At 45.4% G+C, this 57,671-nt stretch carries 54 protein-coding genes (2 of these 54 cut by a window edge); 22 read left to right on the top strand and 32 right to left on the bottom strand.

The features are described from left to right. The 3 genes in view from QUA74_RS11805 to QUA74_RS11795 are tightly spaced (at most 46 nt apart) and all read left to right on the top strand, a layout consistent with a single transcriptional unit that may run on beyond the window. Window positions 1-177, top strand: the 3' portion of a protein-coding gene (locus QUA74_RS11805; protein WP_333328536.1) for a class I SAM-dependent methyltransferase. The gene continues 624 nt to the left of window position 1, outside the view; 177 of the gene's 801 nt are visible here — the last part of the coding sequence; the start codon falls outside the window, past its left edge; its stop codon occupies window positions 175-177. Between the two features lie 46 nt (window positions 178-223). Next, the gene (locus tag QUA74_RS11800; RefSeq protein WP_333328533.1) at window positions 224-529 is read left to right on the top strand and encodes an antitoxin family protein; all 306 of its coding nucleotides are present in this window, start codon (window positions 224-226) and stop codon (window positions 527-529) included. Further along, window positions 523-990 (top strand): type II toxin-antitoxin system VapC family toxin, encoded by a 468-nt coding sequence (locus tag QUA74_RS11795; RefSeq protein ID WP_333328530.1) that lies wholly within the window; start codon window positions 523-525, stop codon window positions 988-990. The genes QUA74_RS11800 and QUA74_RS11795 overlap by 7 nt, the downstream gene beginning before the upstream one ends. An 89-nt stretch (window positions 991-1,079) precedes the next feature. On the opposite strand, the gene hisC is transcribed toward QUA74_RS11795, so the two are convergent. The 4 genes from hisC to QUA74_RS11775 form a co-directional block, all read right to left on the bottom strand. After that, a complete protein-coding gene (hisC, locus tag QUA74_RS11790) occupies window positions 1,080-2,126 on the bottom strand; it encodes a histidinol-phosphate transaminase (RefSeq protein ID WP_333328527.1) in 1,047 nt (348 codons plus the stop codon). A gap of 31 nt (window positions 2,127-2,157) precedes the next feature. Beyond that, a complete protein-coding gene (locus QUA74_RS11785; protein WP_333328524.1) occupies window positions 2,158-2,871 on the bottom strand; it encodes a glycerophosphodiester phosphodiesterase family protein in 714 nt (237 codons plus the stop codon). Then, entirely contained in the window at window positions 2,868-3,722 is an 855-nt protein-coding gene (locus QUA74_RS11780; RefSeq protein ID WP_333328521.1) for an alpha/beta hydrolase, read from the bottom strand. Before QUA74_RS11780 ends, QUA74_RS11785 begins: the two co-directional genes overlap by 4 nt. A 177-nt stretch (window positions 3,723-3,899) precedes the next feature. Beyond that, entirely contained in the window at window positions 3,900-4,961 is a 1,062-nt protein-coding gene (locus QUA74_RS11775) for an esterase-like activity of phytase family protein (RefSeq protein WP_333328518.1), read from the bottom strand. A gap of 240 nt (window positions 4,962-5,201) precedes the next feature. Between QUA74_RS11775 and QUA74_RS11770 the strand changes: the two genes are divergently transcribed. Beyond that, on the top strand, window positions 5,202-6,536 hold the full coding sequence (locus QUA74_RS11770; protein WP_333328515.1) for a tetratricopeptide repeat protein: 1,335 nt from the start codon (window positions 5,202-5,204) through the stop codon (window positions 6,534-6,536). A 70-nt stretch (window positions 6,537-6,606) separates the two neighbouring features. On the opposite strand, the gene QUA74_RS11765 is transcribed toward QUA74_RS11770, so the two are convergent. Together QUA74_RS11765 and QUA74_RS11760 are read right to left on the bottom strand one after the other, a co-directional pair. Next, window positions 6,607-7,128 carry a GNAT family N-acetyltransferase gene (locus tag QUA74_RS11765; RefSeq protein ID WP_333328512.1) on the bottom strand — a complete coding sequence of 174 codons (522 nt, stop codon included), beginning with the start codon at window positions 7,126-7,128 and terminating at the stop codon, window positions 6,607-6,609. An 86-nt stretch (window positions 7,129-7,214) separates the two neighbouring features. After that, window positions 7,215-7,739, bottom strand: a complete 525-nt coding sequence (locus QUA74_RS11760; protein ID WP_333328510.1) for a GNAT family N-acetyltransferase — start codon at window positions 7,737-7,739, stop codon at window positions 7,215-7,217. 438 nt (window positions 7,740-8,177) lie between these two features. On the opposite strand from QUA74_RS11760, the gene QUA74_RS11755 reads away from it, so the two are divergent. Next, the gene (locus tag QUA74_RS11755) at window positions 8,178-10,229 is read left to right on the top strand and encodes an ABC transporter ATP-binding protein (RefSeq protein WP_333328507.1); all 2,052 of its coding nucleotides are present in this window, start codon (window positions 8,178-8,180) and stop codon (window positions 10,227-10,229) included. 115 nt (window positions 10,230-10,344) lie between these two features. Here the strand turns inward: QUA74_RS11755 and QUA74_RS11750 are convergent, their stop codons facing one another. From QUA74_RS11750 to QUA74_RS11730, 5 genes are all read right to left on the bottom strand, one after another. Continuing rightward, window positions 10,345-10,563 (bottom strand): hypothetical protein, encoded by a 219-nt coding sequence (locus QUA74_RS11750; protein ID WP_006633087.1) that lies wholly within the window; start codon window positions 10,561-10,563, stop codon window positions 10,345-10,347. A gap of 142 nt (window positions 10,564-10,705) precedes the next feature. Further along, complete coding sequence (locus QUA74_RS11745) at window positions 10,706-11,923, bottom strand: DNA double-strand break repair nuclease NurA (RefSeq protein ID WP_333328504.1); 1,218 nt, start codon at window positions 11,921-11,923, stop codon at window positions 10,706-10,708. 401 nt (window positions 11,924-12,324) lie between these two features. After that, the gene (locus tag QUA74_RS11740) at window positions 12,325-13,125 is read right to left on the bottom strand and encodes an HAD family hydrolase (RefSeq protein ID WP_333328574.1); all 801 of its coding nucleotides are present in this window, start codon (window positions 13,123-13,125) and stop codon (window positions 12,325-12,327) included. Window positions 13,126-13,352: 227 nt separating this feature from the next. Then, complete coding sequence (locus QUA74_RS11735) at window positions 13,353-14,090, bottom strand: DUF928 domain-containing protein (protein WP_333328501.1); 738 nt, start codon at window positions 14,088-14,090, stop codon at window positions 13,353-13,355. A gap of 141 nt (window positions 14,091-14,231) precedes the next feature. Then, entirely contained in the window at window positions 14,232-14,972 is a 741-nt protein-coding gene (locus QUA74_RS11730; RefSeq protein WP_333328498.1) for a DUF928 domain-containing protein, read from the bottom strand. A 336-nt stretch (window positions 14,973-15,308) separates the two neighbouring features. Here QUA74_RS11730 and QUA74_RS11725 point away from each other — a divergent pair, with 336 nt between their 5' ends. The 4 genes from QUA74_RS11725 (at window position 15,309) to malQ (ending at window position 20,231) form a co-directional block, all read left to right on the top strand. Then, window positions 15,309-17,096, top strand: coding sequence for a CHASE2 domain-containing protein (locus QUA74_RS11725; RefSeq protein WP_333328495.1), 1,788 nt, complete (start codon window positions 15,309-15,311; stop codon window positions 17,094-17,096). A 74-nt stretch (window positions 17,097-17,170) separates the two neighbouring features. Continuing rightward, window positions 17,171-17,929, top strand: coding sequence for a MinD/ParA family protein (locus QUA74_RS11720; RefSeq protein ID WP_333328492.1), 759 nt, complete (start codon window positions 17,171-17,173; stop codon window positions 17,927-17,929). A gap of 204 nt (window positions 17,930-18,133) precedes the next feature. After that, a complete protein-coding gene (locus QUA74_RS11715) occupies window positions 18,134-18,259 on the top strand; it encodes a photosystem II protein Y (protein ID WP_333053037.1) in 126 nt (41 codons plus the stop codon). Window positions 18,260-18,722: 463 nt separating this feature from the next. Further along, window positions 18,723-20,231 carry a 4-alpha-glucanotransferase gene (malQ, locus tag QUA74_RS11710; protein ID WP_333328489.1) on the top strand — a complete coding sequence of 503 codons (1,509 nt, stop codon included), beginning with the start codon at window positions 18,723-18,725 and terminating at the stop codon, window positions 20,229-20,231. 392 nt (window positions 20,232-20,623) lie between these two features. Here malQ and QUA74_RS11705 read toward each other — a convergent pair whose 3' ends face one another. Further along, window positions 20,624-21,505: a RodZ domain-containing protein gene (locus QUA74_RS11705; RefSeq protein WP_333328486.1), complete on the bottom strand. Its 882-nt coding sequence runs from the start codon at window positions 21,503-21,505 to the stop codon at window positions 20,624-20,626. After that, a complete protein-coding gene (locus QUA74_RS11700; protein ID WP_333328484.1) occupies window positions 21,502-22,296 on the bottom strand; it encodes a pseudouridine synthase in 795 nt (264 codons plus the stop codon). Before QUA74_RS11700 ends, QUA74_RS11705 begins: the two co-directional genes overlap by 4 nt. Window positions 22,297-22,893: 597 nt before the next feature. Between QUA74_RS11700 and QUA74_RS11695 the strand changes: the two genes are divergently transcribed. Then, complete coding sequence (locus QUA74_RS11695) at window positions 22,894-23,685, top strand: DUF2993 domain-containing protein (protein WP_333328481.1); 792 nt, start codon at window positions 22,894-22,896, stop codon at window positions 23,683-23,685. A 155-nt stretch (window positions 23,686-23,840) separates the two neighbouring features. On the opposite strand, the gene QUA74_RS11690 is transcribed toward QUA74_RS11695, so the two are convergent. The 5 genes from QUA74_RS11690 to QUA74_RS11670 form a co-directional block, all read right to left on the bottom strand. After that, a complete protein-coding gene (locus QUA74_RS11690) occupies window positions 23,841-24,758 on the bottom strand; it encodes a phosphatidate cytidylyltransferase (protein WP_333328478.1) in 918 nt (305 codons plus the stop codon). Between the two features lie 488 nt (window positions 24,759-25,246). After that, window positions 25,247-25,840: a precorrin-6Y C5,15-methyltransferase subunit CbiT gene (gene cbiT / locus QUA74_RS11685; RefSeq protein ID WP_333328475.1), complete on the bottom strand. Its 594-nt coding sequence runs from the start codon at window positions 25,838-25,840 to the stop codon at window positions 25,247-25,249. A gap of 100 nt (window positions 25,841-25,940) precedes the next feature. After that, window positions 25,941-27,518, bottom strand: coding sequence for an aminotransferase class I/II-fold pyridoxal phosphate-dependent enzyme (locus tag QUA74_RS11680; protein ID WP_333328472.1), 1,578 nt, complete (start codon window positions 27,516-27,518; stop codon window positions 25,941-25,943). 356 nt (window positions 27,519-27,874) lie between these two features. After that, window positions 27,875-28,009, bottom strand: a complete 135-nt coding sequence (locus QUA74_RS11675) for a hypothetical protein (RefSeq protein ID WP_333328468.1) — start codon at window positions 28,007-28,009, stop codon at window positions 27,875-27,877. A gap of 282 nt (window positions 28,010-28,291) precedes the next feature. Beyond that, window positions 28,292-29,458, bottom strand: a complete 1,167-nt coding sequence (locus QUA74_RS11670; protein ID WP_333328465.1) for a GTPase — start codon at window positions 29,456-29,458, stop codon at window positions 28,292-28,294. Between the two features lie 195 nt (window positions 29,459-29,653). On the opposite strand from QUA74_RS11670, the gene QUA74_RS11665 reads away from it, so the two are divergent. Further along, window positions 29,654-30,145: a hypothetical protein gene (locus QUA74_RS11665; protein ID WP_333328462.1), complete on the top strand. Its 492-nt coding sequence runs from the start codon at window positions 29,654-29,656 to the stop codon at window positions 30,143-30,145. A gap of 63 nt (window positions 30,146-30,208) precedes the next feature. Here QUA74_RS11665 and QUA74_RS11660 read toward each other — a convergent pair whose 3' ends face one another. The 5 genes from QUA74_RS11660 to QUA74_RS11640 form a co-directional block, all read right to left on the bottom strand. Further along, on the bottom strand, window positions 30,209-30,478 hold the full coding sequence (locus QUA74_RS11660) for a hypothetical protein (RefSeq protein ID WP_333328460.1): 270 nt from the start codon (window positions 30,476-30,478) through the stop codon (window positions 30,209-30,211). 127 nt (window positions 30,479-30,605) lie between these two features. After that, on the bottom strand, window positions 30,606-30,971 hold the full coding sequence (locus QUA74_RS11655) for a hypothetical protein (RefSeq protein WP_333328457.1): 366 nt from the start codon (window positions 30,969-30,971) through the stop codon (window positions 30,606-30,608). 163 nt (window positions 30,972-31,134) lie between these two features. After that, entirely contained in the window at window positions 31,135-31,458 is a 324-nt protein-coding gene (locus QUA74_RS11650) for a hypothetical protein (protein WP_333328454.1), read from the bottom strand. A gap of 179 nt (window positions 31,459-31,637) precedes the next feature. After that, entirely contained in the window at window positions 31,638-32,078 is a 441-nt protein-coding gene (locus QUA74_RS11645; protein WP_333328451.1) for a CAP domain-containing protein, read from the bottom strand. Window positions 32,079-32,274: 196 nt separating this feature from the next. Continuing rightward, the gene (locus QUA74_RS11640; protein ID WP_333328449.1) at window positions 32,275-33,192 is read right to left on the bottom strand and encodes a chitinase; all 918 of its coding nucleotides are present in this window, start codon (window positions 33,190-33,192) and stop codon (window positions 32,275-32,277) included. Between the two features lie 554 nt (window positions 33,193-33,746). Here QUA74_RS11640 and QUA74_RS11635 point away from each other — a divergent pair. After that, window positions 33,747-33,995 carry a hypothetical protein gene (locus QUA74_RS11635; protein WP_006633102.1) on the top strand — a complete coding sequence of 83 codons (249 nt, stop codon included), beginning with the start codon at window positions 33,747-33,749 and terminating at the stop codon, window positions 33,993-33,995. A 133-nt stretch (window positions 33,996-34,128) separates the two neighbouring features. On the opposite strand, the gene QUA74_RS11630 is transcribed toward QUA74_RS11635, so the two are convergent. Continuing rightward, window positions 34,129-34,485 (bottom strand): hypothetical protein, encoded by a 357-nt coding sequence (locus tag QUA74_RS11630; protein ID WP_333328446.1) that lies wholly within the window; start codon window positions 34,483-34,485, stop codon window positions 34,129-34,131. Between the two features lie 121 nt (window positions 34,486-34,606). On the opposite strand from QUA74_RS11630, the gene ychF reads away from it, so the two are divergent. Continuing rightward, on the top strand, window positions 34,607-35,698 hold the full coding sequence (gene ychF, locus QUA74_RS11625; protein WP_333328443.1) for a redox-regulated ATPase YchF: 1,092 nt from the start codon (window positions 34,607-34,609) through the stop codon (window positions 35,696-35,698). Between the two features lie 23 nt (window positions 35,699-35,721). Further along, a complete protein-coding gene (locus QUA74_RS11620) occupies window positions 35,722-36,087 on the top strand; it encodes a phage holin family protein (RefSeq protein WP_333328440.1) in 366 nt (121 codons plus the stop codon). Window positions 36,088-36,238: 151 nt separating this feature from the next. On the opposite strand, the gene QUA74_RS11615 is transcribed toward QUA74_RS11620, so the two are convergent. The 3 genes from QUA74_RS11615 to QUA74_RS11605 form a co-directional block, all read right to left on the bottom strand. Beyond that, window positions 36,239-36,670: an NUDIX domain-containing protein gene (locus tag QUA74_RS11615; protein ID WP_333328437.1), complete on the bottom strand. Its 432-nt coding sequence runs from the start codon at window positions 36,668-36,670 to the stop codon at window positions 36,239-36,241. Window positions 36,671-36,854: 184 nt separating this feature from the next. Continuing rightward, complete coding sequence (locus QUA74_RS11610; protein ID WP_333038358.1) at window positions 36,855-37,307, bottom strand: DUF3531 family protein; 453 nt, start codon at window positions 37,305-37,307, stop codon at window positions 36,855-36,857. Between the two features lie 15 nt (window positions 37,308-37,322). Next, window positions 37,323-38,339 (bottom strand): Sll0314/Alr1548 family TPR repeat-containing protein, encoded by a 1,017-nt coding sequence (locus QUA74_RS11605; protein ID WP_333328434.1) that lies wholly within the window; start codon window positions 38,337-38,339, stop codon window positions 37,323-37,325. Window positions 38,340-38,731: 392 nt separating this feature from the next. Here QUA74_RS11605 and QUA74_RS11600 point away from each other — a divergent pair, with 392 nt between their 5' ends. The 3 genes from QUA74_RS11600 to QUA74_RS11590 all read left to right on the top strand — a co-directional run bounded on the left by QUA74_RS11600 (window position 38,732) and on the right by QUA74_RS11590 (window position 41,146). After that, entirely contained in the window at window positions 38,732-39,397 is a 666-nt protein-coding gene (locus QUA74_RS11600; RefSeq protein ID WP_333328432.1) for an energy-coupling factor ABC transporter ATP-binding protein, read from the top strand. 194 nt (window positions 39,398-39,591) lie between these two features. Next, window positions 39,592-40,335 carry a 16S rRNA (guanine(527)-N(7))-methyltransferase RsmG gene (rsmG, locus tag QUA74_RS11595; RefSeq protein ID WP_333328429.1) on the top strand — a complete coding sequence of 248 codons (744 nt, stop codon included), beginning with the start codon at window positions 39,592-39,594 and terminating at the stop codon, window positions 40,333-40,335. A 25-nt stretch (window positions 40,336-40,360) separates the two neighbouring features. After that, window positions 40,361-41,146, top strand: coding sequence for an SDR family oxidoreductase (locus QUA74_RS11590; RefSeq protein ID WP_333328426.1), 786 nt, complete (start codon window positions 40,361-40,363; stop codon window positions 41,144-41,146). A gap of 308 nt (window positions 41,147-41,454) precedes the next feature. On the opposite strand, the gene QUA74_RS11585 is transcribed toward QUA74_RS11590, so the two are convergent. From QUA74_RS11585 to rpiA, 3 genes are all read right to left on the bottom strand, one after another. Then, entirely contained in the window at window positions 41,455-42,210 is a 756-nt protein-coding gene (locus QUA74_RS11585) for a Fe-Mn family superoxide dismutase (RefSeq protein ID WP_333328423.1), read from the bottom strand. A gap of 214 nt (window positions 42,211-42,424) precedes the next feature. After that, entirely contained in the window at window positions 42,425-43,609 is a 1,185-nt protein-coding gene (locus tag QUA74_RS11580) for an aldo/keto reductase (protein ID WP_445302142.1), read from the bottom strand. Window positions 43,610-43,879: 270 nt separating this feature from the next. Beyond that, a complete protein-coding gene (gene rpiA / locus QUA74_RS11575; protein WP_333328420.1) occupies window positions 43,880-44,596 on the bottom strand; it encodes a ribose-5-phosphate isomerase RpiA in 717 nt (238 codons plus the stop codon). Between the two features lie 39 nt (window positions 44,597-44,635). Between rpiA and QUA74_RS11570 the strand changes: the two genes are divergently transcribed. The 3 genes from QUA74_RS11570 to QUA74_RS11560 all read left to right on the top strand — a co-directional run bounded on the left by QUA74_RS11570 (window position 44,636) and on the right by QUA74_RS11560 (window position 49,092). Beyond that, window positions 44,636-44,875 (top strand): hypothetical protein, encoded by a 240-nt coding sequence (locus tag QUA74_RS11570; RefSeq protein WP_333328417.1) that lies wholly within the window; start codon window positions 44,636-44,638, stop codon window positions 44,873-44,875. Window positions 44,876-44,946: 71 nt separating this feature from the next. Next, complete coding sequence (locus QUA74_RS11565; RefSeq protein WP_333328414.1) at window positions 44,947-45,618, top strand: glycosyltransferase family 4 protein; 672 nt, start codon at window positions 44,947-44,949, stop codon at window positions 45,616-45,618. Between the two features lie 198 nt (window positions 45,619-45,816). Then, a complete protein-coding gene (locus QUA74_RS11560; RefSeq protein ID WP_333328411.1) occupies window positions 45,817-49,092 on the top strand; it encodes a tetratricopeptide repeat protein in 3,276 nt (1,091 codons plus the stop codon). 344 nt (window positions 49,093-49,436) lie between these two features. On the opposite strand, the gene QUA74_RS11555 is transcribed toward QUA74_RS11560, so the two are convergent. Beyond that, the gene (locus QUA74_RS11555; protein WP_333328410.1) at window positions 49,437-53,390 is read right to left on the bottom strand and encodes a PAS domain S-box protein; all 3,954 of its coding nucleotides are present in this window, start codon (window positions 53,388-53,390) and stop codon (window positions 49,437-49,439) included. Window positions 53,391-53,686: 296 nt separating this feature from the next. On the opposite strand from QUA74_RS11555, the gene QUA74_RS11550 reads away from it, so the two are divergent. Both QUA74_RS11550 and QUA74_RS11545 read left to right on the top strand, forming a co-directional pair. Beyond that, window positions 53,687-53,875, top strand: coding sequence for a hypothetical protein (locus QUA74_RS11550; protein ID WP_333328406.1), 189 nt, complete (start codon window positions 53,687-53,689; stop codon window positions 53,873-53,875). Window positions 53,876-54,028: 153 nt separating this feature from the next. Further along, on the top strand, window positions 54,029-54,616 hold the full coding sequence (locus tag QUA74_RS11545) for a cytochrome b (protein ID WP_333328402.1): 588 nt from the start codon (window positions 54,029-54,031) through the stop codon (window positions 54,614-54,616). A gap of 15 nt (window positions 54,617-54,631) precedes the next feature. On the opposite strand, the gene QUA74_RS11540 is transcribed toward QUA74_RS11545, so the two are convergent. Further along, window positions 54,632-57,671: the 3' portion of an alpha-mannosidase gene (locus QUA74_RS11540; RefSeq protein ID WP_333328399.1), read on the bottom strand. Its footprint extends 680 nt past the window's final position; the window shows 3,040 of its 3,720 coding nt (coding positions 681-3,720); its start codon lies beyond the right edge, outside the window; its stop codon occupies window positions 54,632-54,634.

Here is a 57,671-nt window from a genome sequence, read left to right as displayed (position 1 = left end):
TTTTATTTAATAGAAAAAGTGCATCCGAATGAGGAGCGTTATTGGAAAAAGATTATCATTGAACAAGAGAGATTGAAACCGGAATACTCTCGATTGGAAGGGTTGGATGGGTTTTTGAAGAAGTTGCCTTTGATAAAGCGCTTGGCTTGGAATTTGGCTGTGGTGGCAACGAAGTAATTAAAAGAAGTACAATAAGTCAAAGCATTTAATTAAGAGGCTAATTATGCCAGAAACTATTACTGCTATCTACGAAAACGGGGTTTTTCGTCCTCTGAGTCCTTTGTCATTGAATGATGGGGAAACTGTGCAGATCACAATTGTAGCGGAAGTTTTGCAGGAAGAACTCAAGGGCGATCCCGAAAAGGCGATTAAGTTGATGGATATACGAAAATTGATGGGTTTGCCAACAAAACAGTTTAAGCTAGATGCAGCGGCAGAACAAAAGCGGCGCGAATTGTTTGAAAAACTCAAGGGAAGAGTGGGGAAACCTCTTTCTGAAATCGTTATTGAGGATCGGGGCCCGTGGTAAATGCCTATTTATTAGACACCAGCGCATTGGTTAAACGGTATGTGCCTGAATTGGGAAGTAATTGGATTCAATCAATTACTGTTCCTGCAGCAGGTAACTTTCTCGCGATTTCTCAGATTACTTGGGTGGAGGTATGCAGCGCTTTTTTACGCCGTCAACGAGAGGGTAGTCTATCTGTCGATGAGGTTGACCAACTTATGGGAGATTTTCGCACGGATTTTGACAACCAGTATGAAGTTCTTGAGGTTGATCGCACTTTGATAGAAACAGCGGGCGCACTGGTGATGCAAAACCCGCTGCGGGCTTATGATTCTGTGCAATTAGCGTCAGCTTTGCGCGTTCAATCTACTCTCGTTTCCGTGCCAGATACTCAACTGGTTTTTGTTTCGGCGGACAACAGATTGCTGGATATTGCTCAGTCGGCAGGGTTGGCTATTGATAATCCTAATAATTATCCGTAATCAAGCTGTGTGTAGTCAGGAATTCAAGTCCTCATAGAAATCAGAGGACTAAAGTCATTACTAGAAACTACTTTTAGTGCGATCGTTATTTAGAGAATTTCTTTCAAAGTTTTAACTAATATTTGATTTTGTTCCTCCGTACCTACACTAATCCGCAATTTGTCTTCTAATCGCGGCTGATTGAAGTATCGAATCAATATTCCCCGTACTTTCAGTGTTTGATAAATTCTTTCTGCATCGCCGTTTGGTGGCCTAACTAACAAAAAGTTGGTTTGCGAGGGCCAAACGTCAAAGCCTAATTCCTTGAAGCTAACGGCTAGTTTTGCTCGCGAAGCCTTAATCTTTTCGGCGTTGGCGGTTTTGTGGTCTTGATCTGCGATCGCAGCCGCCCCCACTGCATAGGCTAAAGCATCCACATTATAGCTGTCTTTGATTTTATTTAATTCCGCCAGCAGCGCCGGATTTGCTATGCCAAAACCCAGCCTCAATCCTGCGAGGGAATAACCTTTTGAAAGCGTCCTCAAAACTATAACATTACTGTACTTTTTTGTCAAGCTCAAAGCATTTTCTTCGGCGAAATCTACATATGCTTCGTCGATCACAAGAATGCCCGATAACTCTTTAGCCAGTTTCTCCAAATCTGCAATAGATATGGCTGTTCCCGATGGACTGTTTGGCGAAGCTACAAATGTCACTGCACCCTGGGCGGCTATTAGCAAATCGACGGGTAACTTGTAGTCGTCGGGATAAGGAACTTCAACAAATTCTGCATCTTGAATTTCTGCCAAAGTGCGGTACAATACATAGGTGGGCGCAGGACAAACAATCTGTTTCCCAGATTCGCCCACAGCGCGAACTATCAAGTTTAATAAATCGTCGCTGCCGTTACCTACAACAATCCAATCGTCAGCAACTCCAAAAACTTTACTAGCAGCAATGCGGAAACTTTTGCCAGTTGGATCTGGATAGCGCCGCAGCATTTCTCCGTCTATTTCCTCAAGCACTTTTAAGGCTTTGGGAGAAGGCGGATAGGGATTTTCATTAGAATTTAGTTTAATAATTTTTGTGCCGAGCGGTGGCTGTTCCCCCGGCACATAGCCAGACATTTCGTGGATGCTTTTGCGAAAGTAATTCATCTATTATCTGCGTTTATATGCGGTTAAAAAATTATATCAAACAATTAGTGACTATCCGAGTTATACCCAAATCAATTAACTTTTGCATATCTGCTCGATCGTCCACCGTCCAAGCCACAATGTCAACTCCCTGACTCCGGCTTTCTTGAATTAGTGCGGGGTTTTCCAGCAACACGCGATACAGACTGCTAATCAAATTATCCTGATGCGCCACAGCTTGAGCTAATTGAGTTTTGTATGCTTCTAGATTAGCAACAATGTGCCCGATCGCCAAATCGCCAGATAGCCGCCGCACTTGTTCCAGAAATCCAGCGTTAAAGGAGGTAATAGCGCATTTATGTTTGATTTCTGCGCCCTTCAAAGTATTGACAAAATCCGCGACATCTGAATCAGACCACTCGCAGTGAGGCTTGACATCAAAGTAAAGAAATTTGTCAACATTTTTGAGGATAGCTAATGATTCTTTTAAGGTAGGAATTTTTTCTTGTGAAAATTCATCGCTAAACCATTTCCCCGCATTAAGTGTCTGCAATTGAGACAGAGTTTTTTCCCTAACTTTGCCAGAAACTCCAGTGATTCTATCTAATGTTGCGTCGTGAAAAATCACTGGTACGTTGTCGGCGGATAGCTGGATGTCAAATTCGATCGAATGAGCTCCACGGGCGATCGCCAGTTCAAAAGCTGCTAAAGTATTCTCAGGGGCGATCGCCGAAAATCCCCGATGTGCGATAATTTCTAAATTCACTGTCTTGTGCCCTCTAAAAAATCTGCCACAGTTTGATTAAAAGTTTCCGGTTCAGTCAAAAAAGACCAGTGATTCCCCGGTACTTTTGCAACGGTAAGATTTTTCAAGTATCTCTTGTATGGCTGCATTTGCCAAGCCATGCGATTTACGCCTTTTTCCGGCTGTACAAACAAAGTCTGGATATCAATATTTTCAGTTAAACCGGCCACTTTCATCACTTCTGCAAATATCTGATTTCTGGCTGTAATCGCAAATTTACTGCCCCAAGTTCCGTCAGATTTTTGTTCGATTTGGTGTTGGAATACCATTTGCTGCACGTCACTCCAATCTGCGTATTCTCCCGATTGTTTTGCTGCTGCTTCTGCTTGGGATAAAGTCGCAAACGGGCCCACACATTTGAGACAGTCTAATTTTCGGTAAACAATTGGCAGGGTGAGTTTCATCACGGCGGGCAATTTGGTGATGAAAATGGGGTCTACTAAAATCATACTGCAAAAGCGATCGGGATTTTGCCTCGCCCAAATCGGTGCTAGTTTTCCCGTCCAAGAATGTCCTAAAATGTGAGCGTCATGCCAGTTGAGATGTGCCATCAAAGCTTCTAAATCTGCGATCGCACTTTCAAAAGTATAGCCTGTTTTCGGTTTGCTACTCTCTCCGTGACCGCGCATATCTGGCGCTACAATATGATAGCGGCTGGATAAGTAATTGCCCAAGCTAGTCCACACACACGCACTATCTGCTAAACCGTGCAGCAGCAGCAAACGGGGAGATTTTTTTTTCCCAGTTTCTGGCTGCCATTCTAGGTAGGAAAGTTCGATGTCGGGTAATTGCAAAGTCTTACGAGTTGGCATAATTAGGGTATTTTATAGTTGGATAAATGTGATTTAACTTTTTTAGGAACAGGCAAGATGCCTGTTCCACAAAGAGTGAATTTTATTGTACTGTTCTCATAAACAGGCACTATTACTTTTTCAGAAACAATAAATCTTCTTGTGGGGTGGGGTGGGCTTCTAGCCCGCCCTTATTACCTAACCTTTGCCCTTCAAACTCAACAAGATAAACTGAGTTTTCTGCGCTTCATCAAAATTGTCATCGCTGACCAAAACTATACTCTGGCTGCCATCTGGCAAGCGAGGGCCGAGGGTCATTCCCTCTAAATTGTACAGCGGAATTCCGAGTTGGCTTAAGTCTAGCAGCAACTTTTTCTTAGCAGGTTCGACGGCCACTCGTCCTTTAAAACTCTGGATTCTCGAAGTATCTGTAGCCGCTCCAACCGCTACTTGATAAATCCTAGCGCTGTATCCCGACAGCCCAAAAGAACGTTCTAAACTCAGAATCTGACCGCCACCGACAGTTACTAATTCTGTTAAACCGTTCAAAATAGTCATGGGAACTTGGTCGAGGATGTAAAGATTTTCCGAGACTAATTGCGGCGTTTTATCTACAATGATATAATGTAAAAGACGGAGTTTGCTTGCCTGTTCTGGGTCTAAATCTTGCATTAACGGCGCTTCCGTAGCTGCGAACAAACGAAACGGATCGAGACCGCCTGGACTAAAGGTTTCTGGGTCGATGGTTAAAGATTCAAAACCTAAATTGTCCACCACTCCTTGCTGCTGTTTTTCATCGCTGGCATCGGGAATATAGCGCTTTGGTATTGGCAAATTTCCCCGCATTTGCCCTGTTTTGAGGTCAAATTCTCCGAGAAAAGGAGGGATGCCAACATGAGTCACGCCTTCGCTGGCGACAAATACTGAGTTGCGGGGAGAAAGGGCGATGCCTTCGGGATTGATGGAACCCCAAGAGAAGGTTTCACCGTCTGCTTTTTTGAGGGAGGTAACGCCGTCAACGGTAACTTTTTTCAGGCGAATATTGGCGGGGTCACTTGATGTGAGGTCGAGTCGGAGACTGTAAAATCTGGCTTCTCCGTTTTCGCTGGAGTCGTCGGAAAGAGCGTAAAAGCGATAAGCTTTGGAAGTGACTGCGCTAATACCTTTGGGGTCGTAGGTAATTCCTGACAAACCGCCGACTGGTACTCCTTCAAAATTCATTTTTGGCAATTGGTACTCGCCCAAAAATTCGAGGGACATTTCTGGAAAAGAGCGGTCTTTTCCAACTGCGGGAGGGGGGGCGCAAGCTGTGCAAACAGTTAAGAGAATTAGGGCTAGACTGAATAAGCGTAAAATACGTTGGCGAAGCCCTCGAAGAGGATCGCCCAACGCCTTGAACTGAAAACAATTGCTCAGTGCGGTAAAATTTATTTTGTTGCTCTTGTTCAATTGTTTGCTTTTGTGCCATCTTTGTGACATAATTTATACCGTTTTGTAGATATGCAAAACTTGATGTTTCGAGAAGGAATGCCGAATCGCGGCAACCAAATTTTGAGAATGAGAAGTTCTTTACCAATTGGGTGCTTGCTTTTCCTGTGGCTGTGTGCTGGTTCTATTGCTAGCGCCCAAACTAATCCACCAGCCCTCGATCAATTTTCTCCTAATCCTCTAGAAATTACCACACCCGATCCCCTAACTCCCGCTAATGAATCTTTGAGCAGCACTCAGCGGGACGAACTGACAGCGGCTTTGGAGGAGTTAAACTTAGAAGCAGCGGCTAAACTGCAAGCTGGAGACGGCGCGGGTGCTTTTGAAATTTGGTTCCGAGAATTGCGGCTGCGGAGATATCTGGGCCCGGCGGCGGAAATTGCTGCTTTGAGTCGGGTGGGAAGTGTTGCTTGGAGTAACGGTAAAAACCTCGAACTACAGCTTATTACCAAACGGTTGCAAGCAATTCAAAAAGAAGTCAAATCCCAAGTACCACTTAATACTGAGTTGCTCCCCACCTTCGCTGCGGCTTTTCAGCAGGTGCGCGCTAAAGGCCCGACTGTAGAAGTTTACCAAGAAATTCTCGCAAATGCGCGCCAAAACCAAGATATATTGGCTGAAGGTCAGATTTTGAAGGCGATCGGGCTAATTCACATCAATTGGTTGAGTTACGAGAAAGCTGCTCCCGTGTATGAGGAATTGGCAACTTTAATTCAGGAAAACCGCGCTTTATTTGCTGCTAATTCTGCTGTGGAAAATTCTGCGGTTGTTGCGGGAAACGGTGCGCCGCCACAACCTGTAACTCCTCCAACTGAGGTAGATACTCTGAGACAGTTGGCCTACGTTTACCAGCAGTCGAAACAACCCCTAAAGGCGATCGCAGCCAGGGAAAAACTAGCATCAGTGTATGTCAACCTGCAAAATCCCAGCGCTATACCACCGCTCAAAATTGCGATCGCCAGCGATTACCAGACCATAGGTCAAATCAATTTAGCAGCTCAATACTATCAGGAAGCCTACAATTTAGCCGTCCCCATTCAACAGTATGCCCAAGCTAGCGAAGCTTTGGATAAATTAGCTTTACTTTATCGATCGCAAAAGCAGTGGGAGCCGACTTTGCGGATTTATCAAATGCAGTTGCTGTTAGAAGAGCGGGCTTACAATTTCTACGGATTGATGAACACTTATGACAATATCGGTCAAGTTTATCAAGAGATGAAGGCTTACGATAAAGCTTTAGAATCCTATCAAAAAGGGTTAGACGTGGCTAAAAGATTGGGACACAGACAAGAGTATTTTGCTAAGAAAATTCAAAAAGTTAACAAGCAATTGCAAAGGACTTCGTAGTTGTCAGCCGGCAATAATGACAAATTGCAATGTGAGTGATTTAAAAGCAGTAAGGTGTGCATTGCACGCCTTACAAAACTACTTTTGACTCGTAGGTTTCTCGCGAGATAGAGTAATATAGTACATCAGTTTCGTAATAGCGAGCATTTTTTTCATATTTCATGCCAACTTTCTGTATCACCCGCTGCGAGGCGATATTTTCTGGTCGGGCGATCGCAACTATTCTATCCAAATTTAATATTTTAAATCCATAATTTAGACTAGCAAAAGAAGCTTCTGTCGCCAATCCTTGATTCCAATAAACTTTGTCCATCGCATAGCCCAGCTCAACTTCCGGTGTCTGGTCTAGAAAAACCAGTCCGCAGCGACCAATCATTTTACGGTCTCTTTTATGTACTAAAGCCCACATTCCGAAGTTGTTTTCTTCCCAACGTTTGAGCATGGTATGAATGGCACTTTCTGTTTCTTCTCTAGTTTTAACTCCTCTCAAGTATTTCATTATTTCTGCATCACTGTAAATACGGTACAGCTCATCTAAGTCGTCTGACGTAAATTGTCTCAGATACAATCGGGCTGTCTCTATTTCTTGCATGATTAATATAATTAATACCACTAGATTATGATACCAGTTTTGATAAGTCTTGCTACAAAAATAGTGGTTGGATTTCCTTTCTCAACTCAACTCAACTCAACTACTTTTGACTGGTAGATTTTTCGCGAGATTGAATAATATACTCGATCGGAATGGTCGAGGTTATGCTGGTATCTCATCCCCACTTTTTCCATTACCCGCCGCGAGGCGAGGTTTTCGGTATGTGCAACAGCTCCAATTTTTTCTAGTTTCAATACTTCAAATCCATACTTGAGGCTAGCCACTGCAACTTCCGATGCTAAACCTTTCCCCCAATAGGCTTTTGCTAACACGTAACCGACTTCTACTTGAGGTGTTTTGCCTAAGAAGCGAAGCCCCCCGTCGCCGATCAATTGGTTATTTTCTTTATTGACAACAGCCCACAAACCGAAAGCGTGTTTTTCCCAATCTGCGATTATCTGAAATAAATCTGCTGCTGTTTCTTCTCTATTTCTGACGCCTTCGCTCAAATACTTCATCACTTCTGAATCGCTGTAGATGCGGTACAGCTCATCTAAGTCATTTGGCGTAAATTGTCTCAGATACAATCGGGCTGTCTCTATTTCTTGCATAAGTTATACCCAAAAAGGCTAATACACTTTCAGTGGGACGACGGTGAAATGTAAAATCCATTTCTTCAATGCAATGAACTGCCTTTGGAAAACCCAGCTTTTGACACACTAACTAAAACCAGTGGCAAACTCTATGTCTAAAGGCATAAAGTGGCAAGTAGCGGGTATCCGCACTTCAAATAAATATGGGTGACAGAGCGCTGTCAGGTTCGATAATTTGCTGGAGCTGTAAAATATTTCCTAATTTGACTGACTCTATTTGCTACAATTATTAGTTGGATATATTGTACAGCTTTTTTGCAAAAGCTGAGCGAACTGATCTCGCCCGCCCGCCCTACAAGCCGCGCAGCGAAAAAAAAGCTCAATATCCTTAGAAAAAGCCGCCAAATTTAGCAGCATAATAGCTTCTGCAATCTAAAATCTAAAATCTAAAATCGGATGACAACTTCCTCACCAGTAGCAGACACCAAAAACAAATCCGGCCAGGAAACAGACTGGCGGTTATTTCTGAGGTTGGCATCTTATGCAACCCGCAGCAAACGCTTGCTGATTATTTCGATCGCACTATTAGTACCGCTAGCAGTCTCAGGAGCAATTCAACCGATTCTCATCGGACAGGCAATTTCGGTAATTCGCTCGGAACCTACCTACGAATTCTTGCGGGGATTGTCTCTATCTGCTGCATTGAATATTTTGGCTATTTTGCTCATGCTAACTATAACACTTAGGTTAGCACTGCAATCAGTTCAAGGCTATTTAGTCACGAAAGTAGGGCAAATAATTACTACAGATATTAGAAATGATTTGTTCGCCCACGTCACATCGCTAGCAGTGAGATTTTTCGATCGCACTCCTGTAGGCAAATTGATGACTCGACTCACCAGCGATGTGGAAGCTTTGGGAGAAGTTTTTTCTTCAGGGGCGATCGGCATTGTCAGCGATTTATTTTCAATTTTAGTAATTGCCATTTTCATGTTTACCATGCAGTGGCAACTAGCTTTAATGTTGGTGCTGATGATGATACCAATTACCGCAGTCATAGTTTATTTCCAGTACCAATATCGCATAGCAAATTACAATACCAGAGAAGAACTTTCCGAACTCAACGCCCAACTGCAAGAAAACCTGACTGGTATTGGCGTAGTGCAGCTATTCCGCCGCGAAAGGTTCAATTCACAATTGTTTCGTGTCACCAATAAACGCTACATTAAAGCAGTTGACAAAACTATATTTTACGACTCAGCCGTATCTGCGACATTAGAATGGATTGCTTTAGTGGCGATCGCCGGGGTTTTGTGGATGGGCGGCCAAAGAGTTTTAGCCGGTAATCTTAACTTCGGTACTCTCTCGGCATTCATTTTATTTGCTCAGCGTCTCTTCGATCCGCTGCGGCAATTTGCTGAGAAATTTACTGCAATTCAAGCCGGATTTACCGCTGTCGAGCGCATTACCGATATTCTCAACGAACCGATCGAAATTAAAGATCCAACTAGCGGGAAGAAGGAAGAAGGAAGAGGGAAGAAGGAAGAGGGAAGAGGGAAGAGGGAAGAAGGAAGAAGGGCAGGTTATTCACCGTTGTTGATAACTGGACATCCAGAGGCAACGGCTTACAACTTGTCTCCGTTCGATCGAGAATTGGCAGATAATCATCAAAATCCAGCAAGTTCAGAATATCGTTTATTGCCTAACAATCCTAAATCACCCCCCGCCACCCCCACCTTGCTAAGGGGGGGAGAAAATGCCAATTCGCAGAATTCAGAATCGGGAGAAATCCAATTTGACAACGTGTGGTTTGCTTACAAACAAGACGAATATGTCCTGCAAAACCTCAATTTCACCATCAAATCCGGCGAAAAAGTAGCATTAGTTGGCCCCACTGGTGCGGGCAAAAGTTCGATTATCCGTCTCTTGTGCCGCCTTTACGAACCTAGCCGAGGACGGATTCTGGTTAATCATGTGGATATTCGGGATTTGCCTCAAGCAGAGTTACGCAGGCACATAGGCGTGATTATCCAAGATGGCTTTCTATTTGCTGGTGACGTGAAGAGCAATATCAGCCTGGGAGAAAGTTACTCGATTGAGGAAATTCAAGCAGCAGCAGAAAAGACAAATGTTGCCCGTTTAATCGAACAGTTGCCTCAAGGTTATGATACGCAATTGCGCGAACGGGGAACCAATCTTTCGGGGGGACAAAAGCAATTATTAGCGTTTGCTCGCGCTGCTATTCGCAATCCCAGTATTTTAGTTCTAGACGAGGCAACTGCTAGTTTGGATGTGGGGACGGAAGCTTTAATTCAAGAAGCTCTAGAGCGTTTGATGGCGGACAGAACGGCGATAATTATTGCCCACAGGCTCTCGACTATCCGAAATGTCGATCGTATTTTAGTGCTCAAACGCGGGCAGTTAGTAGAGTCGGGCAGCCACGAAGAGTTGTTGCAGCTAGAAGGGTTGTATGCCAGTTTGTACAAGTTGCAAATGTTGGGAAGTTAATATCTGAAGGAAGAGGGAAGAAGGAAGAGGGAAAATTATCCGAATACCCAGATACCCGACTTCTTGAAGAAGTTGGGTATCTAAAAGAATCTCAAATCTCAAATCTCAAATCGGCTCACTTGCCCGAAATCATTTTCCCCAGGGTTTCCGGCAGGTGAATTATATGTTGGAAAAGCTGATTTGGGCCGATGCCAAACAATAACTGCATCGTCAGCACAATTGCTGCTAAACCAATCGCTGTCCCGATGCTGGCTTTCAACACTTTAAAAGCCCAATTAAACACCAGCCAAGACACAAGTAACGAAGCAATTAAAATAATTAGTTCTATTGGCATATAACATTTTTAACTCTTTTTTAACTCTACATAACTTACGCATCAATACCAAAGGAACCGGGTTTTTTATCAGTGTTAAAGGCTCCACTTCAGTATTTTCGTAAAAAAGCTGGTTTCTGCGTCCAAGACTGTACTTCTTACTTTAAGCAATACTGCCACGTTTTCGTGTTTCCTTATAAGAAATTCCCACATTTTTCAAACCGGCTTTAATCATTTGCTGCTCTAACAAAGCGAAAAAGCGACTTCGATCGCCCCCCGTGACTACCGCTTGATTGTGAGCTTCTGCTAGCGTCACCGGATAGCCGCCGCCTTTGTGTACTTGAGCCAGCATCATTCCTAATGCTAAATCTAGCTGTGCTGTATCTTGTGCTACCCATTCCGGCACTTCTATTCTAGCAATTTCTGTGCCAACGTGAACGTAACAGAAATAGACGGAATTAACACCGTACAAATCTAAAATTCGAGCTTGGGATTTCCACAAAGGGCTTCTTTGTCCCGGTGACAGGATTGTTGCCCACAATATGGCATCCCGCAAAGGTTCAAATTCTTGACAAGGTGCTTTTTCGGCGAAAGAAATTGTGGCGGCAAATCCGACGTTGGGGCAATTTGTCATGCAGTCTGGTACTTCGTGGGTGCAAGCTTCAAACCGTAAAAAAGATAAGCTTTCGCTGCTGCGAGAAGCGCTTAAGTATCCTAAGAGGGGAATTCCTGCTAAACGCAACTTGTCCCAAGCTTCTAAAATAGGCAGCAAAATTTGATCGCGCGCTTCGCTGGGTAACTGTTCCAAAAACCAATAAATCAGGGAACCGTCTACCATTGCTAAAGCTGGTGCGGGCAATTTATTGTCGTTAACTTTTGCCCAATTGCAGCCCATTTCTGCTAAGGCAATTGCTTCGGAAACTGCTCGCCGATATCCCATCCATTCTTCGGTTCTAATTCCCCACTGTCGCGAACCGTACAAGTCTTCGGGTTTGTAGAAAACCTCGGGTACGCTGTCTAAAACTGGGTGGCGGCTTTGTCCGTAGTGCAGCATGACTGTGCCGACGTTTAGCAGATAGCAGTAGGCTATTTCGTGATGGTTGGGGGAAATTTGCGAGCCGTCTGTGGCAAAGACTGTGTGAGCTGCGGGGGGTGCGGTGATGTAGGTACGATCGGACAATGGCTCGATCGGCGTGGCAGCATTGAATAAAGTGCGATCGCGCCAATTCTCTTGCAATTCCACCAATTTTTCCTGTTCCGTTGCAGCCTTTACCAGCAAATTCTGAGCCACTTCCAAACGTTGGCGAGCCGCGTGAGCTTCCACATTCAAATGTTGGCTCATTCCCTGCATTGCCTTGGCTGCTTTAGTTAAATCGAGCATGGGTTTTAAGTCTCAATATTAGGAAGCTTTCAAGCTGAGAAATTATCAAAACACTTTTCAATTTTTTGGTGCCGAAGCTTTGTTTTTTGTCATACACGCGGTTTGATAAACGAAAATAATTCGTACCAGCAAAAATAAATAGTAAAAAAACCCGGTCTTTTAGGTCAAGATTATCTGCAATAGTCTATCAAAAAAACATTTTTTTTGTCGATAAGCTGGCTTTTTTGAGGGATTTCTGTTATATATATCTTATAATCTAATAGTTGCAAAAATATTATTTTTGCAACTATTAGATTATATTAAAATACCATGCCAGCGCCTCAAAAGTCAACAAAAAAGATGTAAAATTTGGGAATTTTTTTGACTGTGAAAAGGGAAAAAAATTCCCCCCGCCAACAAATCTAACCTCCACATTCGCTTGGCAGCCAATCTGCCAAATCTCCGGCAAACTGCGACAGAGAAAGCAATTGAACTGGTGGATTTTGAGCCACAGATTCCCGTTCGGGCAAAGTATTGTAACCCCAATCAGCCAAAAATAACCTCACCTGAGATAAATCCGGCTGCTGCTTCACCGACAGCAAAGTTTTTAACCGATCTTCCACAAACCAAATAGTCGAATCTTTGCCAGACGCTGCCAAAAATTCCCGCAAAATTTGGTGTTTAGGCTTGTTGTATTCCTTACCAAAAATCAACTCCGACGGCATTTGTACGCCTGCTAGCTGCAAAAGTTCCCGCACAAAACGACCTTCCTTTGTAGTGACGATCGCCACTTTCACCGAACTCTCCTGCAAGGAATGCAATCGATCGGCAACCCCTGGATAAAAGCGGTGCAAAGACAGCCACCCAGCTAAATCATCAGCAATCCAATTATCGCGCAAGCCGTCTAACATAGCGCCGACAGACTGCGCTTTTAAATTATTTTCAGTCAACAAATACGGTACTATATTGGGCCACTCTAGCAAAATTTGCTCTGGGGAAATTCCTGTCAGCAATGCGCGGATCAGCAGCGGCATTTCCCAACCTGTTTCGATGGCGGGCCGCACTCGGTAAAAACTCAAAGCTAAATCTGGCTCGGGCACTGTTTCGAATGGTTTCCAGATTTGACAGTAGGCACGCCAAGCAGTTTGGAAGTATTCGATTAGTCCGTCACAAATCACACCGTCAAAATCAAGAGCTAGAATTGTGGGAAAGTTATTAGCCATCAATCGATTTTAGATTTTAGATTTTAGATTTTGGATTGAAGAATTGAAGAATTTGAGAATTGAACAAAGCGAGATCACTGATGAATCCGGGGACTGGTTATCGGATACTATTTTTTGGTTGTGCCAGGATAAAGACGGGGGCTTGTACCCTGGCTGCTTTCTGTCACTGGATTGAAGAATTGAAGAATTGACTGTGCAAACACTCAGCAGTGATTAGTCAAGAGTCGTTATTCAAAAGACTGAACTAGCGGTTGAGCGGCAATCGATTCTAGTCCTTGGGACTGCAACAATTGCGTCCACTCGGTCGTCAGCCGCGAATCATCGGGTGCGAGACGCCGCATTTCGGCTAGAGTAGCAACAGTCTCGTACCAAATCCCATTTTTAGCATAAGCAATCACCTTAGCCATAGGGTCGGGATTTGCCAAATCGTTCTTGAGATTTGTCTGGGGTTCAATTCGCTGCATCCATCCTTTAACAATATAATCTCCCGAACGCTCCAGAGGATCGCAGGCTAGTGCAAACGACCACACATATCGCTTACCAACCTCAATATTTTTTGTCTGGTCTTTCTCAGAAATGCTAACTCCCACAATTCCGGCTTTATCATTTTTGATAGTAGTTTCGTAGACTACTTCGGATTCATCTTCGTTTAGCAAAACAAACTCTACTTGAGCTGCGGGTTGAGAAACATATACAAAAAATGTTGGCGATTCTGTTAGCGTTAAACCAATATTGCTTTCAGGTACTAAGGGAGTAATGAATAAACCATCCCGTAACTTACAGCCTCGATGCGTCCCCCCTTGCCGGTTGTCGGGGGCTGTTACATCGGGAGGTTTGAAATTAACATTCTGACTCAGCAGAATGGGTGCAGGGACAGCCTGCATCGGTGTAAGCAAACTGGGGAGAGTAACGGCGATCGCCAATACAGTCATCGCCAGTGCAGTAAAATGTATAAAACGTTTCATTGTTCCACCAAATTGTAGAAATATTTATAGAACGCATCCCTAATGTTAACCCGGAGTTTTAGCCCCGGGCGCGATCGAGTAAATGGGTTAATTTTCACATCGCCATCGGCAGACCGACCAAACTTCAAGAAATAGCGAGATTTAAAGAGGCGCAACCAGTGGTTGAGCTGCAACTGATTCTAGTCCTTGGGACTGCAATAATTGCGTCCACTTGGCTGTCAGCTTCACATCCCCCGGTGTCTGGCGCCGCATTTGGGCTAAAGTAGCGAGAGTTTCGTACCAAATCCCATTTTGAGCATAAACGTTGAGCCTAGTCATCGGGTCGGGATTTGCCAAATCCCTCTTGAGAGTTGCCTGCGGTTCAATTCGCTGCACGAACCCTTTAACAACTAAATCAGCAGATCGGTCTTCTGGGTCGCAAACCATCGAAAACGACCATACGTATCGCTTGCCAACTTCAAGGGATTTGTTGTTGTCCACTGTAGCCGGAATACTAACTCCAACAATCCCGGATTTGTCAACTTTAAATGTTTTTTCGTAGACCACTTTGTCTTCCTTTTCGTTGAGCAAATTAAACTCTATTTCGGGCGAGGTGTTAGGAATATAGACAAAAATTGTGGGAGAATCTGTTAGGGTTAAACCGATATTAGTTGGAGGCACTAAAGGAGTAATAGATAAACCCGCTGGACAAAGCTTGTTGCCGCGATGTGTTCCTCCTTGTCGGTTGCCGGGGGCTGTTACGTCGGGAGGCTTGAAATTAACATTTTGACTCAGCAGAAGCGGCTGGGATTGTGCGCGCATTGGTGCAAGTGAACTGGGTACGGTAGCTGCGATCGCAGATACGGCGATCGCAAGTGTAGCCCGATGTAGAAAGCGTTTCATTTTGTTGTACCTTTCACTATAATTGCAAACACAGGCATTCGCTGATGGCGACAAATATTTTGGAGATGCTAGTCGAGGGCGCAGATACACAATTTAAACCTTGACATATCATCAATAACATTAATTAATTCGAGCGGCAAGTGGATTCTCTGTCGGAAAAATCAGGTTGCCTAGATCGCAAGTATCATTGGATACAGTTGCCCGCCAGCTACTGTAAATTATTGTAACAAAGTGGTGGGAGTTTCCGAGTGTTCTAAGATGGAGGAAGTCTCCAGCAGGCGGGAAATGTGAAACAACTGCTGTTCCAGAAACGAGTCAAACTTTTATGCTGGGATAATGAGTAAAATATCTAACAAAATTCGATCGGCAGTGACTCAAGGGAGTCAAATGTATAAACCATCACTAGCATTGGCTAAGTCTGTATTAATTGCCAGCGCGGCAGTAACATTATCCTTGATGGGAGCCCGACAGCTAGGAATACTCGAACCATTAGAATTAAGCGCTTATGACCAAATGGTGAGGTGGCGTCCCGAAGAACAGCCAGACTCGCGTTTGCTAGTTGTGGGGATTACCGAAGCAGACATTCAGAAACTGAAACAGTGGCCGATATCTGATCGCAAAATAGCTGAAATCTTACAAAAACTAGAAAAAATGCAGCCAGCCGTAATCGGTTTAGATGTGCTGCGAGACGTACCTTTAGGAGACGGGCGCGAGGAATTAACTCAAATTTTACAAAAAAGCGATCGAATGATCGGGGTATGTTTAGTCACCGACGGAAGCCCGGACAATCCCGGTTCTCCGCCTGCGCCAGGGCTGCCACAAAACCGGGTGGGATTTGCAGATTTCGGAGTCGATCCGGGTGGCATACTCCGCAGGGCTTTATTATTTATGAAACCGCCGACAATTGAGGGCTACTCCTCGGCCCAAAAACATCTTTGCAATGACAATTCTCAAGTTTTAGCTTCCTTCAACCTCCAGCTAGCACTCCGCTACCTGCAAGGGCAAAAAATCTCTCCTCAACTTGCACCAGATCAATCTTTATGGCTGGGGAAAACCCAATTAAAACAACTAGAAAGTAATGACGGAGGATACAACAAGGTCGATGCCAGGGGATATCAAATATTAATTAATTATCGTTCCAGGCGGCAAGTCGCAAACCAAGTCAGAATTACGGATGTTTTAGAAGGGAAAGTTGACCCAAATTTAGTTAAAGATAAAATAGTTCTCATCGGTTATACCACAGAAACCGTTAAAGATTTATTTTATACTCCTTACAGTGGGCGGCAACAAAAAAATCAATTCATGCCTGGTATCGTGGCACACGCACAAGTAGTCAGCCAAATTTTGAGTGCAGTCTTAGACAACAGACCGATGTTTTGGTTTTGGCCGGAATGGGCAGAAATCCTGTGGATTTCGGCATGGTCAATTGTCGGAGGAACCTTGGCATCGCGGATGGCTCACCCAGCGAAGTTGACGGTTACATTCGGAGCAGTGCTGTCCGGGTGCTGCGCGATTAGTTTTGGGATTTTTCTCTTGGGAGGGTGGGTGCCTGTGGCAGCGCCAGCCTTAGCATTAATCTTAACTGGCGGTAGCATTGTATCAGCAGATAGATTTAATAAAGCCGGATACGGGAAAGCAATTAGCGATCGAGTTAAACAAGTCTTCAAAATCGAAATAGACCAAGCCAAAAAAGAACAGCAAGTCGCAGAAATCACAGAATCTGATTTCTTTAAAGAATTGCAGCAAAAGAGAGATAAACTGAGGATTAGCAAACAAGAAACCTCTGAAAAAACACCTTCCGAACCCCAAGAAATAACTGCCAGTACCCCAGAGCTTCCCAAGGCCGAAAGTCAGACAGACGACTACTTAGCTCAGTTGCAGGAAAAAGCCAAACAGCAGAAGCAGCGAGCCCCCGTGACTGAATCGGAAAGCAGCTCACCAACGGGTGCGATCGATGCGGGCGGCGGTGCTAGTTCAGCCGAAACCAAACCGGATGACGAGTTCAGCGATTTGCAAGCCAAAGCCAAACAGATGCGGCAGCGCAGGGGCGCACAAAAGAGCATAAAAGATGAAAAAATTGATATTTTAACAGATAAGGAGAATTTGGGCGACAAGGAAGAATGACAGACAACTCGACTGCATCATCGAGAATTGCATCATAATGGGTTCTCGCCGTTTCTTACCCTAATACGCAGATCATGTCCAAAATCATCTCTGTCCACTCTTACCGGGGCGGAACTGGCAAATCGAACACCACAGCAAACCTGGCATCTATTATCGCTCGCGGCGGAAATCGGGTCGCCATTGTGGACACAGACATTCAATCACCAGGGATTCACGTGCTGTTCGGTTTCAGCGAGAGCAACATGGATCACTGCCTGAACGATTACCTGTGGGGCCGGTGTCCGATCGCGGATACGGCCTACAATGTGAGTTCCCTGCTGCCAAAATTAGCCAGTAACGGCAACCTCTACCTGATTCCTTCGAGCATTAAAGCAGGGGAGATAGCGCGAGTTTTGCGGGAAGGCTATGATGTGGGACTGCTTACCGACGGCTTTCAAGAACTGATCGAGGTTTTGAACTTAGACTACCTATTTATCGACACGCACCCGGGGCTCAACGAAGAAACCCTCCTCAGCATCACCATTTCCGACATCCTGCTGCTGATTCTGCGTCCGGATCAGCAAGATTTTCAGGGAACGGCTGTCACGGTAGATGTGGCCCGCAAATTAGAAGTTCCTAAGATTTTAATGACGATCAACAAAGCCCCAGAATCCCTGGATTTCGACGATTTGAAGCAGCAAGTAGAGAGTATTTACAAGATCCCAGTGGCAGGGGTACTGCCACACAGCGACAAGATGATGCTGCTCGCCAGCAAGGGAGTGTTTGCGCTGCACTTCCCTAACGACCCTCTAACTCAGGTTGTGGAAGGGATTGCGAAACAGATTGTGGGATAATTTGTGCAGCGAATGTCGATCGCCCGCCCAGGAGTGAGTTTCGATCTCAATTCCTGCGGAGCGATGTCCTCCTGCGTATCCGGCTGCCTGCGGCTGAGGAACTTTCTCGGTGACAATATTTGGTTAAAGAGTCAGGAGAACAGCGACAAAATGAGATACAAATAGATTATGAGAATTTGTTAAAAAACTTTAGGAGGAGAACTCATGGATTTTGACTTCCGCATACTAATAGTATTGATGCCCGTATTGTTGGCGGGCGGCTGGGCTGCTTACAACGTCGGCGCTATAGCTCTCAAACAAGTGCAGAAATTGTTGAACAAGCAAGCTTAAACTCAGCCTCTTTTGAGGTAATTTCGCAGCCGGCTGTTTTTTGAGATACAAAACAGCCGGCTGATTTGTGCATTGGCTCTGCTTAAGTGATGGCTGATTTTTGGTGGGCAATTTACGACTGCAGAGAGATGGGGCGAAAACAAAAGAAAAGTTAAATTGAAAAATTAAGCAAAAACCGGGTGCGCTCAACCAAAATACTTTGTTCCAGCAAACGAGCCTGGGTAAAAAAACCTAGCTGTGAAAGCAGGGCGATCGTGTAACTCCGGATTTTGATGTTTTGGACTCTACTAAAGAGTTGTGAGTAGAGTGCCATAAAAATATTTTGCAAGCACGTTCTGGCAGAAAATATGAGACAATCACAAAAGTATTTGCCCTGACAATTACCCTCAAAACTGCGAAGTTTAACTTGTAGGGAATATCGGTCAAATTGTCAATGTTAAATTCCTATATCTTTAGATAGATTATGCTTTTTCCCCGATCGAGCGGCATATTACTTCACCCCACATCCTTTCCCAGTCGATTTGGCATTGGGGACTTGGGAATGGAAGCATATCGGTTTATTGACTTTTTAGTAGAGAGTGACCAGCAATACTGGCAGATATTGCCGCTGGGCCCGACAGGATACGGCAATTCTCCTTATTCGTGCTATTCAGCAATGGCGGGAAATCCGCTGCTGATCAACCCAGAACTGCTGCGGAACGATCAATTGCTCGCAGATGAAGACTTCGCTAATTTGCCAGAATTTCCGTTGGATTATGTAGACTTCGAGGGGGCGATCGCCCTGAAAGTGTCTTTGCTCAAAAAAGCTTGCGAAAACTTCAAAGCCAAAGCATCGCCGGTTCAGCAAAGAGATTTCTCAGCTTTTTGCGAAAGCAAAGAGAGTTGGCTGGAAGATTATGCCTTCTTTATGGCACTAAAAGACAACTTTGGCGGTGTTAGCTGGAACAATTGGGAACCAGAAATTGCCCGTCGAGAACCAGAATCGGTAGAAAAGTGGCGCCAGCAGCTAAATGCTGAGATTTATTACTACAAATACGTCCAGTTTGAGTTTTTTCGCCAGTGGACGGAGTTGAAACGCTATGCCAACCAACGCAACATTCAAATTATTGGTGACATTCCGATTTATGTAGCTCACGACAGCGCGGATGTGTGGTCGAATCCCAACTTATTCTGCTTGGATGAAGCCAGCGGAGAACCAGCTTTAATGGCGGGAGTTCCCCCTGATTACTTCAGCAATACAGGTCAATTGTGGGGGAACCCGGTATACAATTGGGAGAAGTTGCAAGCAACTAATTTCGAGTGGTGGGTGCAGCGTTTTGAAGCGATTTTCTCTTATGTAGATGTGACTCGGATCGACCACTTTCGAGGATTTGACGCTTACTGGGCGGTGAAGCGCGGGCAAGAAACTGCGATCGAGGGAGAGTGGATTAAAGCGCCGGGAACAGCTTTGTTGGATCTAATTAACGAGAAGTTTGGCAACTTGCCGATTATCGCTGAGGATTTAGGGGTAATTACTCCAGAAGTGGAAGCTTTGCGCGATCGATACGAGTTTCCAGGAATGAAGATTTTGCAGTTTGCTTTTGGCGCTGGTCCGGGCGATCCTTTTTTGCCTTTCAATTACGATCGCAACTCCGTAGTCTACACCGGCACCCACGACAACGACACGACTGTCGGCTGGTTCAATCAACTGCAAAACTACGAAAGAGATGAGGTTTTGCGTTATTTTGGCTGCATCGATCCCCAAGGAATTCACTGGTCTTTAATCCGCATGGGTTGGATTTCTATTGCTAATATGGCAATTGTGCCGTTTCAAGATTTGTTGGGTTTGGGTACAGACGCGCGGATGAATTTTCCGGGGAAACCACAGGGAAATTGGGGCTGGCGGTATCGGCCCGAAGCTGTGAATTGGGAAGTGCGCGATCAGCTCAAAAGCATGACTTACATCTCCGGCCGCGCTCCTAATAAACATTGATCGTCGGTAAGGGGTAATTGGTAGTTGTTAATGGGTAATATCAAATCTGTTAGCATCGGAATTATTCCTATCTCTCTACTCTTGATCTGCGTGAATCAGCGTCAATCCCTTGTCATCGGCGGCCCGATAAATTATCTTTCTTTACCGCAGATGAGGGCAGATTAACACAGATTAACGCAGATGAATTAGATAAATTCCGGTTGCACCATTCATCCGTGATTGTTGACTGTTGACGGGATTTGACTATTCCGATGCAACCGGAATTTATCTAAGGGGTAATTGTTAATTGGTAATTGGTAATTGGTAATGAGTGAATCAAGACGGACATTCTAATTAAAAGCTGTGGACTGCCCGCTATTCCCGATTACCCATTAACAATTACCAATTAATACTCAACCTTCATTCTTGGGCGGTGCTGAAGGCTTGAGTTCGTTTGCTTTAAAAACAACTTCTTTGGCGACTCCAGGATCTCCGAGTTGTTCGGCTTGTCCGTTATTAACAGCAATCATTACCCCGCCGGCGTTACCTGCTACCACTACCAATTGCTTTTGAGCTTCCCACGTGCGAACAGTCCCGGTCGGCAAAATTCCCTCAAACTCTGTTTTGCCATCAACTTCAACCTGCATCCAGGATTCTGCTTTAAAAGTGACGCTAACCATCACTGGTTTATTGCCAGATTGATTTAAATTTTGACCGGTTCTTGCTGCTTCCACAGCGGTGTAACTATCCGGTTTCTGATTTTTTGAGGATCTCGATGCCTCAGCAGCTAAACGGGCTTGTTCTTTCTGCCCAAGGGCTAGTTCTTCGGCTCCCGCACCGTTTTTTGCGGTAACAGAACCGCTCATCAACTGAGATAAGACATTGACAGAACAGATAATTAGAAATGTGTAAAAGAGGTACAGGTGCATCGGCCGCAACTGAGGCCCATCTTGCCAGGATAGCTTGGTTCTCGATCGGGGGGACGGTTCGATCGGGAAAAATTCAGCAAACTGAGTTGAGTCCAAACCCATTGCTTCAGCGTAGCGCTTGATCAAACCCTGAGTGTAGACGGGTTCGGGAAGTTGGTCTAGTTGACCGTCCTCGATGGCTTGGAGCAGATTCCGCCGAATCATTGTTACCACGGCTACTTTGTCCAAACAAATCGACTGCTGTTCGCGGTACTGACGGAGTTGAGTTCCAATTTCCGCTAGCTTCTTCTGAGCTGTTTCTGGCTCTTGGGAGTGCAGTTTCTGCTTAGTGGTTTTGAAGAATAAAAACAATAAATTCTTTGTCATATGCTGTGCTCCGGGGAATTTACTGGCACGCTTATTGATGTTAGGTTGACTAGATTCCATAAATAAATAATTTCCGCATCTTCTAGGGGTCGGCAGCAGCCTGGTGGCAATATTGGCGCACCGGGCCGCTGCAATTGAATCGGGCCGATGGCTGTGCGGTGCAGGCGCACCACGGGATATCCCAACTGTTCGGCTGTTCGCCGAATCTGTCGGTTTCTGCCTTCTGATAGAATGATTTCTAACAGAGTTTGGTCTCGCGCGCGATCGAGAACTCTAACTTTTGCGGGCAAGGTCTTTCTGCCTGACAAGACAATGCCCTGACGCCACGTTTGTAGTATGGGTTCCGGGGGATCGCCAAGTACCCAAACCTGATAAGTTTTGGCGATCGAGTGACGTGGATGGGTCAAAGAAAATGTCAGCTTACCATCATTGGTGAGCAAGAGGGCGCCGGTGGAATCTGCATCTAAGCGTCCTACGGGGTGGATGCCTTGACCCGATCGCAATTTGGGCGGCAGCAGGTCGAGAACTGTCGATCGGGCTCTGGGATCGCTGCAAGTAGAAACTACGCCTGCCGGTTTGTTGAGCAACATATAGATCTCTGCCGGTCGATCCGTTGGTTTCACCGGGACTCCATCGACTTGGATGAGATCGCGCTCCGGATTCGCTTTTTGTCCTAAATGAACAATATTGCCATTAACTCGGACTCGTCCAGCTACAATCATCTGTTCTGCAAGACGGCGAGAGGCAATGCCCCACTGGGCGAGGATTTTTTGCAGCCTTTCATCAGACATGACGGGAGGGTGGAAACCCCCAACTCGCGAGCGGTGGGGGAGGAAACACGACACGGTTAATTGCTTAACCTTACTACTAAGGCTCAATTCCTGGTTGGGAATAAATTATAATGCTGACCAATCATTACAGCACGCCCGGTAAAAGTGCAGATTGTCCTGATGGCATGACCCTGAATGTTGTGCAAAAACTACGAGGAAAAGACTCGCGGTAGGCACAGGCTTGCACCGTTGCTGTGCGGCTGCTTTGAGAGGTGTGGGTTTGACCTGACCCTAAACCAACACTACCATAAATCCCGTACTGCTGGTTAAATTTATACGCTCGATCGCGAATTTTTCATCGGGATGGCACAACTCGTGAACTACTCCAATATCCCAAGGGGGGAAAGGTGAGAATTTTTCTGCTTCGGGCGTTGCTGATGCCAGATTTCTGCTTGGTTTTGGAGTTAATCGGACTTGTTTTCATCAACCCGGTTTCTAAGGAAAATCAGAGGTTGACAGCGCTATATCTGTGCAGAAACCGGGTTTTTGAGGCCGTATGTGCAAGTTCTAGTTAAATTTCTGTGCTTGAATATTAAGGTTTATATTCTGAAATTGTTTATGACTGTCGATCGAAACTCTATTCAATTTGACAATAGAGAGGCCGCTGCTGGCTCTGGTGGGACTGTTAATCTCGGCGAGGAGCCGGGGAGACCTTCGCCGAGTCAAGGCAGCCGGATCGCGAGCGCCGTGCTGTCTCCGGCGGTGCAGTTGTGGCTGCGATCGCAAGTTCAGCAGGTGGACGAGTTGAAGGTGAAAATTGAGGGGAGCGATCGACAAATCTTCAGCGGTGCGATCCCCAAAGTCACGGCTGCAGCTCGCGGTGCTGTGTATAAAGGACTACACCTAACTGAAGTTGCCATAGAGGGCTGTGGCATTCGCATCAACCTCGGTCAAGCTCTCAAAGGCCAACCCCTGCGCCTCCTGGAATCCGTTCCCGTGACAGGCGTTTTGAGGCTCAGCCAAGCGGATTTGAATGCGTCCCTGAAAGCGCCTTTGCTTGGCTTAGCTTTGAGCGAATTTTTGCTGCCCCTGCTGCCACTGACAGATAGGGAACAGTCGCTGAAGTTGCAAAATTCGCAGATTGCTATTGAGGCGGGTTTGTTGACGCTTTCGGCGACAATTTTGCGCCCTGGCGGTAGGCAAATTCCTTTTGTATTGCGGACTGGTTTGCGGATAGCCAGCGGTCGCGAATTGATGTTTGAAGCACCAGAAATCGAAGTCGATGGAGGATTAAAGAGCAGTGATTTCAATGGTTTTAAAATTGATTTTGGGCCGGAAGTTGAGATTGAAGAATTGATTTTGAGTCCGGGGGAGATTGTTTGTCGGGGGGGAATTAGAGTGTTGCCTTAGTTAGTTGACTGTTGACTGTTGACTGTTGACTGTTGATTGTTGACTGTTGGCTTTAACCTAGTTCTTTGGTAGAGCCTGGGAATACTACCCAATTCCCAATTCCCAATGCCCAATTCCCAATTCCCAATTCCCAATTCCCAATTCCCAATTCCCAATTACCGATTAATTAAAAAAGAGTCGATCGCGGGCAACAGTAAAGTGACAAAATAGTAGACTAACGGTGCGGTAAAAACATAACTGTCGGTGCGATCGAGAATGCCGCCGTGACCGGGGATCAACTGTCCCGAATCCTTAACGCCGGCGTCTCGCTTCATCATCGACTCAGTTAAATCTCCCAACAGGCTAGCAACCCCAATCAACAGACCAAAAGCAGCCCCAGTATACGGCCACTCCGGCCAGTGTAAATACCAAGACCCAGCGACGGCCACGGCGATGCTGCCACAAACTCCAAATACGGCACCTTCAACGGTTTTTTTGGGACTGATGTGGGACAGGCTAGTGCGGCCGAAGAATTTGCCGACAAAATAAGCCCCAATGTCAGCGGCCCAGATGCAGAAGAAAGCCAGCAGCAGCGAAGTCAATCCTAAAGATATGTGGCTGGAATTTGTCCAAGACGGGGACGGGTAAATGTTAACCGGCAAATTGCTTGCTACTGCTTGCGAAAGTTGGGTTGTAGCAAGATTGCCTGGATCGAGGCCGACTCGCAGCCGTACCCAATAGCTGGGCAAATAACCGCCGTAGAACAATCCTAAAACTGAAGCGGCAATATCGGCGATCGTCGATAATTTAGGTTGGAACAGTAGGTAAAAACAGATGAAGGTTCCAGCGAGGGGAAACATCGCATCTACGAGTTGCGGTGCAAGGGCCGCCGTAATTAGCAGAACTTGACTGACAACTAAGGTAGTTTTGGCAGCGGGTGCAATGCCTTTAGCCCTGGCTAATTGAAAATATTCCAATTGACCTAGGTAAACGATGATCCCGAAGCCGACGGTGAAGTACCATCCGCCCAAAATAATCATTCCCAAAGCAAGGGCGATCGCAACTATTCCACTCAGGATACGAGACCAAGGCATAAAATGAATTTCTCTTGCAGACGGCGGTGGGTAATTCGATTTTAGATTTTAGATGTGAGATTTGAGATTCTAGATTTACTCCACAGATGAATCTGGGAGATTGAACTAGGGTCTAAAATTTTGGGTTGTTCACGACGATTGTCGGCGGCTTGTATCCGTTTTTGGGCGGTGTCATTCGACGCAAGGATGCAAGGATGCAAGGATGTAAGGATTGTTAGGGTACGGTTTCCTCCCTTGCACAGCCAAGCCCAATACCCAACTGGCGATGATCCAAAATCTCAACTCAGGGGGTCAATCCAGCTATGGTCGCCCTTATTCTAAGTATGAAGGTTAATTGAACGTAAAAAAGGTTAAGAATTACATTTAGGAATGGGCATAGGGCCTAAAAGCATGGGACATGGGGCATTGGAGGCAGACCCTGGAAGGGGATGGGTAACAAATAACCAATAACAACTGTCAACTGTCAACTGTCAACTGTCAACTAACTTCTAATCCAGCTTTTCGCCGCTGAGAATAAATATGGGATTGACGGCGGCAAAGGTTTGACTGAGGCCGCGAGTCTCCAAGCGGTTGACGGCGGACTGGACTACTTCAATGTTGCGGACTTGCAATTCGGCGAACCCTTCGGAAAGGGCGTAAAGATTCTCTAAATTCGATGCTGTGGCGACCACTCTACCGTGGGGTTGCAAGTACCGCCAGACTTCTTGGAGAATGGCTTTAATGGGGCGACCTCCTTCGATGCAGACTCGGTGGGGGGGTTGGGGCAGGTTTTCCAGGCATTCCGGGGCACTGCCTTCTATGACTTCTACGTTGTTGAGATCGAATCGATCGCAATTTCTGCGAATCAAGCTTGCTACTTCTTCGTCCCTTTCGACGGCAATAATCCGACCTTTGGGACACAGCAAACCTGTTTCTACGGCGATCGTACCAGTACCTGCACCGATGTCCCACACCACTGAATCTGCTTGCAGGCGCAGGTGGGAGATTAACAGCAGTCGGACTTCTCGCTTACTCATGGGAATGCCCGGTAAACGTTCAAATAAGTCATCCGGGATGCCTGGAGTGACGTAGGGCCAAAGCATAGTTATATTTTTGATTTTTGATTTTTGATTGAAGCAAGACGACCGTTGGAACTCGTGGAAGAATGTAGAAATTCTCCCTATTTCCCCCAAGCCTTAATATTTACTGTCGCACAACCTTGAGAGTTTGGAGGCCGGGATCGCTGCAACCTGTGATTTTTCCGCCGGCGGCCAGGATTTGTTGCAGGTAGTCAACGGCTGCTGGGGTAATGATTTCACCGGGCATCAGGACTGGTATTCCTGGGGGATAGGGACAGATGAGTTCGGCGCACAGGCGATCGACTGCTTTGCCTGCAGGTAGTGTTTCCGCTGGGAAAAAGAAGGCCTCGCGGGGGGAGAGTGGGGGAGGGGAAAATCGGGGGAAGGAGAGAATCTCGTCTTCTTTCTGACTTCTTCCATCTAAGTGAGATGTTGCACGATTTTCAAGAACAGGCAAGATGCCTGTTCCACAAAGAGTGAATTTGATTGTGGGGTGGGCATCTTGCCCGCCCATCAAAGACTTATTGACAATCCTGTCAGATGTGACTTTTAAAAGAGTAAAAGCTTTAACTAGATTGTCAATATCTGATTCTGTATTTCCCAAGCTGATAATAAATGTTAGATGTTGAGGCATGGGAAGTTCTGCGGTGACTGCGAGTTCCGAGTGCAGAATTTCATCGGCGGCAAATCCTGTGATTCCTAAATCTGATACTTTTACTGTTAGCCTGGTGCGGTCTAATGCTGCAAAACCCGGTGTATTTAACGGTTCTAAAACTGATAAGCCGGGAATTTGACTGATGTGCGATCGCGCTTTTTGTGCTAGCTGTAAAGTTTGCGCCATTAACTCTTTGCCGTGGAGTGCGATTTGTTGGCGGGCTGCGTCTAGGGATGCTAATAGTATATAACTCGGACTGGTAGATTGTACTAGCTGCAATGCTCTATTTAATTTTTGGATATCTATGCGATCGCCCTTTACGTGCAGCATCGATGCTTGTGTCATTGCACCGAGGGTTTTGTGGATTGATTGTACTGTTAAATCTGCGCCGGCTGATAGTGCCGGTTCTGGCAAGTTTGGATGAAAGTTAAAGTGCGCGCCGTGGGCTTCGTCTACTAATAACGGTATGTTGTATTGATGGGTAATTTGGGCGATCGCCCGCAAATCCCCGCAGACGCCGTGATAGGTTGGGTAAACTATCATTACTGCTTTCGCGTCGGGATGTTGTTCTAATGCTGCGGCTGTGGCTTCTGGGGTGATGCTGTTGGCAATATCCCAATCCGGGTTGTACTCTGGATTGACAAAAATTGGAATTGCACCGGATAAAATTAAACCAGAAATCGCCGATGAGTGGATATTTCGAGGCAAGATAATTTTATCTCCTGGGCCGCAAGTTGCTAAGATAGCGGCGATAATTCCGCCAGTCGAACCGTTAGCCAAAAACCGAGTTGATTGGGCTCCAAATGCTGCTGCGGCCAAGTATTGAGCTTCGGCAATTGCACTTTCTGGGTTAAAGAGATTGTCTAACTCCGGCAATTCCGGCAAATCCGATCGAAATACTGCCGCACCGAATAAGTCAACTAGCGGCCCTGAGATTCCTTGTCCGCGTTTATGTCCGGGGGCGTAGAATGGGGCGTGCGGATGATTTGTGCGATCGCGCAAGGCATCTAATAGAGGCGTTTGTTGTTGAGAGTTTGCTGCTGACACGCTTAATCCTGATTTGATTATTTGGAATTATAGCAACCGCCAAGGTTTCACTGGAGGTTATTAATTGCTGAAACCATTGCTGGCAATTCCGCGATCGCATCGACGGCTGCCTTTTTCCTTGCAATCGCCCACAAGCAACACTGTCTCAATTTTAAACTTCTCTAAAATGACTGAATATCGACTGCTTAAGTATGATACTCAAACAGTTGAAAATTCGGGCTACTGCTTTAGTTATGGTTTGTCTAGGGGTTGTGGTTTCAGTTAAAGCACAAAATCATACCACAGTCTGCAGCTATTTCTCAGCGAAGACCGGCTTTCGAGTCAATACAACGTGTTCGATAATATCGGCCGCTTTCTTAACTCCGCGCGATCGCGTCTTGGAGGGCGATCGCCCTTTGTTTATACGAGGCTTCTGTTGTACCTTGGCGATCGCATTGCATTGGCGTTATTGTTAAACTGATCGGCAAGTAAACTAAGTAAGTCGGCGCCAAAAAACGCCTCTATGTAAACGAGGGCCAAGTCTCCAAATGCTCTCTACTGGCTAACTTAAACCTGTTTACATAGTGTTACATTATTCGGTTTAATCTTGCCTACCTACTTATAAGATGCTAGGACTTACTCACCAAAACGAAGTTTCAAGGGTTTGAGACCTACTCCTGGCCGAGAGAGATGCCTGAAAACCTCATGGTCTCGTTCCTGTTTGGTCTGGGTGCGTAAGTCCTAGATACTACTCATGAAGTACCTCTGGCAAGCCAGGTTAATTACACTCTAATTTAAGCGATTGCCTGACCTATGATGAATCTTTTAACTGTCTCTCGTATATAGTCAGGATTCTTTAACTTTTCAAGCTCGATTTTGAAGAAAACTTCTTGAGTCGCTTGTTTTTTGTATGTTCTGAATGCCTCTTGAAGACGCTGCTTTTCTTCAAGTTGAGCTCCTGTTGCCAAGAAATGATTCACAGTAGCTAGCATTGAAACTGTAGTAGTTATAGCAGCAATAGCGGCGGGGATATCGATCACTCCTGTGGGAGGTATGAATGACTGTACGAACAGAAAAACATTAGAATAAATTGCCTCACTTGCAAAAGAAGGTAGCAACGAAATAGCAGCTTTAGGAGCAAGTGCTTTGCCATTGTAAAGATAGTAAAGCGAAGCAATTGCAGAAACCTGGGTTGCTAGAATAAAAGCTGCACTGCCTGGGAGAAAAACTTGACTTGAAACAGCGACTAAGGCACTTGCTATTATCTTGATTGCATAGGATTGCTTCTCAGTCATATGTCGGGCAAGTAAAATATTCTTTCCCTGTCCCTGCAAAAAACTCTCTATGTCTATTCTAAGTTCATCCACACCTCGTACATCTAGTGGCTCATCAGATTTAGTTTCGGGATCGTAACCAAACGCACAGACTGGATAAATTTTGTCAATATGAAGAGCCGTCTTCCATTGCTCTTTGATACCTTCTAAAGTAGAGGGAGTATTCCTATCCCACTGATCGATCTTGTTCAGAACTACAAATATACGACTACAGCTTGGGCGAAGATCGTCAATGTATTTTTTTTGGGTTCCATCTGAAGAGCCAGTAACAACTAATACTCCTACATCAATGTTTTCTAGAAATTCTTTTGTAACTTGGCTATTTTCAGAACGAACATCATCAAGACCGGGTGAATCTATAAGTCTGACACGATCGTCCAATTGGAATTTTTTTAGCTTAGTCGTAACTCCTGACTTCCCACCGACTGCTGCGAGAATATCTGCCCGATCTCTCTTTAAAAAAGCATTAATTAATGAACTTTTACCGGAGCTAACTTTTCCAATAAAAGCCATATTTAATGTTTTAGAAAAATCGGGATATTTTTCTTCAGTCAAGCTTTCTACCTTTTTGAAAAAACTTTCGTCATCCCAAGCAGAATCGTATGCAGTAGATACATCGTTTGCCATACCAACCTCGTTGAATTTGGGTTCTATAAAACTACTGTACGGGGTTCAACCCAAGAAAGGGTCTAACTCATAGTTGAGTTTTCAGCCTATAAAAAAGCTCTGGCATTAGCTAGCCCTAAAGGGGGGAAACAACCTGAACTTTTGGGTAGGTGTCGTCCTGGACTACAGGCTGGCAAATGCTTCGCTGAATGGCGGATGAAAAGAATTACTGATCCGCAATTTCAAGGTTTATTCAGAGTAAGCGGTGGCGATCGCTCGTCTTGGCTACAGCTTACTGTTGTGAAGGAGGAAATTTTGGGGCGATCGCTTGTTGCTAGGAAGAGAGCGCTCTTTTTTTATACGACTATGGGGTTAGCCCCAAAGCGATCGCATCTCGCAGTTGAGTCGGTTATTCCTTGTGCTATCTTGAAAGCCTTCTCCGGTGATGTAGTGTTTGATATCCTTTGTGAAGCATGGATATCTGCTGGTTTTTTACCCGCCTCAATAGCAGCCGCCTTAAAAAGGCTCTTATCTACTTCATTTGTAAGCCACCTTGCACCAGCAATTCCGACAAGAATAGCAAACCAACTTCTGTCGTGTCCCTCCAAACAACCTGGGTATAGTGACCAACATCTTTTTCGTCATAATTGTCCTTTGCAAACCACGAGCGCTGCTTTAACTTTTTTAATGGGTATCCTGGCAGTATAAAAAAGAACCATATCCCATTTATTGGTTGAGCAGCCGCTTGATAAATCGGCGCTCCTGCTTCAGTCACTTAGGATAAAAACGATCGTAAAATTTCATCAGTATCAGCGCCGCAAACAACATACAACACCCTCCTGCCGCACTCTCCAGGTTGATTTTTAAACCCATAAGCTCAACACCAGTCTTCTCGTTACGGTTTCCTGACTTCATTAGGTTGTAACCTACCCAGATCAGCAGTGCTGAGATAGCAAACGATCCCAAAGTCGCAATCAATCCGGCAGCTTGATCTGCTACTGTTGGCTGCGCTAATAGTATGTCGAAAATTTGTAGAGCCATATACCCGACCTTAATCATTCTTAGGTTTGCATCAAGAAAAAGAAAACACTTAGATGGGGTTTTCTTCAAAGCTCAATTGATAGAGTCAAGCGTCGATCTCTTGAGTGCGATCGCCTCGCTTATTAAGTCAAGGTTTTCTAAATTTGACATGACTGCCATCTCTATCAAACCAACCTCTAAAAGCCCAATTGATGTATCCACCATCACCTTTGTTAGCGAACTCACCATCTTCAAAAACCCAGATTCCGTAAACAACGCTGTCATAATTAGCAGAGCCATAGAGCTGAACGCCGTTGAATCGATCCTCGTAATCTTGGCTCAAATTGAAAACCATCACGTTGTACTGCTCTTTAGCAGAATAGAAGGCGGTCTCCATTAGATTTTTTACAAATCCCTCTCGGTTTTGATTAGCGCTAACACCAGATGCAATTGCTTGACCAATCCCAAGCACATCCACATCAATGTTCAAACTTGCACCCAATTCCAAAGGCATAGTGGTTATCTCCTGACTTCGATATTTATCTCTACTTACTTTGTGAGTTTTCTGCAACGATCGATTTATAGAGTCAAGCGTAAATCTGTTACTATCTATGAGCTGCCAACCGCACAAGCCATGACAGACTAAATACTAGAAAAGATTCCGCCAACTGAACAAATCAATGTTTCCCCTTTTTTTCACACACTAATCTTGTTTGTCCATTTTCAGAGAATGTTCGCACAACAAGCGAATCACGAGTACCAATGTTTTCTTTACAAGTTAGAGTTTCAGCTCGGTCTGGTACTCTAACTTTAATTTCTAACTCTGGATCTATGCATTCACTATTACCTCCAGGGCAGCAGTCTTGTCCTCCTTTGGGAATTGTTCCACTCCATTTCTTGAACGTATTTAAAAATGAACGGCTTGTTGTGTCTTCTCCTTCAATATTGAAGTCTGTTCTGTTAAAAACACAGTAGGCGAAAGCAGGAATGGTCGCTAACACAAAAATGCTAGTAGCAAAAATTCCATGTATACAAATTAAACCAAGTTATTTTTTCATTGTGTTTTGTTCTGTGAAACAAACGAAGTATCAGATTCTACTCGCAATCGCTCCTCAACTAACCTCATACCCTGACAGTGGAATGAGATTGTTTAAACAAGCGAATTGTGAAAAAGTAATATTTAGCCAGCAGGATCGGATTCGTGTCCAAACCACACTGTTGCATAGCCTTTATAGATGCCAACACCCATTGCATTCCAGGGTTGAGTCCAAATACCCTGGTTGAGAATTACACTGTTGTGAGCGGGACTATTTTTCCATGATTCAAGTGCTGCTTCAGGTGTTATATTTCCACCTAGACGACCCGTAGCAATTTCATAACCGTTACCCTGATAAGAGGTTAACCGCTTGGGAGCATCCCACATACATTTTTGACCTTCCTCATTATTGGGATCGTAAGCACAGTTGCTCCAGCTATGTGTAGTCTCAGTAGCAAAGCTATCCAAGTCTTCTACGTGGGTTTGAGCCACATAATCGAGCGATGGCGATCGTGGAATTATTTCTTGCATCCCATTCGCGGCGCGATATTGATGGATCAAGTTGTATAACGTTTGCGTTTCCATGTTTCAACTCCTTTTGCTAGTTTTTGTTGAAGGGTTTGGTCTTACCTGAGTTGCGAAGAACTAAGGGTTGTACCAAAAAATCAGACATAACGATATTTTCATCTTGCGATCAGATGTATTTTGTACAAGGGTTCCAGATAAGTTGTGCAGCCCGTCCAGAACACTTGCTAAAAACTTTTTGAGAGCAACAGAATTCTTAGTAGTGCGCCATGTTTTCGCAAAAGATGCTATCACCCATGCTGACACCCAACATCTCGGTAAAACGCTTGTAGAAACCTACCCTGTCGTTAACCTTGTCATTAGTAGGAATACTACATTCAAGACCGCCATTGATAATATTGATAGTCATACCAAACCCAGGCGCACGTCCCTTACTGGCATCGTCAGGAGAAGGTGTCCAACCGCCAGTCATTACTGCGTGACAAGAAGGTTTAGGTGCTTGCGGGGTCATCCAGAACCACAAAGCAGTTTGGAAAGCAATAACTCCATCCGTCTTAACTAAGTCAGGGTTATTAAGCAAATCCGCGCCCAAAGCTTGACCGACTTGACCGTAATTGTAGTTCCACGACAGTTGTATTGGACCTCGACCGTGATAGGAGCGACCAGACGCACAAGGATAGGTGGTATTCGATGCGTCACAGTATTGACTTGTGGGATTTTGCTCTTCAATAAAGTGTAGACCCCAAGCAAAACGTCCACCAGGGGCAGCGTCCCAACCTCCCGTCGTCTCATGGGCAATATTTGTTAGGAACGCGGCTGCCTCCTGTTTGCGTTGCTCATCTGAACCCTCATGGCAAAACAGGGGGTACTTCTGAGTTGCCGTCACCAGACTGTCGTAAGCGTACAAAGCGTTACGGTTGGGAAACATGGCTTCATAAGTTTCAGAAGGTATAATACTTGGGAAACCATTACCTCCTGGTAAAGTGACAGACCCGTTAGGAATGCAGAGTTCCTGACCTGCTTGCAAATTGCTAGCATCATTGTCTGTCAATGAGCTGCCATCTGGTTTTTTAATTTCACGCCAAAGATTACCATCACCTAATTGTTCTTGAGCGATGTTATAAGGCGTATTTCCAGCCTCTACTATGTACGCTCGGCCAACTGTACAAGACATAAATTGCCTCAACTGAGTAGGTTGTTCAAATTGGAAAGTAACCAACAAGCTTGTAGACTATTTCTGCTTGCGATTCCCTCTGTAAACCCACTGTAAGGTGATACACCCAAGGAATGTGCTAGCCTGTAGTTGAGTTTTGATCCCATACAAAAGACCTGCCATGAAGCTGACTCTTAATTGAGGGAATAACCTGTACTTTTGGCTGGGTGTCGTGCAAAACCACAGGCTGGCAAGGCTTTTCGGAGGGCGATCGATTGCGCGATTTTAGATTTTAGATTTTAGAATTGCTCCCACGGGCTGTAGCGATCGCCGGTGATGAGTAGGCTACGCTTTTTTCAAGGGTTCACGGCCTGTACCGGGGGGCTGTGACCAAATTGCTTCCCGTCAGCATAAAAAATCAAATACAAATCAACCCGGTTGCTGTCATATACTCCAAAAAGCCGATCAAAAATCGTACCAAATATCAACTTTAATAAATTTTCACTATTTAGATAGATGTCGTATTGTGAGCTTTTTATATACGATGTTTATATCTAGTTATTGATAGAATTGCCGTGATTTTTCCCAACCCTAGTCCGTTTCCAGGCCCCCAGATTCCCAGTACCGAACCGGGGCTGCCAACTATACCCGCATCGCCACCAGTGCCGGGCCCCGTTCCCGAACCGATTCCCGGGATAGTACCGGAGCCGGTACCTGCGCCAATTCCCCAGCCAATTCCCGAACCGGTGCCGGAAACTGTACCCTCTCCAATTCCTCAGACAGTGCCGGAACCTATTCCTCAGACAATCCCTGAACCTGTATAGATTATGTTTTAGTCGATCGCGAAATTTAAGATTGTTTGTGAGGTCGATCGCAAAAACCGGCTTTCTCCAAAGTCCCCAATCTTTTTGATGAATATCAGACTTGAAAAAACTCGGTTTTTGCGTAGATTATCGATTACTTGAAGTTGAGCGCAGTCTCTTTACACAGGTCAACAGCACCCAAAGCAGTCCATTTGCCGTCCTCGTATTCGGCCATGACATCAAAAACACAGCCCGCATCCGAACCCTCGTAGTCAGCTCGATCCCACTCAAAATCTGCCTTTTCCCGATCGGCAATCGGGGCGTCTAACTCGTTTTTTCCCCACGCCTCCTTATCGGGAGGAGACATATAGATGGCTGTCATCGTCTTGCCGCTGTTGTTAATCACCGAAATTTTGACGATCTGAGCGAAAACGCTAGCTGCTGTGAGCCCTAACAGAGGCAGCGACAGCCCCACAGCGATCGTTACTTTGCTTAACCACTGGTTAACCATTGAGCCATCTACCTCAAGTTGTATATTTATTCAAGCTTAGCAGTGGAAGTTAGAAGGCACAAGTCAGATATATTGCTATTGCTTATGATATTTTGAAACAGTGATATGTTTCTAAATACCTATGCTTACTGCCGGAATTGTCGGACTGCCTAATGTGGGCAAATCTACTTTGTTTAATGCTCTGGTTGCTAATGCCAAGGCGACTGCTGCTAATTTTCCTTTCTGTACGATCGAGCCAAATACGGGTATCGTGGCCGTGCCAGACGAACGGTTGAAGGTGCTGAGCAATATTTCCAATTCCGTGCAAACTGTGCCGACGCGGATGGAATTTGTGGATATTGCGGGTTTGGTGAAGGGGGCGAGTCAGGGGGAAGGGCTGGGAAATCAGTTTTTGTCTCACATTCGGGCCGTAGATGCGATCGTCCACGTTGTCCGCTGTTTTGAGAATGACGATATCATTCACGTTGCGGGTTCTGTCGATCCGATCCGAGATATTGACATTATTAATCTCGAATTAATTTTAGCAGATTTAGCTCAAATTGAACGCAGGCTCGATCGCACTCGCAAACAAGCCCGCAACAACAAGGAAGCCCAGGCTGAAGTGGACGTGCTCGAAAAGTTGCTCGTGGTTTTGAATGCCGGGAAACCAGCGCGGCAGTACAATTTTACAGATGAAGAAGCTGAATTAGTTAAAGGTTTGGAACTACTGACCAACAAGCCGATTATCTATGCTGCTAACGTGTCTGAGGACGATTTAGCAACCGGAAATAGCTATGTCAAACAAGTGCAGGAAGTAGCCGAAGCAGAAAATGCTAAGGTTGTCATAGTTTCGGCACAAGTTGAGTCAGAATTGGTGGAGTTATCCGAGGAAGAACGAACGGATTTCCTAGAATCTCTGGGGGTGAAAGAAGGTGGCTTGAAATCTCTGATTCGAGCTACTTACGAATTATTGGGTTTGCGGACTTATTTTACTAGCGGGCCCAAGGAAACTCGCGCTTGGACAATCATAGCGGGAATGTTAGCACCGCAAGCTGCGGGGGTTATTCACTCTGATTTTGAACGGGGTTTCATCCGGGCCGAAACTGTAGCTTATGAAGATTTGGTTGCTACGGGGACGATGAAAGCGGCTAAGGAAAAAGGCTTAGTTCGCAGTGAAGGAAAAGAGTATGTTGTACAAGAAGGGGATGTGCTGTTGTTCCTATTTAATGTTTAGCTTTTTTTCAAGGAGATGAACACATGGATATCGTTTCGCTGGCAATTGCTTGGCTGGTAACTTCGGTGAGCTTTTTTATTATTTCCAAGTTGCCCATCGGGGTGGACATTGACACTTTTGGAAAAGCGATGATTTCGGCTGCCGTTTTTGGATTGCTGAATGCTTTGGTGCGGCCGCTTTTTGTGGTTTTGGGTTTTCCATTGGTGTTGGTAACTTTTGGTTTGTGGATAATTGTTATTAACGCGATTATCTTTGGATTGGCGGCTTGGCTAGTCGAAGGATTTCGCTTGCGGTGGGGAATTTGGAGTGCTTTGCTGGGTGCTATAGCCCTCGGTTTTATCAACTCTTTGCTCTATGAGCTATTGCGGACTCTGCCTAGTGTAAGGTAGATCCGGGTAATGCGGGGGGCGGAAGGAAGGGCCGGGTTTATTCATCCTGTTAGTTATCGCAAATATTTCAGGGGAAACCCGCCCCGACGGCAAATATTTTAGGTTTAATTCCTCCATATCAGGTATTTGTTTTTGGGTACTGGTTGAGTTATTAGCTTTCGCAGTAGTCGATAAATTTGTCTGGAACTAGGCGCAATTCGCCCGATCGAAAGCGCTCGATGGGCATCCAAAATGCAGTATGTTCCCCATCTCCGTCTGAAAAATCCAGACTCTCCAATTCATAAAATTTGCCATCGACAAAATCGCACTGGTATAGTTGTATTAATTCGTGTCCGGCTTGGCTATTATAAACAAAGAAGTTTTCCAAACAAGTCAAATATTTGATATTTGTTAACTCGGCTTGAATTTCTTCTTGAAACTCTCTTTGCAAAGCGTCGATGCTGTGTTCTCCGAATTCTATGCCACCGCCCAGAGCTCGGTAAAATGTGCCTTGTTTGACCGGATCTTCGCATTCTGACACGAAAATGCGATCGCCCGATAGAATTAATCCTAAAACAATTACGCGAATTGTACCTTTTTGCATAATTAGTTATCAGTCATTAGTCATCAATCATTAACTGGTTCCTAGGCTCTGCCTAGGAATCAATGTCCAGAGGCTCTGCCTCGCTTTCGGAGCAGCAAAATAGGAGGCAGAGCCTCCGGATATGTGTTACCAGGCAGAGCCTAGTAACGAGTAGAATTCGCCCCTAATGAGTGATCACTAATCACTAATTATCAGCAGCAAAAGTCTCTCGACGGCGACTGGTGTCAACGGGCCAGTTTCTATTTTCCCCCCCAATAATGAGTTTTTCAATCGTTACGAATTCTTTGCTGAGTTGCTGGAAAACATTAATCAAAACATCGAGACCTATCGCATCGCTAGTACCCAAATCAAACCAGCAGCGAGCCCAAGAACCTTGATACTCCATTTCTCCCATATTGTGCATTAAAGCCATCATGCTTTGGTCGGCTAGATTAACATCGTAATTCATCTGACTGATATCTAAGCCTTCATCTTGAACTTGCAAATTTTCCGCATTGAATCCTCCCAGTTTTCCCAAGAAAAACCAAGAGTCAAACACTTCTTCAACATACTGTTTTTCACCGTTTGAAGGCACGTTGCTGAACTTCAGCCAAATCCAGAGGTCAAAGGGGTTAAACTCGCGAAACTCTACTTGCATAGTTTTTTGGTGTTTTTATAGTGGTGGTAAGGCCGTCGGCCCCCAGACTCCATCTGCATCTCTAATTTTATCGCGCATCGGGTCGCAGGCGCGAGATTTGCTGTCGAGACGGTTACGGGTTCTGCACTGCTGAAAGAAAATTTCGGCTACTAAACTGCGCGGCAGTTGGTCGGGTTTTGCTAAGGCTGCGTCGAAGTTTTTTCCGGCTTCCTCAAGTAAGGTTTTGTTGCCGTTGTTCCTCTGGGATTGGGAAAACAAGATTTGTGCTTTTAGATAGAGAACTTCGGGATTATTGGGCGTTTCTGCTAGGGATTTGTTGGCAAATTCTAAAGCGCGATCGTACTTTTTCAAGTCTCGATAGCCTACTGCCATGCCGCGATAAGCTAAGTAGCGAGGAGAGGCTTTTTGTTCGAGTCTTTGAATGGCTTCGTTGGGGTTGGAAAAGGGCAGGTTTGTGGCTAGAATTAAGTCCATGTAGCCTTTGAGCAGGTTGAGTTCTGGATCGTTAGGCGCTATTTTATCGGCGGCATCTAGATATTGAAATACTACTCGCAATTTACTCAAAGCTTGGGGCGCGCCTTTGGCTGTTCCTTCTGTGGCTATAATGTTCGCCCCCTCTAGAAAGTGACCGGCTGCTGTGTAGATGTTGCCGCGCAAGGGATTGGTTTTCGTTAATTGTTCGCCGACTTCGCGGGTTTTTTGTGCGTAGGAATTCATCGAGTTTAAGTCCTGCTCGATGTATGAGAGGGAGGCTGCCATTGCATAGGCTAGCGGCTCGTTTGGTTCGGCTGATAGTGCTTGTTGAATTTGAGTTTTTGCTTGTTTGTAGTTTCCTTGCTGAAACATTGTTTTGAAAGCGGTTTCGGTGTTGGGCCCGATCGCCTGCGGGTTGCTGCTGCGAAAGGGATCGCCCGCTACTGCGGAGTTAATGCAGATGCTGAGGGCGATCGCTCCTGCACAGGCGATCGCCCGCACTGTCTGTTTAGAACTTAACATTTGCTTGCCAAGCGATGCTAAAGGGGTTTTCGTCATCGTCAATTCTCTCAATGTAATATACTGTAAACTAGAAACAAGAGAGTTAAATTTTCAGACTTTCGGGCCGCGACCAAAAAAAGAGTGAAATTTGGTTGATTTTTTCTAGCTGTTGCGGTATATTTTAATAATGGAAGTGTGACTTTTAATATATGAACACACAGATTTCCATTATTAAAATATACCATAAAAAAAACTTAAAAATTAAACACCCATGCTGAAAAAAAAGAAAAATTTTGTTAAGATTTATGTAAAATAATTGTGGGCGATCGGCAATAACCAGAAACAGCCTTAACTATTAATAGCACAACCAGGAGTTCCCTCATCCAACAATAACTATTTTTCTGACTGCCAACTGCCAACTGCCAACTGCCAACTAACAACTGCCATTAATGCTTTATCTAAAAAACTTAGTATATCATCCTACCGCCTGTCCGAATCCTATTCTGAAAAATATTAACTTAGAACTTGCCTCGCAGCAAATGGGGCTGATTGTGGGTCGCAGCGGTTCAGGCAAAAGTACGCTATTAGAAATATTAGCCGGTTTAGCGGAAAAAACTAGCGGCGACATCCGTTGGCGGGAACAGGAATTAACACCGGAACACTTGCAACAATTAGGAGGGTTAGTATTTCAGTTTCCAGAAAGGCATTTTTGCGGCGGCACAATTTTAGAAGAATTGCGACTGGGACATCCTGAATTGGGACAAGAACAAATCAACAAAGCAATGGCAGAAGTGGGACTCGGACATTTGCCACTGCGCGCTTCCCCCCACGCTTTGAGCGGCGGGCAACAGCGCAGGGTGGCCCTGGCAGTGCAGCTAATTCGGCAGCCGCATTTGCTACTTTTGGACGAACCGACGGCGGGTTTGGATTGGTCGATGCGGCGGCAGTTGGTAAGCTTGTTGAGTAAGTTGAAAAGTCACTGGACTTTGTTGATTGTTACTCACGATGCTAGCGATTTGTTGAGCGTTGCTGACCGATTTTGGACTTTAGACCACGGGGATTTGCAGGAGGTCGATCGGGCTAAGTTAGAAGCTAAGGAAACGAGTTGCGTTTGATTTTTCTGACGTTTCCAATGGTTTCCCGGCGAATAGAATTCGCATCTAAATCAATTGGGAGCGAATAGAATTCGCGTCTACACAAACAAAGTCCGCCTGCGCGGACTGAAGAAATTCTCGGCGAATAGAATTCGCGACTACACAAACAAAGTCCGCCTGCGCGGACTCAAAGAAAAGAGTGGAAATAGAATCTGATGAATGAGATTAAAATGTCTGTGTTGCCCCAGATGAACGAGTTGTGGCAAAAAACGCTGAATTGGCAGCCGGATGAGTCGCAGCAACAACAATTTCAGCGACTTTATGAGTTAATTGTCGAGGGAAATCGCTCCTTAAATTTAACTCGAATTACTGAGCCGATGGAGTTTTGGGAAAAACATTTGTGGGATTCTCTGCGGGGAATTGCGAGACTGCTGCCTGCTAATGATAATTCGGCGGAAAATCCCGAATTGGCCGCTGAGTCGGTGCAGAAAGCGATCGACATTGGGACTGGTGGGGGTTTTCCGGGGTTGCCGATCGCGATCGCCCTGCCGCATTTATCAGTTACTTTGCTCGATTCTACTCGCAAGAAAATTGATTTCTTGGAAACAGTTTTGCCGTCTTTAGGCATAGAAAATGCGGCGACTTTGTTGGGCAGATCCGATGAAATTGACCGACAGCAGCAGCATAAACAAGCTTACGATTTAGCAGTTCTCCGAGCAGTGGGAGCCGCTCCTCTCTGCGCTAAATCCGCGCTGCCTCTGCTGAAAAATGGCGGTTTGGCGGTACTTTACCGTGGGAATTGGACGGTGGAGGAAGAAACGGAGTTGCAAAGGGCGATCGAGCATTTGGGCGGTAAAATTGAGTCAGTCGAAGCATTCACAACGCCGACGAGTCAGGGGGCGCGGCACTGCGTTTACTTGCGGAAAGTTGTACAGCAGTTCGAGCGTCCCGTGCGCTAGCTATAGCCGTTTTTCAATACTAACTATGCTTGCCAATAAGATTGCACTTGTCACAGGCAGCTCGAAAGGAATTGGTGCTGGCATCGCCCTTGAATTAGCCAAATCTGGTGCCGATGTTTGTGTCAACTATTGCGATTCTCCAACCTCTGCGCGAGAAATAGTCAACCAGATTCACTCTGTCGGTCGTCGCGCTATCGCGATTCAAGCAGATGTCTCACAGCGCGACCAAGTGGAAAGGATGGTCGATAGGTGCGAGCAAGAACTCGGTCTAATCGATATTCTAGTGACAAATGCGATCGCCAGCGTCCGAAACACCTTGCTGGAAACTAAATTTGAGGATTTACAGCGAACACTAGAAATAGGGGTGTACGGTGTGTTTCACATCTGTCAAATAGTCGCCCGCCGTATGGTGGAAAGGAAGGCGCAAGGCTCGATTATCCATATCTCATCCCCGCACGCTCATTTTCCGTATAAGGGTGCGATTGACTACAACACCACCAAAGCAGCCTGTCATCACCTCGTTCTTTCGATGGCGAATGAACTGATGTGGCACAAAATTCGGGTCAACATCCTAGAGCCTGGGTGGACTGACACTCCGGGTGAGCGACGCTGGTACAGCGACGAATTGCTTGAGTCGTTCAGCAACCAAATGCCTCTTGGTCGGATGGGCTTCCCGGAAGACTTAGGCAAAGCAGCAGTTTTCCTGGCATCTGATGCAGCTAGCTACATCGCGGGCAGCGTGTTAAAGGTAGATGGTGGATTGTACATTGAGGGTAGCCCGAGTTTGACAGCAGAATCAGAAAATAAGTAGGTAGGCGGAATCTGAGATTTTGCACCATTCTCAATTACTTGTTTAGGAACAGGCTTTCCTGCCTGTTCCACAAGAAAACTCATTCTTTGTGGAACGGGCATCTTGCCCGTTCTTGACAATGGTGAAACATCTCAGTGGAATTAAACTTAACCATCTAACAGTATGGAAACAAACCTAAATCAGCCACGCTTAAGGCTCAGGATATTTTACAATCGTTTACTTAATTGCGTTTTACAGCACCTACCTACTTAAAACAAAGTTTGTTGTTGGGCTGTCTACGATCGATCGCAACAACAAACTTTGTTGAACTAGGCGCTCGCCTGTTCGTAGCGCTTGTTAATTTCCGCCCAATTAACAACATTCCACCAAGCTTTTAAGTAGTCGGCGCGCAAGTTTTGGTATTTGAGATAATAAGCGTGTTCCCAAACATCGTTACCCATAATTGGATAGTTGCCATCTATCAAAGGAGTGTCTTGATTGGCAGTAGTTGTAATCTCAAGTTTGCCAGCTTTATTGCGGACTAGCCAAACCCAACCGCTGCCAAAACGCTTAGTGCCAGCATCGTTAAATTTTGCTTTAAAATCGTCAACACTGCCGAAATTTTGCTGAATTGCTGTTGCAATTGCCCCTGTGGGTTCGCCGCCGCCGTTGGGGCCCATGATTTCCCAAAACATACTGTGATTTAGGTGTCCGCCGCCATTGTTACGCACGGTTGTGCGAATATCTTCCGGGACTTTGCTCAAATCTCGCAGCATATTTTCAGCACTCATATTTTTGAGCTGCGGGTATTTGCTGACAGCATCGTTGAGATTTTTAACGTAAGCGGCGTGGTGTTTGTCGTGGTGAAATTGCATTGTCCGCGCATCAATGTGCGGTTCTAAAGCATTGTATTCGTAAGGCAAAGGCGGCAGTGTAAAAGGCCCGGGGGTTTGGGCTATTTTTGGACTTTCTGCAATTGGACTTGCTTGCGATACATTATTTCCTGACGCTTGGCAAGCACCTGCGGTAATAGCTCCGACGGTGGCAGTCACCAAATACAAGAAATCTCGGCGTTTAAGAGTCATAAAAAGTACCTAAGTGAATTATTAACTGTTTTATCTCAGATTAAAGCAAAAAGGGAGTGAGTTGAGAAAAAAAGTGCTATCGCCCGAATGGATGAGACGGATGGGCGATGGTTGTGAGAGTTTCTCAAGTATAGGCTAATTGTGTGCACGTACCTAACTCACGTGCTCCGGTTCACTAATCCGGTTTCTGTCTCGAAACCGGGTTTTTTTTTGATTATTCTTGGGACAAGCGCTGGATGGCTTCGCCTCCAAAAAGCCGATCGGCTGCTTGAAGAATACCGGGAATTTTAGCAGCGTGGGGACTGTGGGCGAGAGGGCGGCGCAAGTCTAATTCATCGAGGCGATCGGCTTTTTGGCCGGGGAACCAGTGACTGGCATTACCTAAGAGGTTGTAGCGCATCTTGCAATAGTCGATCGTATCGTAAGCCTGCGCCAAGTTCCAAAGCCACAGAATCACATAAATATTAATACCTCCAGGAGTATTTTCTATAGTTGGTAAACCCACGTGCCAAGTCTTAAACCAATCTTCTCCTAATTTATTAATTGCTGCATCTTCCAATCTTGCTAATATCGGTGGCAAAATTTCATCGACTTTATCTAACAATTCTAAAACTTTGAGATGTTCGTTAAAATCTTCAGGTTTGGCTGCGCCTAAACTCAAAGTGTGTACTTGCGGATGCGACAAACAAAACAAATCATTAAATACCATTGGACTCAGCGGATAGCACAAGTCTACCAATTTTTGCGGCGGGTTGTAAAGTTGACCGCCTTTGTCAGAAGGACTGATAATAAAAACGCCCATATCGTGACGTTTAGCAGCTTCAATAGCCGACCAATTACTTTGATTTATGTAGTACCAATGCAAGTTAAGATAATCAAATTGATTAGTTTCAATTGTTTTGACAATCACATCCGTGGGGCCGTGAGTTGAAAAACCAATAAACCGAACTTTGCCTTCTGCTTGCAACTTTCTCGCCACATCCATGCAGCCGCCCGGACGCATAGACTCCTCTAGCAATTCCCACGTATTAATGCCGTGCAGCGACAGTAAATCGACGTATTCCAGTTGCAAATAAGCTAAAGATTTATCAAATTCTTCGCGAAACTCTTGGGAGCTTGGTTTGGGGCTAACTTTCGTTTGCACTATCAATTTTTCGCGGGGAAAATTCGGGAAAATCCACCCCAGTTGCATCTCGGAAGTCCCGTAACCGCGAGCAGTTTCTATGTGATTGATGCCGCATTCAACCGAGTAGCGAATCGTCGCTTCTAGATTTTGTTGATTGTCTTGTGGAATTTCATTGGCTGGCACGTCTTGCCATTTGTACTGATATCTCATGCCACCGCAGGAAAAGACGGGCATGGATAATTCTGTGCGACCGAATCTGCGATATTGCATCATAATCAAAGTTAAAGCTATAGCAGAAGGAAGAAGGAAGTTCGGCAACGGATTATGTAACGGATGTAAGGGATGTCAGGAAGAAGGAAGATGTAACAATCGCAAGGGTTTCACTGATTAAGAAGTTCTTAATCGTGGTGGCGGTTGCTATAGGGTAATAAACCTTGTTTTTGGTATTTTTGCGGGTGGTAACTCCCATATTGCAGCATTTTCATGAACAGGCAAGATGCCTGTTCCACAAAGAGTTTTCGACAACCAGTTGGCCAGTTTTGACTATTTAGAAATCTCCCGTACTACTGGTTTTCCGTCTTGGATTTCGCCGACTAAAACCAAATCGGTACAGTCTACAAACAAACCATTTTCTAACACACCGGGAATGTTATTCAAGGTTTTTTCCATTTCGCCGGGGTTGGCAATGTCATCAAATTTGACATCGATTACCATATTACCTTGATCGGTAATTACCGGGCCTGCTTTTTTCACGCCCATGCGGAGTTCGGGTTTGCCACCCAATTTTTCAATGGCGCGCATCACTGGTGTTAATGCCATCGGTATAACTTCGATGGGCACGCGAAAAGTCGAACCCAATTTATCTACGATTTTGGAACTGTCAACTACTACAATAAATTGAGTGGCGAGGTAATCGACTACTTTTTCGCGGGTGTGGGCTGCGCCGCCACCTTTAATTAAGTTGAGGTGGGGATCTACTTCATCAGCGCCGTCAATAGCAACGTCAATTCTATCAATTTCATCGAGTGTTGTCAGCGGTACTCCGTACTGTTTGGCTAACACTTCTGATTGAAAAGATGTCGGCACTCCCTTGATATCTTTGAGTTCACCTGATTTTATGCGATCGCCCAACGCTTGAATAGTATAAGCTGTAGTTGACCCGGTGCCGAGTCCGACAATCATACCAGATTTTACGCGATCGGCAGCAGCAAAGCCGACTTGCTGTTTCATCAATTTTACGGGATCTTGTTCTGTGGTCATGTTCGGTACTCCTCAATAGTTTTAAGATTATACCATTTAATGAAAATCGGATTTCTCGATACTTATACTTGGGATTACAAAATTGAAACTCCTTACTGCAAACCTTTGCGCGGCACTCAGTCGGCTATTTGTTACTTAGCCGAGGCGTTGGCAGCACAGGGAAATGAGGTATTTTTGCTCAACAATACTTCCGAGTCTGGGATGTCGCGCCGCGTTGATTGTAGGCGCAGGGTGGGGGACAAATCTAATTTAGAATTGCTGCGATCGCTCGATTTTTAAGTTATAGTTAATATAGTCGGCAAAGCGCTGGAAGTTAAGCCGCTTTTGGGGCATCGAACTAAGTTAATTTTGTGATTCATAACGAACCGGGCTTTGTATTCCTCCAAGATTTCAATAATCAGGGAGAAATCAATGCTTGCGATGCCTTTGTATTTGTTAGCGACTGGCAGCGCGAGCAATTTCACAGGCGCTTTGGGATTGACTTTAATCGCAGTTGTGTTTTAAGAAATGCGATCGCACCTTGTTTTGCTAACATTTTCGCCGATAATATTTCTATCCTCTCTCATAAATCTCGACCGCCCGTTCTAGTTTACACCAGCACTCCATTTCGCGGACTAGATATTTTGTTAAAAGTCTTTCCCGAAATTCGTCAAGCTGTCCCCGGAACCCGATTAAAAGTATTTTCAAGCATGAAAGTACACCAAATAGACGACAATGATAACAAGCTTTTTTTCGGTCAACTTTACCGCCAGTGTCAGGAAACAGAAGGCGTTGAGTACGTCGGTTCCGTACCGCAACCCGAACTCGTCCGGCAACTGCGTTCAGTCGCGGTTTTAGCTTACCCGAATACCTATTTAGAAACCTCATCTATTGCCGTGATGGAGGCGATGGCCAGCGGTTGCCGGATTGTGACGAGTGAATTGGCAGCTTTGCCGGAAACAACTGCTGGATTTGCCCGTCTAGTTTCAATGTCAGGGGTGGAAAATTTTGCATCGATAACTAATTGGAAGCGTGCGGGCTAACCAGATTGGGAGGGATATACAAGGCGGTTTTTAGAGGCCCTAGTCGGAGTTTTAAATGAGGGCGCGGGTGCGGGGGGCGCAACTGCTGAAAATCATCTGAGACAGCAGGTAGAATGTATAAATCAAGGGTGTACTTGGTCTGTGCGATCCCGAAAGTGGGTAGAATGGTTGAATATTATTAGTGTAAAACCTGTAAGAGTGGCAGAGCAAATGATCGGGAATTCTTTAGTAGGTTTAGAGGCAGTGAGAGATTATTTTCAAAAGGGAAATTGGCTGAAAGATCGAGGTGATCTCGGTGGCGCAATCGAGAACTATCAGAAAGCTTTAGACTTTAATCCAGGAGATGCAGAAGTTCATAAAAAGTTGGCGGAAGTTTATGTTTTGCAAGGAGAATTTGAAAAGGCGATCGCCTCTTGCAATGTCGCTCTTAAATTTCAACCCAATTTTGCTCCTGCTTACTTAACAATAGGCAATGCTTTGCAGAGTCAAGGCAAGCTGGAAATGGCAATTGAAGCTTACTTGCAAGCTTTAGGAATTCAGCCCAAATTTGCTGAAGCCAGCGCGAATTTGGGCAGTATGTATTACAAGTTAGGGCAATTGGAACAGGCGGCAAATTATTACCAAAAAGCTCTGGCGCTTAATCCTGAATTGTCTTCGGTTAATATGATGCTGGGCAGCGTTTTACAGGAGCAAGGAAAGTTAGATTCAGCAATTACTTGCTATCAAAAGGTGCTGCAACAGCAACCTGGAGATGCCAGCGCGGCTGAGAAACTATCGAGTTTGATCGCACAAAAAGAGCGGGAAACTACTGACAGCAACTTTATCGAATTAGAAACAGAATCAGGCGAATCGCAACCAGTATCTGTCAACAAAGATGAAGGCTACGGCTTGCAGCCTTCGAGCATCAATTTGCCGCCAGCGCCCACCACTGAGACTTTAAATACTCCCTTTACAAACCCCGCCGAAGTTTCCGAACAAGTTACCTCGCTCAATGTTCCAGATAGCGGACAAGTTGCCAATTTTCAAGAAGTAGAACAGTACAAAAAACTCGCCGAAAACTTTTTAGTTCAAGGTAAAATTAAAGAGGCGATCGCAGCGTGTCAGCAAGCGATAAAAATTAGACCAGATTTCATTTACGCTTACGTAACTTTAGGCAATGCCTTGCAAGCAGGAGGCAAAACTGAAGCTGCGATTCGATCGTATTCTCAAGCCCTAGAATTGCAGCCAAATTTTGCGGAAGTGCGGGCCAATATCGGCAGTATGTATTTCAAAATGGGGCGTTTGGAAGAAGCGATCGCCCATTACCAGCAAGCCATTGCCCTCCGCCCCGATTTAGCGGGAGCTCACTGGAATTTAGGGAAAGTATATCAGCAACACGGCAACATCGAAGCTGCGATCGCCTGTTTTAAAAGAACATCCGAACTCAACCCGCAGCTAGTCGGTGCAGACTTCCACTTTAACCTAGGTAATCGACTTTTCAGCCAAGGAAAGCGGGAGGAAGCCATCGAAAGCTACGAACAAGCGATCGCCCTTAAACCGGATTGGGCCGAAGCCTACGGTAACATCGGCAGCGCGCGATCGCAACAAGGCAATCTCGACGCCGCCATCGCTTACTATCAGAAAGCTGTAGCTTTAAAGCCACAATTAGAAGTTTTGCACTTCAATATAGCCAATTCTTTTTTACAGCAAAACAAGTACGACGAAGCAATTACTAATTACCGCAATACTCTGAAAATCAAGCCCGACTGGCCGGAAGTTCACGCTAACCTCGGCAGTTGTTTTTCCATGCAGGGGCGGCTGGAAGAAGCTTTAGCCAGCTATCAGCAAGCCCTGGCATTAAAACCGGATTGGGCAGAGGTTTACTGCCGCATGGGACACATTCAGAAACAAGATAAGCCGTTGGAGGCGATCGCCAATTTTGAAAAGGCGCTCCAATGCAACCCCAAATTTAGCGAAGCCTACCAACAATTGTGCGACTTGCTAAGCCATTCCACCAACCTCGCCGGAGCCCGTAGCGTAGCCGACAAATACTGCGAAAACTGCGGCGAAAATGCCCCAATCATGTCAGCTACAGCCTACGTCTTTTCCTACCTGCAATCAGGTGTCAGCAAACAGGCAATTCAGAAACTAGAAGAAATCGAAAGCCTCTGCTACGAAAAGATCGAAACTTTTAGCGTAATCGAACTAAAACTTCTCTACGAAATCTTCCTGTTTGCAGTTTCTCACCTGCGAGACAATCGCGAAAAAAATGCCAGTTTCTACAGACTCATTGCCAAACAATACTACCAAAAAGCCGTCCCGCAGCGCCAGCAACTTAACAGAAGCAACCTAGCCCATTACCAAACAAAAGAACAGCGTCATTTAAAAATCGGCTTCCTTTCCAAACACTTCCGCCGCCACTCAGTAGGCTGGTGCAGCGAAGCTTTAATTCGCGAATTAAGCCACATCACCCCCCACGTTCACCTTTACGTCACCGGGAAACTCAACCGAGATGAAGTTACGCAGCGGTTTGAAGACATGGCGGGCAAGTTTTACTGGCCTAAAAAATATCCAAACGGCTTTGCTGATGGCGGTGAAATTTTCGCCGAAGTAGCGCAAGACAACTTGGATGTTTTGATAGACTTAGACTCTATGACAGTCCCAACAAATGTCGAAGTTTTATACCAATATCCTGCGGGAATTTGCGTGTCTTGGCTAGGATTTGACGCGCCCTACATTTCAGATAATCACTACTTTCTGTGTGATGAACACACGCATCCCCCTGGTGTGGAAAAAAATTACTTAGAACAGTTAGTAAGGTTGCCTGTTTGTTCGGTAGCAATTGGCGCACTGCAAAGCATTCCTGTAAATCGAGAAGCGATTAGAAATGCTCTCGGAATAGGCTTGGATCAAATGACTTATCTGTGCGTTGCGCCAGGGAGAAAAACAAATCCCGAAATGGTACGAGCTCAAGTTAAAATCCTTAAGGAAGTACCAGATAGTTTGTTAATCCGCAAAGGTCAAGGCGACCCCGATATTATTCACAGCACTTACCGCGAAGAATGTGAAATTCAGGGAGTAGATTTTGGTCGGATTAAGTTTATAGGGCAAACCAGAAGTGAAGAAGAACACCGCGCTATTTATTATGTAGCCGATGTGCTTTTAGATTCTTATCCTTACAATGGGGGGACTCACAATTTAGAGGCTTTGTGGGCGAATTTGCCAGTGGTAACTCGCTCCGGCGACCAATATCTTTCGCGCATGGGTTACGCTTTTCTGAAAAGTGCAAATCTTGATGTTGGTGCGGCGTGGAGTTGGGAGGAATACACGCAGTGGGGAGTTAAGTTTGGCCGCGATGCTGGTTTCCGAAATGCGGTGAAAGAGCATTTAATAAAATCTAAGCAGCCAGAACATCTCGCACCTTTGTGGAATCCTAAAAAGTTGGCTGAGGATATGTATGAGGTGTTTCAAAAACTTTTGTCAGTTGACGGTTGACTGTTGACTGTTGACGGTTGACTGTTGACTGTTGACGGTTGACTGTTATCAGTTGTCAGTTGTCATTAGAAGGAAAAATTTCCGCATCTCTCACTCTTCCCCTCTTTCCGTGAAGTCTTGTAACAATCTTCGTGGAAATGCGTAAAAATTCCGCGCTGAGTCTGATAGATAAATAGCTGATTCATAGTACCGCGATCGCACTAACTTTATGCCAGTTAGGGCGATCGCTTTTTTTGTGGTGCCAGTTTGAAAAAAGAATGCAACTGTAGACAAGCTCTAAACGACCAGCTTCATCAGTCATTCCCAAATCTAAAATCTAAAATCTAAAATAACCTGACTACTGACTAATCACTAATAGCCACTCGATCGCGCCCGCCCGACTTAGCTCCATAAAGCGCCTTATCCGCAGCTTCAATCAGCATTTTCGGCGAGTTTTGACCTTCAGAAATCGTCGCAACTCCCATGCTGAGAGTCACGCAATCGCTGACAACAGACTTAATGTGGGGAATTGCTAAGGCTTTGACGCGGCTGCGGATTCCCTCAGCAACAGCCTGTGCAGCCACGATATCCGTATTTGGCAAAATTACCCCAAATTCCTCGCCACCGTACCTAGCAGCCAAATAGAGGCGTTCTGCGGGTGCGTTCGTGCAAGCATCCCCGATCGCCCGCGCCACTTGCTGCAAACAAGCATCCCCGGCTTGGTGGCCGTAATTGTCGTTGTAAAGTTTAAAACAGTCAATGTCGCACATAATCAAAGATAGCGGTTCCGAAGAGCTCGACTGCTCCCATTCCCGGTTGATCACCTCGTCAAACCGGCGGCGGTTAGCTAGTTGAGTCAGACTGTCCAAATTCGCCAACCCGTCCAGTCGCTGGTTGGCAGCAGCTAGCTGCTGGTAAAGTAAAGATTGTTCGATCGCGATCGCCACTTGAGTACCCAACTGACTCAGCAAATCCACGTCAAACTGCTGCCACTGGCGGGGTGCCGAACAGTGGTGGGCAATCAGCAAACCCCACAACTTCGGCACTTGACAAGAACCGTTACCTTCCCTCGGTTCTATTCCCTGCTGGACAATCGGCACCACCAAATTTGCCTTCACCTGACACGCCTCCAAAAAATTAAGGTGACACTCGCTCAAATTAGAAGCATGAATATCCTCTATGGCGCGAATGCGGCCCTTTAAATACTGTCCGATGTAAGTAGTGGCAAAACAGCAATCATCAATTGCCATCCCCTTCAGTGGCATCCATCCTTCTCCAACTGACTCCACCACCACATTTCCGTTCCAGTCGGGTCGGAAGCGGAAAACCAGCACGCGATCGGTTGCCAAAAACTCCCGCACTTCCGCTACTGTAGTGTTGAGAATATCTTGGAGATCCAGAGAAGAACGGATGCGCGATTGAATCTGCCCGATCAGGCGTTCCCGTTCTATTTGTTGCCGCAGCGCGACTTGGGCTTGCTTACTTTTAGTAATGTCCCGACCTTCCGGCAGTAGCAATACTATTTTGCCAGTTTCATCCGCGACCGGTTTGAGAGAAAAATCAACAGTTGCCGTCCGATTTACACCTTGAACTTCCACTTCATAGCGGACAAATTCACCTTTTGCCGATCGAGAAATCGCCTCTTGCAACTGTTCCTGAACTTCCTCAGAATCTCCCCACCAAGGCAACAGCCAAAACGGTTTATTGGCAACATCCCGTAGCTTAATCCCCGCAAAGTCCAGAGAAGTTTGGTTAGCTTCCAGCAGAGTGCCGTCCGGTTTCAATAAGCTCACAAATTGGAAAGAAGAATCAAAAATTGCCCGAAAGCGCCTTTGAGAATCTCCCAACATTGCCGTCACCTTTTCGCGAGAGGTAATATCGCGGAAGCGCCACACCCTGCCAATAATATTTTGTCCGACTCGAATCGGCTGCGTGTAGCGCTCAAAAGTGCGGCCGTCTTTAAATTCTAGAATATCGCAACCTTCCGACTCTGCATCGCTATAAAATTCTTTAACTCTCTGCAAAAAAGCCCTCGGATCTTTAACTTGCTTAGTCAGAAATGCCAGCCGCACCGTTCTATCCATTGAGTTTCTAACTTCTTCATAAATTCCCCACATTTGAACTAACTTTTCGTTATAACTAATCAGTTCTCCGGCGGTAGTAACCGCGAGAATGCCGTCGGCAGTTGCTTCTAAGGTAGCGTGCAGCAAAGAGCGCGATCGCTCTAATTCTGCTGCGGTCAATTTGCGTTCCGTGAGGTCTCGGACTGCTTTCACCTGGACTAAACGACCTTCCCAAAATACGAATTTGCTGCGAACGTCAGCGGGGAAAGCAGTTCCATCTCGCTTAAGAAAAATAGTTTCACAGACTGTATTGCTGGCAGCAGAAATCATTTGCGGCGCCTGTTTGTATGATTTCGGCGAGAGTAGTTCCAGCAAGCTCATTCCCACCATTTCCGCAGGTTCGTAACCGAAAAGTTCGGCAAAATTGCTGCTGACGCTCAAAATTGTGTCGCGGTCAGCTACGGCAACTGCTTCAAAATAAGCTTCGCATTCGAGCAAGCGCGCTGCTGACTGGCTGCTGCCATTTTCGCCAGAGGAATAGCTGTTGTTAATTAGCTGTTGCAGTTGCGTATTTGCGGAGTACAAAGCGGTCATGGCTTGCCTGTACATAGCAGTGCGTTTTTCGACTTTTTCTGCGAGGCGATCGCGATATTCTCGCAGTTCTTTTTCGACTCTAATTAAATCAGTAATATCTACTGCAAACACGATTACACCAGCGACTTTACCTGTTTCATCGCGGTAAGGTATTTTATCTGTCCGCACCCAGCATTTTTGACCCGAAACTGTTGGTAGCAATTCGACTTGCCCCTGTTTGGGAAGGCCAGAATGGATTACTTCCAAATCTTCTAAATAATATTGCTCTGCTTCGTCTGGATAGATTTCATAAAAAGATTTACCTTCTAATTGAGCTGCAGGCAAACCTCTCGATGCAGCGGCGGCTTGATTAATTCGCAGCAGGCGACTTTCGGTATCTTTGAGCCAAATCATCGCCGGCACGGAATCAAAAATAATTTGCTGTTCTTGTTGCTGGAGGCGTAGTTCTGCTTCTGCTTGTTTTCTTTTAATTATTTCTTGTTGCAATTTTTGGTTGGCTTTTTTGAGTTCAGCAGTGCGTCTTTCTACTCTTTCCTCTAGTTGATCGTAGTATTGGGTCAGCAAGTTTTGCTGCTGTTCATGCCGTATTGCTTCTAATTTTAATTTTTCGCTAGCTGACAAACTTGAGGATACAAAATCTGCTAATATTTGGGTAAATTCGTGTTCTTCTTCCGTCCAATCACCGTCGGAACCCTGGCGTTCGGCGCTGACTATTCCCGCCATTTGACCTGCCACCACAATCGGTACATTTAAAAGGGAAGTCGTGCGCTGATAGACCAAATAAAGACCTACAAGTTCTCGTGTTCTGGGGTCATTTTCTGCGGCCACAGTTGCGATCACACTTGCAGATTTTAAAGCTTGAAAATATGCCGGACAGTCGGAGGCTGTGATGATTATTTGTACGGAATGGAGTTTAGTATTTTGTTCGTAAAGGTCGATGCAGTGAAGCTGAGTTTTGTCTTCGCCGTATAGCCAAATACTGGCTCGATCGCAGTTGACAATACTGACAGCGGTTTCTGTTACTTCGCGGATGAATTTTTCTAGATTGTTGCGTTCTTTAAGTTGACTTTGGGCTAATTTTGCGATCGCCAAAGTTGGGCTACGCCCATTTTCTCTCTGTTTGGGCGGCATGGGTGACTGCGAAGCAGCATTAATTTCTTCGCAAACTAACAGTACCGCCGGCCGTTGAAAATTGGCAAGTGAGCGACCATTGGTATTTTCCTCTATTTTCCAATCTACCGCCGGCATTGCGCGCGCGGTTGCTTTTACCCTAATAATCCTGCCGTCTTTGCAAGTCAAGCAGCCTTCCCAACAGGCAACTGTTAGAGTTTGCTTACCGTTTTCCTGCTGTGCCAATCCGGCAAATTCACTTTGCATTTTTCCTTGATATTGGCAGGAAAATATGTTAAAAATTGAATGAGAAATTAATTCCTGCGATTTGTAGGCAAGGCGAGACTCGCCGAATTGATTGAGCGAAAAAACTCTTCCCAAAGCATCAAGGACGAAGTAAATGCCAGGAAAATTGTCGTAGAGAGTTCGATACCAATCCTGTTGGACGTTTTTGCTGCACGAAAGTTTTGCTGCCGCGAGCTCGTCCTCCGTGCCGGTTAAGTAAGAATTGTTGGTTTCTGGGTTGCTTGAATGACTTTTTTTAGCAAACACTTTTAGCTTAACTCGACTGTAATTAATTTTACTTTCTGGAATTTAACTTTCTTGTGAAACTAAATTAAACCTGTTGTTTGAAAAAAGTTACAAGTTGTAACAAAATTACAACTTGTCCAGCACCCTGTTTTTCGCTTTCCAATGCAACCACTGTGTTTGTTTGTAGTTGGTAGACCCTCTGCCGGCGATATTTCCCGCTAGTTGCAATGCCAGCAGGTTTAGCTGCAATTACCCGGTCTGTACTTTTAGCATCCTAGACAATGGAAAAAACCGATTATCCCTGATTTTAAGTATATATGATAACACTCAAATATTTAGTATTGGGAGTGACCTACTTGGGATTTGGTTTGGGATATTTGCCCGGGCTGCGGATGAACCGGGCGGCGGTGGCAATTGTTGGGTCAGCTTTTGCGGTGGTTGTGGGGATACTTGACCTGAAAACTGCTGGGGGGGCGATCGACCCAAGTACGATCGTTTTGTGTTAGGAATGACGATCGTGAATATAGTTAATTTGACAGCTTAATAAATATTTGCAATAATTAAGTTAAGTAAATCTTATGATGCACAATCGGTCACGGGCTTTAGTCCTAGAGTTTATACTTAATCTTGTCCAGCAAACGCTAAGGAGGTAAGAAACAGTGACTACCCAACCCGCTGCGAAACCCAGACTTAATTCTGCGTTCAAACAACTGATGTCCTTACACTGGGTGATGTCAGCTTGCTATTTAGTGTTGTTTATTACCGGTACGTCTATGGCTCGATTGCCGGGAGAATTGTTTATTCGAGGCCCCCTTTACGATTTTCACAAATCCGTAGGAGTGCTGACAATGGCTTTGCTGACTTGGCGGATTTTAACTCTGCTGCGCGTATGGTGGAAAAAATATACGAAACGCCTGCCAAAGTTTACGAAGGAATGGTACAAAAATTTTGCTCTGCACGCAACTTTGTACGTTTTTATGTGGCTAGTTCCGGTTGCGGGTTTCTTACTTTCTAACTCTTACAAAAGTAACAATGTGAAATTTTTCGGAATTCTTTTGCCGGATATGTTTCCGCAGAATTCCGCACTGGTTGAGGTGGGAAGGAGTTTGCATTTTTGGCTGGCGTACACATTTTTAGCGTTCGTAATTTTGCATATTTTAGATCAGAAGAAAGTTGTGAGAGCTAATTGGCGTAGGTTGGCAAATTTTGTTCGCACTAAGTTCGCAAAGGCTCAAAATGTGGGATAAATTTGCGATGAGGTACTATATCTCCATTGGTATTGATAAATTTACTGCAAAACTAGCTATTTTCCAGGGTGATATTCTGAAATTTCTCCCATCGTCTGACTTCTGGGGCAAATTTATGGGTTGTTCTAATAAATCGACAGGCTGACTAATTGCCAAACCCAAATCGCTCTTTAATTCCAACTTCGCCTCTTCACCGTGACACTCGCAACACCGCAAAATCCACACATTAGAATCCTCTTCCGACTGTTTAAACGCCATCAACACTAAATTTTCGGCGGACAAATCCAATAACTTGCCAACTGCGGATAAATTCTTGTTTCGATTTTCTCCTAACTGTGGCAACACCTTTACTAGCAGCGGCAAATTCAACTCGTAGCCGCGCCGAACTGTGCCGGCTTCTTGCCAATTTCCAGCGTGGGGATAGACGGCACAAGTAAATTCGGAAACTCCTACATCTGCTTGTTCATCGGGCCAAGTTGAACCCCGAAGCAATGTCAGCCGAATTTGATTCGGCTGAAGGTCGCAACCGTATTTGCAATCATTGAGCAAACTCACTCCAAAATTGTCATTGCTCATATCCGTCCAGCGCAAAATCGGCACTTCCCATTTGGCTTTTTGGGCGGGTGTTTGCGGCTTGGTTGTGCGATCGATCGCACCGCCGGGAATTTCGCAAGTTGCAAAATCTGCTTCTACATTTAACCCAAAGGCTGCTTTTACTAAAACGTGAGTTTCTTGCCAATCTGCAACAGTCTTGATTTTCAGCACCGGCGAACCTATTTCTACTATATAATCTTGGCAAAACTCCGATTTGCCAATTTGTCGGACTACGCGCAAACTCTGCCGTATTTCTCCCTCCTCTACCCAAAAAATATCTTTGAGTGTCGGCGCGGGTAATTGATGTTTTTCATAATTTGGATCGATATTCCAAGCATCCCAATATTGGCCACTGTCTTGAAATGCTTGCAGTTGATTGCCGCCTGCTGCATTCAGGACTTCTCGGTTATTTACTTTATCCCAAATGCTGGATAAATTGCCAGTTTTGTCGTCTACTGTTGCCCGAATAAATTCATTTTCTAGAACCATTTGTGCGGCTGCAAAAGGCGTTTCTTGACTAACTGTGTTTTTTTGTGCTATACCGTATGTAAGTTTTGATAACTCTGTCTTTTTTTCGGTTTCTGGACTCGCAGACGCATTATCAACAGTTTGAGCGTCTTCGCGACACAGCCAAAACACCTGGTAGCCAACGGCGGGGATATTATTGGCCCAAAATAACAGTGTAGATTGCGATTGCGGTCGATCGCGCCTGACAATTTGCGACACCAGTCGCCGTCGGGAAAAATCGTAAATTTGCCAAGCTGAATCAGCGGAATCGGGAAGCGGTACAGCCACAACCTCAGAGCGCGACCAATTGAGAGTATTGAAAATCAAAATCGGTTGAGCGTCGGACTGCGGAGGATGCGGCAGAGAAATTTGAGCCGAGATTGCATCCAAAGATTGTAGCAAGATTTCGCGACAAGTGCGATCGACCTCGGCAAAGGCTATATTAGCATCCGCGTAAACTTGGGCGATCGCAGAACCGGGCAAAATATCATGAAACTGGTTAAACAAAATTTGTTTCCAAGCAGATTCTAATTCGGACTTCGGATAAACCGCACCAGCACAAATCGTTGCCAGCGAAGACAGCAACTCGGCTTGGTAGAGCAATTCTTCGCAGCGGCGGTTTTGGCGTTTTTGGTCGGCGCGAGTCGTGTAGCAGCCCCGGTGGAATTCTAAGTAAAGTTCGTCTTTCCAAATCGGGAGAGTGCGGGGAATAGTTTTGAGTTCTGAGATGGGAGGATTTGCATCCGAAATTGCCGACAATTTTGACAATTCTCGCGGCCGCAAATTCTCCTGATTCTCCGAGTCTGGAACATCGCTTTCAGAGGAACTTTCCCCAACTTCCGGCAAAAAATGACTCTCAATCAAAGACAAATAATCAACCGCTTTCGCAAACTCCAACCTCGGGAAAAAAGGCGACATTTTCCAGCGTTTCGCCACCTCCAACATATCACGAGTCGGGCCGCCGCCGTGGTCGCCAACCCCAGGCAACCAAAGAGCATCTTGCAAATTAGTTTTAGCTTCCCAGTCAAAAGCATAACTTGCCATTTTCACAGATTCTATACTTTCGCCAATTGGAGGAGACATCATACTAAATATTTTAGTACCGTCCAACCCTTCCCACCAAAATGCACCGTGGGGAAATTCCGTTGTATCGTTCCAGCGCAACTTTTGCGTCACAAAATAATCAACTCCACCTTGCCGCAAAATCTGAGGTAATTGCCACCCAAAACCGAAAGTATCCGGTAGCCAAGCTACCCGCATCAATTCTCCAAATTTTTCTTTTGCGTAACGCTGTCCGTAAAAAACTTGCCGCACCATTGATTCAGCGGAAATCAAGTTTAAATCCGGTTCTACCCACATCCCGCCGACAACTTCCCAGCAACCCGCCACCACCTGTTTTTTAATCGCAGCAAATAAGTCCGGCCGATGTTCTTCCATCCAAGCATAAAGCGCCGGAGTTGAATGGCAGAAAATCAAATCGGGAAACTCCAATTGTAATTTCAATACCGACTCAAAAGTTCGCTTTGCCGCTTCCCAAGTTTCCGGGACAGGCCACAGCCAAGCTAAGTCTAAATGAGCGTGACCGACCAAATAGATTTTACCTGTATATATAGATGTCAGTTCACCACTTTCTCCTATATATATAGATGTAGCATTGCTATTTTCTCCAACCTCAAAAACCTCATCCCTTCTTCCTCCCTCTGTGCTCTCTGCGCCCTCTGCGGTTCCCTCATCCAACTCCCCCGAAAAAGATGTCCGATCGCCACTTTCTCCTATATATATAGATGTAGCATCGGTATTTTCTCCACCCTCAAAAACCTCATCCCTTCTTCCTCCCTCTGTGCTCTCTGCGCCCTCTGCGGTTCCCTCATCTAAATCCCCCGAAAAAGCCCGCAGAGATCCCAGTAAATTGTGCCGCAAAACAGACAGCGAGCGATCGAACTTTTCGCGATCG

It is taken from the genome of Microcoleus sp. LAD1_D3 (genome assembly GCF_036702135.1).
Taxonomy (GTDB): Bacteria; Cyanobacteriota; Cyanobacteriia; order Cyanobacteriales; family Microcoleaceae; genus Microcoleus.
This window is presented reverse-complemented; position numbering and strand designations above follow the sequence as displayed.

Bases quoted from the DNA above. Each gene is read 5' to 3' on its own strand.
- QUA74_RS11600 (WP_333328432.1), top strand. From the start codon at position 38,732: ATGCTTTATCTAAAAAACTTAGTATATCATCCTACCGCCTGTCCGAAT.
- QUA74_RS11700 (WP_333328484.1), bottom strand. From the start codon at position 22,296: ATGTCTGATGAAAGGCTGCAAAAAATCCTCGCCCAGTGGGGCATTGCC.
- QUA74_RS11580 (WP_445302142.1), bottom strand. From the start codon at position 43,609: ATGATGCAATATCGCAGATTCGGTCGCACAGAATTATCCATGCCCGTC.
- QUA74_RS11665 (WP_333328462.1), top strand. From the start codon at position 29,654: ATGAAAAGAATTACTGATCCGCAATTTCAAGGTTTATTCAGAGTAAGC.
- QUA74_RS11775 (WP_333328518.1), bottom strand. From the start codon at position 4,961: ATGTCCCTCGAATTTTTGGGCGAGTACCAATTGCCAAAAATGAATTTT.
- QUA74_RS11755 (WP_333328507.1), top strand. From the start codon at position 8,178: ATGACAACTTCCTCACCAGTAGCAGACACCAAAAACAAATCCGGCCAG.
- QUA74_RS11735 (WP_333328501.1), bottom strand. From the start codon at position 14,090: ATGAAACGTTTTATACATTTTACTGCACTGGCGATGACTGTATTGGCG.
- QUA74_RS11690 (WP_333328478.1), bottom strand. From the start codon at position 24,758: ATGCCTTGGTCTCGTATCCTGAGTGGAATAGTTGCGATCGCCCTTGCT.
- ychF (WP_333328443.1), top strand. From the start codon at position 34,607: ATGCTTACTGCCGGAATTGTCGGACTGCCTAATGTGGGCAAATCTACT.
- QUA74_RS11605 (WP_333328434.1), bottom strand. From the start codon at position 38,339: ATGACGAAAACCCCTTTAGCATCGCTTGGCAAGCAAATGTTAAGTTCT.
- QUA74_RS11760 (WP_333328510.1), bottom strand. From the start codon at position 7,739: ATGCAAGAAATAGAGACAGCCCGATTGTATCTGAGACAATTTACGCCA.
- QUA74_RS11765 (WP_333328512.1), bottom strand. From the start codon at position 7,128: ATGCAAGAAATAGAGACAGCCCGATTGTATCTGAGACAATTTACGTCA.
- QUA74_RS11640 (WP_333328449.1), bottom strand. From the start codon at position 33,192: ATGTCTTGTACAGTTGGCCGAGCGTACATAGTAGAGGCTGGAAATACG.
- malQ (WP_333328489.1), top strand. From the start codon at position 18,723: ATGCTTTTTCCCCGATCGAGCGGCATATTACTTCACCCCACATCCTTT.
- QUA74_RS11705 (WP_333328486.1), bottom strand. From the start codon at position 21,505: ATGACAAAGAATTTATTGTTTTTATTCTTCAAAACCACTAAGCAGAAA.
- QUA74_RS11585 (WP_333328423.1), bottom strand. From the start codon at position 42,210: ATGACTCTTAAACGCCGAGATTTCTTGTATTTGGTGACTGCCACCGTC.
- QUA74_RS11550 (WP_333328406.1), top strand. From the start codon at position 53,687: ATGATAACACTCAAATATTTAGTATTGGGAGTGACCTACTTGGGATTT.
- QUA74_RS11660 (WP_333328460.1), bottom strand. From the start codon at position 30,478: ATGGCTCTACAAATTTTCGACATACTATTAGCGCAGCCAACAGTAGCA.
- QUA74_RS11725 (WP_333328495.1), top strand. From the start codon at position 15,309: ATGAGTAAAATATCTAACAAAATTCGATCGGCAGTGACTCAAGGGAGT.
- QUA74_RS11630 (WP_333328446.1), bottom strand. From the start codon at position 34,485: ATGGTTAACCAGTGGTTAAGCAAAGTAACGATCGCTGTGGGGCTGTCG.
- QUA74_RS11720 (WP_333328492.1), top strand. From the start codon at position 17,171: ATGTCCAAAATCATCTCTGTCCACTCTTACCGGGGCGGAACTGGCAAA.
- QUA74_RS11655 (WP_333328457.1), bottom strand. From the start codon at position 30,971: ATGCCTTTGGAATTGGGTGCAAGTTTGAACATTGATGTGGATGTGCTT.
- QUA74_RS11770 (WP_333328515.1), top strand. From the start codon at position 5,202: ATGCAAAACTTGATGTTTCGAGAAGGAATGCCGAATCGCGGCAACCAA.
- QUA74_RS11590 (WP_333328426.1), top strand. From the start codon at position 40,361: ATGCTTGCCAATAAGATTGCACTTGTCACAGGCAGCTCGAAAGGAATT.
- rsmG (WP_333328429.1), top strand. From the start codon at position 39,592: ATGAATGAGATTAAAATGTCTGTGTTGCCCCAGATGAACGAGTTGTGG.
- QUA74_RS11610 (WP_333038358.1), bottom strand. From the start codon at position 37,307: ATGCAAGTAGAGTTTCGCGAGTTTAACCCCTTTGACCTCTGGATTTGG.
- QUA74_RS11730 (WP_333328498.1), bottom strand. From the start codon at position 14,972: ATGAAACGCTTTCTACATCGGGCTACACTTGCGATCGCCGTATCTGCG.
- hisC (WP_333328527.1), bottom strand. From the start codon at position 2,126: ATGAATTACTTTCGCAAAAGCATCCACGAAATGTCTGGCTATGTGCCG.
- QUA74_RS11670 (WP_333328465.1), bottom strand. From the start codon at position 29,458: ATGGCAAACGATGTATCTACTGCATACGATTCTGCTTGGGATGACGAA.
- QUA74_RS11745 (WP_333328504.1), bottom strand. From the start codon at position 11,923: ATGCTCGATTTAACTAAAGCAGCCAAGGCAATGCAGGGAATGAGCCAA.
- QUA74_RS11620 (WP_333328440.1), top strand. From the start codon at position 35,722: ATGGATATCGTTTCGCTGGCAATTGCTTGGCTGGTAACTTCGGTGAGC.
- QUA74_RS11570 (WP_333328417.1), top strand. From the start codon at position 44,636: ATGAAAATCGGATTTCTCGATACTTATACTTGGGATTACAAAATTGAA.
- QUA74_RS11750 (WP_006633087.1), bottom strand. From the start codon at position 10,563: ATGCCAATAGAACTAATTATTTTAATTGCTTCGTTACTTGTGTCTTGG.
- QUA74_RS11615 (WP_333328437.1), bottom strand. From the start codon at position 36,670: ATGCAAAAAGGTACAATTCGCGTAATTGTTTTAGGATTAATTCTATCG.
- QUA74_RS11645 (WP_333328451.1), bottom strand. From the start codon at position 32,078: ATGGAAACGCAAACGTTATACAACTTGATCCATCAATATCGCGCCGCG.
- QUA74_RS11780 (WP_333328521.1), bottom strand. From the start codon at position 3,722: ATGCCAACTCGTAAGACTTTGCAATTACCCGACATCGAACTTTCCTAC.
- cbiT (WP_333328475.1), bottom strand. From the start codon at position 25,840: ATGCTTTGGCCCTACGTCACTCCAGGCATCCCGGATGACTTATTTGAA.
- rpiA (WP_333328420.1), bottom strand. From the start codon at position 44,596: ATGACCACAGAACAAGATCCCGTAAAATTGATGAAACAGCAAGTCGGC.
- QUA74_RS11740 (WP_333328574.1), bottom strand. From the start codon at position 13,125: ATGGCTAATAACTTTCCCACAATTCTAGCTCTTGATTTTGACGGTGTG.
- QUA74_RS11695 (WP_333328481.1), top strand. From the start codon at position 22,894: ATGACTGTCGATCGAAACTCTATTCAATTTGACAATAGAGAGGCCGCT.
- QUA74_RS11800 (WP_333328533.1), top strand. From the start codon at position 224: ATGCCAGAAACTATTACTGCTATCTACGAAAACGGGGTTTTTCGTCCT.
- QUA74_RS11715 (WP_333053037.1), top strand. From the start codon at position 18,134: ATGGATTTTGACTTCCGCATACTAATAGTATTGATGCCCGTATTGTTG.